This window comes from Mycobacterium sp. DHQP2018-32-09 (genome assembly GCF_058148405.1).
This window is the reverse complement of sequence record NZ_JBYVYK010000052.1, coordinates 1-43,670: the sequence shown is the minus strand read 5'-3', so window position 1 is coordinate 43,670 and position 43,670 is coordinate 1. Positions and strand designations below refer to the sequence as shown.

General features: G+C 70.8%; 48 protein-coding genes. 23 read left to right on the top strand and 25 right to left on the bottom strand.

Annotation, left to right across the window (positions count from 1 at the left end):
* Positions 1 to 508 (top strand): Rv1157c family protein (locus AC30CM_RS22090; RefSeq protein WP_490119052.1); only part of this gene is annotated, 508 nt, incomplete at its 5' end.
* 94 nt (positions 509 to 602) lie between these two features.
* Here AC30CM_RS22090 and AC30CM_RS22085 read toward each other — a convergent pair.
* Together AC30CM_RS22085 and AC30CM_RS22080 are read right to left on the bottom strand one after the other, a co-directional pair.
* The gene (locus tag AC30CM_RS22085; protein ID WP_490119051.1) at positions 603 to 752 is read right to left on the bottom strand and encodes a DUF1059 domain-containing protein; all 150 of its coding nucleotides are present in this window, start codon (positions 750 to 752) and stop codon (positions 603 to 605) included.
* A 396-nt stretch (positions 753 to 1,148) separates the two neighbouring features.
* Positions 1,149 to 1,772: an HhH-GPD-type base excision DNA repair protein gene (locus tag AC30CM_RS22080; RefSeq protein WP_490119050.1), complete on the bottom strand. Its 624-nt coding sequence runs from the start codon at positions 1,770 to 1,772 to the stop codon at positions 1,149 to 1,151.
* Positions 1,773 to 1,871: 99 nt separating this feature from the next.
* On the opposite strand from AC30CM_RS22080, the gene AC30CM_RS22075 reads away from it, so the two are divergent.
* The 9 genes from AC30CM_RS22075 (at position 1,872) to AC30CM_RS22035 (ending at position 11,188) form a co-directional block, all read left to right on the top strand.
* Positions 1,872 to 2,186, top strand: a complete 315-nt coding sequence (locus tag AC30CM_RS22075) for a DUF732 domain-containing protein (RefSeq protein WP_490119049.1) — start codon at positions 1,872 to 1,874, stop codon at positions 2,184 to 2,186.
* Positions 2,187 to 2,219: 33 nt separating this feature from the next.
* Positions 2,220 to 3,413 (top strand): sensor histidine kinase, encoded by a 1,194-nt coding sequence (locus tag AC30CM_RS22070; RefSeq protein ID WP_490119048.1) that lies wholly within the window; start codon positions 2,220 to 2,222, stop codon positions 3,411 to 3,413.
* Between the two features lie 22 nt (positions 3,414 to 3,435).
* Positions 3,436 to 4,287 carry a LytR/AlgR family response regulator transcription factor gene (locus tag AC30CM_RS22065; protein WP_490119047.1) on the top strand — a complete coding sequence of 284 codons (852 nt, stop codon included), beginning with the start codon at positions 3,436 to 3,438 and terminating at the stop codon, positions 4,285 to 4,287.
* Positions 4,280 to 4,645 (top strand): DUF485 domain-containing protein, encoded by a 366-nt coding sequence (locus AC30CM_RS22060; RefSeq protein ID WP_490119046.1) that lies wholly within the window; start codon positions 4,280 to 4,282, stop codon positions 4,643 to 4,645. Before AC30CM_RS22065 ends, AC30CM_RS22060 begins: the two co-directional genes overlap by 8 nt.
* Complete coding sequence (locus tag AC30CM_RS22055; RefSeq protein ID WP_490119045.1) at positions 4,642 to 6,378, top strand: sodium/solute symporter; 1,737 nt, start codon at positions 4,642 to 4,644, stop codon at positions 6,376 to 6,378. The genes AC30CM_RS22060 and AC30CM_RS22055 overlap by 4 nt, the downstream gene beginning before the upstream one ends.
* A 148-nt stretch (positions 6,379 to 6,526) precedes the next feature.
* Entirely contained in the window at positions 6,527 to 6,889 is a 363-nt protein-coding gene (locus tag AC30CM_RS22050) for a DUF485 domain-containing protein (RefSeq protein ID WP_490119044.1), read from the top strand.
* Positions 6,886 to 8,514, top strand: a complete 1,629-nt coding sequence (locus AC30CM_RS22045; protein ID WP_490119043.1) for a solute symporter family protein — start codon at positions 6,886 to 6,888, stop codon at positions 8,512 to 8,514. Before AC30CM_RS22050 ends, AC30CM_RS22045 begins: the two co-directional genes overlap by 4 nt.
* 125 nt (positions 8,515 to 8,639) lie before the next feature.
* The gene (locus AC30CM_RS22040; protein WP_490119042.1) at positions 8,640 to 9,821 is read left to right on the top strand and encodes an MFS transporter; all 1,182 of its coding nucleotides are present in this window, start codon (positions 8,640 to 8,642) and stop codon (positions 9,819 to 9,821) included.
* A 65-nt stretch (positions 9,822 to 9,886) separates the two neighbouring features.
* Entirely contained in the window at positions 9,887 to 11,188 is a 1,302-nt protein-coding gene (locus tag AC30CM_RS22035; protein ID WP_490119041.1) for an acyltransferase family protein, read from the top strand.
* Here the strand turns inward: AC30CM_RS22035 and AC30CM_RS22030 are convergent.
* Both AC30CM_RS22030 and AC30CM_RS22025 read right to left on the bottom strand, forming a co-directional pair.
* Positions 11,185 to 11,352: a DUF5302 domain-containing protein gene (locus tag AC30CM_RS22030; protein WP_490119040.1), complete on the bottom strand. Its 168-nt coding sequence runs from the start codon at positions 11,350 to 11,352 to the stop codon at positions 11,185 to 11,187. The two genes, AC30CM_RS22035 and AC30CM_RS22030, sit on opposite strands and share 4 nt — an antisense overlap.
* A 52-nt stretch (positions 11,353 to 11,404) precedes the next feature.
* Positions 11,405 to 11,848, bottom strand: coding sequence for a PPOX class F420-dependent oxidoreductase (locus tag AC30CM_RS22025; protein ID WP_490119039.1), 444 nt, complete (start codon positions 11,846 to 11,848; stop codon positions 11,405 to 11,407).
* A gap of 106 nt (positions 11,849 to 11,954) precedes the next feature.
* Here AC30CM_RS22025 and AC30CM_RS22020 point away from each other — a divergent pair, with 106 nt between their 5' ends.
* Together AC30CM_RS22020 and AC30CM_RS22015 are read left to right on the top strand one after the other, a co-directional pair.
* On the top strand, positions 11,955 to 12,473 hold the full coding sequence (locus AC30CM_RS22020; protein WP_490119038.1) for a DUF1697 domain-containing protein: 519 nt from the start codon (positions 11,955 to 11,957) through the stop codon (positions 12,471 to 12,473).
* Between the two features lie 66 nt (positions 12,474 to 12,539).
* A complete protein-coding gene (locus AC30CM_RS22015; protein WP_490119057.1) occupies positions 12,540 to 13,310 on the top strand; it encodes a class I SAM-dependent methyltransferase in 771 nt (256 codons plus the stop codon).
* A 17-nt stretch (positions 13,311 to 13,327) separates the two neighbouring features.
* Here the strand turns inward: AC30CM_RS22015 and AC30CM_RS22010 are convergent, their stop codons facing one another.
* On the bottom strand, positions 13,328 to 13,693 hold the full coding sequence (locus tag AC30CM_RS22010; RefSeq protein ID WP_490119037.1) for an Rv1152 family transcriptional regulator: 366 nt from the start codon (positions 13,691 to 13,693) through the stop codon (positions 13,328 to 13,330).
* Positions 13,694 to 13,730: 37 nt separating this feature from the next.
* On the opposite strand from AC30CM_RS22010, the gene AC30CM_RS22005 reads away from it, so the two are divergent.
* Positions 13,731 to 14,444: an NAD-dependent deacylase gene (locus AC30CM_RS22005; RefSeq protein ID WP_490119036.1), complete on the top strand. Its 714-nt coding sequence runs from the start codon at positions 13,731 to 13,733 to the stop codon at positions 14,442 to 14,444.
* Positions 14,445 to 14,448: 4 nt separating this feature from the next.
* Here the strand turns inward: AC30CM_RS22005 and AC30CM_RS22000 are convergent, their stop codons facing one another.
* Positions 14,449 to 15,099 (bottom strand): class I SAM-dependent methyltransferase, encoded by a 651-nt coding sequence (locus AC30CM_RS22000; RefSeq protein WP_490119035.1) that lies wholly within the window; start codon positions 15,097 to 15,099, stop codon positions 14,449 to 14,451.
* Positions 15,089 to 17,404, bottom strand: coding sequence for an MMPL family transporter (locus AC30CM_RS21995; protein WP_490119034.1), 2,316 nt, complete (start codon positions 17,402 to 17,404; stop codon positions 15,089 to 15,091). Before AC30CM_RS21995 ends, AC30CM_RS22000 begins: the two co-directional genes overlap by 11 nt.
* Before the next feature lie 168 nt (positions 17,405 to 17,572).
* Here AC30CM_RS21995 and AC30CM_RS21990 point away from each other — a divergent pair, with 168 nt between their 5' ends.
* Positions 17,573 to 18,109, top strand: a complete 537-nt coding sequence (locus AC30CM_RS21990; RefSeq protein ID WP_490119033.1) for a DoxX family protein — start codon at positions 17,573 to 17,575, stop codon at positions 18,107 to 18,109.
* Between the two features lie 101 nt (positions 18,110 to 18,210).
* On the top strand, positions 18,211 to 18,333 hold the full coding sequence (locus tag AC30CM_RS21985; protein ID WP_099046010.1) for a hypothetical protein: 123 nt from the start codon (positions 18,211 to 18,213) through the stop codon (positions 18,331 to 18,333).
* Between the two features lie 224 nt (positions 18,334 to 18,557).
* On the opposite strand, the gene AC30CM_RS21980 is transcribed toward AC30CM_RS21985, so the two are convergent.
* From AC30CM_RS21980 to AC30CM_RS21970, 3 genes are read right to left on the bottom strand one after another with little or no spacing between them, the layout of a single operon-like run.
* Positions 18,558 to 19,541 carry an NAD(P)H-dependent flavin oxidoreductase gene (locus AC30CM_RS21980; RefSeq protein WP_490119056.1) on the bottom strand — a complete coding sequence of 328 codons (984 nt, stop codon included), beginning with the start codon at positions 19,539 to 19,541 and terminating at the stop codon, positions 18,558 to 18,560.
* Between the two features lie 16 nt (positions 19,542 to 19,557).
* Positions 19,558 to 20,310 (bottom strand): 3-hydroxyacyl-CoA dehydrogenase, encoded by a 753-nt coding sequence (locus AC30CM_RS21975; RefSeq protein WP_490119032.1) that lies wholly within the window; start codon positions 20,308 to 20,310, stop codon positions 19,558 to 19,560.
* A gap of 54 nt (positions 20,311 to 20,364) precedes the next feature.
* Positions 20,365 to 21,456, bottom strand: coding sequence for a CaiB/BaiF CoA transferase family protein (locus AC30CM_RS21970; RefSeq protein WP_490119031.1), 1,092 nt, complete (start codon positions 21,454 to 21,456; stop codon positions 20,365 to 20,367).
* Between the two features lie 105 nt (positions 21,457 to 21,561).
* On the opposite strand from AC30CM_RS21970, the gene AC30CM_RS21965 reads away from it, so the two are divergent.
* From AC30CM_RS21965 to tet(V), 3 genes are all read left to right on the top strand, one after another.
* Positions 21,562 to 22,362 (top strand): enoyl-CoA hydratase, encoded by an 801-nt coding sequence (locus tag AC30CM_RS21965; RefSeq protein WP_490119030.1) that lies wholly within the window; start codon positions 21,562 to 21,564, stop codon positions 22,360 to 22,362.
* A gap of 18 nt (positions 22,363 to 22,380) precedes the next feature.
* Positions 22,381 to 23,142 (top strand): SDR family NAD(P)-dependent oxidoreductase, encoded by a 762-nt coding sequence (locus AC30CM_RS21960; protein WP_490119029.1) that lies wholly within the window; start codon positions 22,381 to 22,383, stop codon positions 23,140 to 23,142.
* A 124-nt stretch (positions 23,143 to 23,266) separates the two neighbouring features.
* Complete coding sequence (gene tet(V) / locus AC30CM_RS21955; protein ID WP_490119028.1) at positions 23,267 to 24,538, top strand: tetracycline efflux MFS transporter Tet(V); 1,272 nt, start codon at positions 23,267 to 23,269, stop codon at positions 24,536 to 24,538.
* 46 nt (positions 24,539 to 24,584) lie between these two features.
* On the opposite strand, the gene AC30CM_RS21950 is transcribed toward tet(V), so the two are convergent.
* Genes AC30CM_RS21950 through AC30CM_RS21940 form a run of 3 tightly spaced genes read right to left on the bottom strand, consistent with a single transcriptional unit; the run spans position 24,585 to position 26,968 of the window.
* Positions 24,585 to 25,280, bottom strand: a complete 696-nt coding sequence (locus AC30CM_RS21950; protein ID WP_490119027.1) for a CPBP family intramembrane glutamic endopeptidase — start codon at positions 25,278 to 25,280, stop codon at positions 24,585 to 24,587.
* Positions 25,277 to 26,410: an NAD(P)H-binding protein gene (locus tag AC30CM_RS21945; protein ID WP_490119026.1), complete on the bottom strand. Its 1,134-nt coding sequence runs from the start codon at positions 26,408 to 26,410 to the stop codon at positions 25,277 to 25,279. The genes AC30CM_RS21950 and AC30CM_RS21945 overlap by 4 nt, the downstream gene beginning before the upstream one ends.
* A gap of 33 nt (positions 26,411 to 26,443) precedes the next feature.
* Positions 26,444 to 26,968 carry a gamma carbonic anhydrase family protein gene (locus AC30CM_RS21940; protein WP_490119025.1) on the bottom strand — a complete coding sequence of 175 codons (525 nt, stop codon included), beginning with the start codon at positions 26,966 to 26,968 and terminating at the stop codon, positions 26,444 to 26,446.
* 205 nt (positions 26,969 to 27,173) lie between these two features.
* Here AC30CM_RS21940 and AC30CM_RS21935 point away from each other — a divergent pair, with 205 nt between their 5' ends.
* Positions 27,174 to 27,887: a fasciclin domain-containing protein gene (locus AC30CM_RS21935; RefSeq protein ID WP_490119024.1), complete on the top strand. Its 714-nt coding sequence runs from the start codon at positions 27,174 to 27,176 to the stop codon at positions 27,885 to 27,887.
* Positions 27,888 to 27,993: 106 nt separating this feature from the next.
* Here AC30CM_RS21935 and AC30CM_RS21930 read toward each other — a convergent pair whose 3' ends face one another.
* Genes AC30CM_RS21930 through AC30CM_RS21920 form a run of 3 tightly spaced genes read right to left on the bottom strand, consistent with a single transcriptional unit; the run spans position 27,994 to position 31,101 of the window.
* On the bottom strand, positions 27,994 to 29,136 hold the full coding sequence (locus tag AC30CM_RS21930; RefSeq protein ID WP_490119023.1) for an acyl-CoA dehydrogenase family protein: 1,143 nt from the start codon (positions 29,134 to 29,136) through the stop codon (positions 27,994 to 27,996).
* Positions 29,137 to 29,146: 10 nt separating this feature from the next.
* Positions 29,147 to 29,947 carry a crotonase/enoyl-CoA hydratase family protein gene (locus tag AC30CM_RS21925; RefSeq protein ID WP_490119022.1) on the bottom strand — a complete coding sequence of 267 codons (801 nt, stop codon included), beginning with the start codon at positions 29,945 to 29,947 and terminating at the stop codon, positions 29,147 to 29,149.
* Positions 29,944 to 31,101: a thiolase family protein gene (locus tag AC30CM_RS21920; RefSeq protein ID WP_490119021.1), complete on the bottom strand. Its 1,158-nt coding sequence runs from the start codon at positions 31,099 to 31,101 to the stop codon at positions 29,944 to 29,946. The genes AC30CM_RS21925 and AC30CM_RS21920 overlap by 4 nt, the downstream gene beginning before the upstream one ends.
* Before the next feature lie 207 nt (positions 31,102 to 31,308).
* On the opposite strand from AC30CM_RS21920, the gene AC30CM_RS21915 reads away from it, so the two are divergent.
* On the top strand, positions 31,309 to 32,106 hold the full coding sequence (locus AC30CM_RS21915) for a FadR/GntR family transcriptional regulator (RefSeq protein ID WP_490119020.1): 798 nt from the start codon (positions 31,309 to 31,311) through the stop codon (positions 32,104 to 32,106).
* A gap of 82 nt (positions 32,107 to 32,188) precedes the next feature.
* Here the strand turns inward: AC30CM_RS21915 and AC30CM_RS21910 are convergent, their stop codons facing one another.
* Genes AC30CM_RS21910 through ilvD form a run of 3 tightly spaced genes read right to left on the bottom strand, consistent with a single transcriptional unit; the run spans position 32,189 to position 37,131 of the window.
* Positions 32,189 to 33,928, bottom strand: coding sequence for a DUF3556 domain-containing protein (locus tag AC30CM_RS21910; RefSeq protein ID WP_490119019.1), 1,740 nt, complete (start codon positions 33,926 to 33,928; stop codon positions 32,189 to 32,191).
* A gap of 59 nt (positions 33,929 to 33,987) precedes the next feature.
* Positions 33,988 to 35,253 (bottom strand): DUF1298 domain-containing protein, encoded by a 1,266-nt coding sequence (locus AC30CM_RS21905; RefSeq protein WP_490119055.1) that lies wholly within the window; start codon positions 35,251 to 35,253, stop codon positions 33,988 to 33,990.
* Positions 35,254 to 35,268: 15 nt separating this feature from the next.
* Positions 35,269 to 37,131, bottom strand: a complete 1,863-nt coding sequence (gene ilvD / locus AC30CM_RS21900; protein WP_490119018.1) for a dihydroxy-acid dehydratase — start codon at positions 37,129 to 37,131, stop codon at positions 35,269 to 35,271.
* A 78-nt stretch (positions 37,132 to 37,209) separates the two neighbouring features.
* Between ilvD and AC30CM_RS21895 the strand changes: the two genes are divergently transcribed.
* The gene (locus tag AC30CM_RS21895) at positions 37,210 to 37,995 is read left to right on the top strand and encodes a helix-turn-helix transcriptional regulator (RefSeq protein ID WP_490119017.1); all 786 of its coding nucleotides are present in this window, start codon (positions 37,210 to 37,212) and stop codon (positions 37,993 to 37,995) included.
* Positions 37,996 to 38,043: 48 nt separating this feature from the next.
* On the opposite strand, the gene AC30CM_RS21890 is transcribed toward AC30CM_RS21895, so the two are convergent.
* The 4 genes from AC30CM_RS21890 to AC30CM_RS21875 form a co-directional block, all read right to left on the bottom strand.
* A complete protein-coding gene (locus tag AC30CM_RS21890; RefSeq protein ID WP_490119016.1) occupies positions 38,044 to 38,949 on the bottom strand; it encodes an alpha/beta fold hydrolase in 906 nt (301 codons plus the stop codon).
* 10 nt (positions 38,950 to 38,959) lie between these two features.
* Complete coding sequence (locus AC30CM_RS21885) at positions 38,960 to 39,502, bottom strand: Rv1363c family protein (RefSeq protein WP_490119015.1); 543 nt, start codon at positions 39,500 to 39,502, stop codon at positions 38,960 to 38,962.
* Positions 39,499 to 40,095, bottom strand: a complete 597-nt coding sequence (locus AC30CM_RS21880) for an Rv1363c family protein (protein WP_490119014.1) — start codon at positions 40,093 to 40,095, stop codon at positions 39,499 to 39,501. Before AC30CM_RS21880 ends, AC30CM_RS21885 begins: the two co-directional genes overlap by 4 nt.
* A gap of 113 nt (positions 40,096 to 40,208) precedes the next feature.
* Entirely contained in the window at positions 40,209 to 40,682 is a 474-nt protein-coding gene (locus tag AC30CM_RS21875; protein WP_490119054.1) for a VOC family protein, read from the bottom strand.
* A gap of 123 nt (positions 40,683 to 40,805) precedes the next feature.
* Here AC30CM_RS21875 and AC30CM_RS21870 point away from each other — a divergent pair, with 123 nt between their 5' ends.
* Positions 40,806 to 41,666, top strand: a complete 861-nt coding sequence (locus tag AC30CM_RS21870) for an alpha/beta fold hydrolase (RefSeq protein WP_490119013.1) — start codon at positions 40,806 to 40,808, stop codon at positions 41,664 to 41,666.
* Positions 41,667 to 41,673: 7 nt separating this feature from the next.
* On the opposite strand, the gene AC30CM_RS21865 is transcribed toward AC30CM_RS21870, so the two are convergent.
* Complete coding sequence (locus tag AC30CM_RS21865) at positions 41,674 to 41,838, bottom strand: hypothetical protein (RefSeq protein ID WP_490119012.1); 165 nt, start codon at positions 41,836 to 41,838, stop codon at positions 41,674 to 41,676.
* A 41-nt stretch (positions 41,839 to 41,879) separates the two neighbouring features.
* On the opposite strand from AC30CM_RS21865, the gene AC30CM_RS21860 reads away from it, so the two are divergent.
* A complete protein-coding gene (locus AC30CM_RS21860) occupies positions 41,880 to 42,557 on the top strand; it encodes a guanylate cyclase (protein ID WP_490119053.1) in 678 nt (225 codons plus the stop codon).
* Positions 42,558 to 42,677: 120 nt separating this feature from the next.
* Here AC30CM_RS21860 and AC30CM_RS21855 read toward each other — a convergent pair.
* Positions 42,678 to 43,670 (bottom strand): LmeA family phospholipid-binding protein (locus AC30CM_RS21855; protein ID WP_490119011.1); only part of this gene is annotated, 993 nt, incomplete at its 5' end.

Below are 43,670 nucleotides of genomic sequence, written 5' to 3'. Positions count from 1 at the left end.
CGACGCCACACCTGCAGCGGCCCCCGCACCCGCGCCCGACGCCGCTCCGGCCGCCGCTGCGGCACCGCCGGCGCCCGGCGCCGCGGACTTCGGACCCGACGCCCCGGTGACGCAGGACTTCATGTATCCGTCGATCAGCAACGGCTGCCTCAAGGACGGCGGCAACGTGCTCGCCGCCGCGATCTCGGTCGCCGGGCCGGCGAAGATCCCCGCCCCCGGCCCGGGACCCGGGCAGACCGCCTACATCTTCACCGCCATGGGTACGCCCGGACCGGCAGCCGAGCAGAAGTTGCCGCTGAACGTCACGTGGGTGAACCTGACGACGGGCAAGTCCGGCTCGGCGACGCTGAAGCCGCAGGCCGACATCAACCCCGAAGGCCCGACGACGCTGGTGGCGATCGCCGACACCGGCTCGGGCAGCATCATGAGCACGATCTTCGGCCAGGTCACCACGACCGAGAAGCAGTGCCAGTTCATGCCGACCATCGGCTCGACGGTGGTGCCCTGAACACCACCGTCTCCCCCCGCGAGCGTGCGCGTCGACCCCTGAACGCCGGCTGATCACCGGTGCGGCGCGCACGCTCGCGGCCTGCTGCCGCGGGTCAGAACGCCATGAACAGGATCATGTCGCGGTCGTACTCGCGGCCCGGGTGGGCCTCGGCCAGATGGGCCTGCGCCTTCTCGACCAGATCGTCTTCGTCGGTACCGACGATCGCCTCGCCGCACGGGCAGTTGAGATGAGTCTTCGCCATGGCTTCAGGTTCCCACGAGCCCGCGGCACCGGCGCTCAGACCTGCGCGCGGGTGCAGAACTCGCGCGAATCCCGCCGACTTCTGCATGGTGGTCGTCGGCGACGCGCGTCGACGACCCTCGTGCAGAACTCGCGACACTCGCGCCGATTTCTGCACCACGGTCGCGGGTCACGCCAGCTGGCGACCCTCGTGCAGAACTCGCGACACTCGCGCTGATTTCTGCACCACGGTCGCGGCTCACGCCGGCTGGCGACCCGCGTGCAGAACTCGCGACACACGCGCCGACTTCTGCACCACGGTCGGGCCACCATCCGGCGCCCGACCCACCAAAGTCGCTCGTTGTCGCTCAAAGGTGGGCATGACCACTCGCGCTCCGGGCGAGAGCTGCCGGGGCGATCAGGCCTTCGCCTGTGTCGCCTTCGCTGGTTTCGCCCCCACCTGTTTCGCCCCCGCCTGTTTCGCCCTGGCCTTGGCGGCCTTCTTGTAGGACCGCACCTCGTCCAGTGACGCCGCGTCGACGACGTCGGCCACCGACATGTGGGTGCCCGCCTTGCCGTAGTCCCCGGCCGCTGCGCGCCACCCGTCGGGGGTGACGCCGTACTGCTTGCCGAGCAACGCCAAGAAGATGCGGGCCTTCTGATCGCCGAAGCCCGGCAACGCCTTGAGCCGGCGCAACACCTCGCGGCCATCGGGGTCACCGGCAGTCCACAACGCGGCGGCGCTGCCGTCGTACTCGTCGACGATCACCCGGGCGAGGTCCTGGACGCGCTTGGCCATGGATCCCGGGAACCGGTGCACCGCTGGGGTTTCCGACATGACGGCCGCGAACGCGTCGGCGTCCATCTCGGCGATCTGGACGGGTTCCACATCACCGAGGCGATCGGCGAGCTTCTTCGGCCCGGCGAACGCCACCTCCATCGGGATCTGCTGGTCGAGCAGCATCCCGACCAGCAACGCGAACGGGTTGGCCTCGAGCAGGGCGTCGGCCTCGGGATCCTGAACGAGCTGCAGTGACGGCATGCCCCCAGTCTAGGGCGATGCGGGATTTCCAAGATCGGTGTCGTCAGGGTGTGCGAATGTAGACGCGATCAACAGTGGTCGACCCGTGGGGGGACGAAGATGAGACGTGTAATCGGGCCGATTCTGGCGACCGTGACGACGTCGGCGTGCATGGCCGCCGCCGTCGCGTTCGCCGCCGTGGCCCAGGCGATCCCCGATCAGGGCACGCCGGCGTTCGACGAATACATGCAAGGCCTGGACCGCAACGGGTTCCACCTGAGCCCGGACACGGCGTGGCGCGTCGCGCACCAGGCGTGCACGGGCGGGCTGCCGGGCTTCATCGGGTGGGAGCTGGCTGCTCAGGGCGTCGTAGGGCCCGGCGCGCAGCAGCGCGTGATGGACGTCGCCATGAAGTACGCCTGCCCCGTGCAGTAACGGCCCCCGGGCCCCAGACCCACGAGAGGTGCCATGCCGGGCGAGTTCGCCATCGCGCTCGCAGTGGCGTTGATCCTGGCCGTCGTCGTGGCGGCCGCCGTCGTCACGGTGCGCACCCGACGGGTGGTGGCCACCCCCACCGAACGCGCCACCTACGAGGCCCTGCACACCGCCTCGCTCGCCGCCCATGCACTGCGGGACGGCCTGCGCGCCGAGTCGGCTACGGCGGCAGCGCCGTTCCTGCGCCGGCTCACCGGAGCGGATGCCGTCGTGGTGTGCGACGACACCGGCCGGCCGCTGGGTCACGACCCCGGCGACTTCGACGCGCTCGCCGAGGCGCAGGACGCCGCCGCCGACGCCCTGGCCGGCCAGCGGCGCGTCATGTCCAGCCACCGGGCGGGCGCCCTGATCGCCCAGCCGCTGCTGACCGACGGCGGCGACGTGCTGGGGGTGCTGGTGGCGGCGACGGCACGCGAGCCGGGGCCGGGCACCCTCGGCGCCATCGGCGAGGTGGCCAGCTACGCGGCGAGCCAACTCGAACTCGCCGACCTGGACGCGTCCCGGGCCCGCCTGGATCGCGCCGAGGTGCTGGCCCTACGGGCTCAGATCAGCCCGCACTTCATCTACAACGCGCTGAACACCATCGCGTCCTTCGTGCGCACCGATCCCGACCGCGCCCGCGACCTCATCCTCGAGTTCGCCGACTTCACCCGCTACTCGTTCCGCGCCGCGGGCCAGTACACGACGCTGCGCGACGAACTGCGCAACATCGACCGCTATCTGACGCTGGAACGGGCGCGCTTCGGCGACGCGCTGACGGTGCGGCTGCGAGTGGCACCGGAGATGCTGGGCGTCGTGGTGCCGTTCCTGACGCTGCAACCGTTGGTGGAGAACGCCGTTCGGCACGGGTTCGCGGGACGGCACGGCGGCATGCTGGAGATCGTGGCGCTCGACGACGGCACCGACTGCGTCATCACCGTCGAGGACGACGGCGTGGGCATGGACCCCGACGCGCTGCGCTCGGGGCCCGCCGACGCGCTGGCCGACCGCGGCGAGGCGACGTCCGGACACTCGGCGCACGTCGGCCTGACGAATGTGGACCATCGGCTGCGGGCGGCATTCGGAAACGACTACGGTCTGGTGGTCGATACGGCGATCGGCGCGGGCACCAAGGTCGTCATGCGGGTGCCGAAGTTCGCCTCGGGCGTGCACGCCGGGGGCGCCTGATCGTCGAGGACGGGAGCACGAGGTGACGGCGGACAAGACCTTGACGGTGCTGGCCGTCGACGACGAGATCCCCGCGCTCGACGAGCTGGCCTACCTGCTGGGCGAGCATCCCTGCATCGGCGAGGTGGTGACCGCCGCCGACGCGACGTCGGCGCTGCGCGAACTCAACACCCGGCTCACCGGGCCGGCGCGCGGTCGGCCGCCCATCGACGCGGTGTTCCTGGACATCAACATGCCGGGCCTGTCCGGGCTGGAACTGGCAGGCGTGCTCGCCAACTTCTCCTACCGGCCCGCCGTGGTGTTCGTGACCGCGCACGACGACAAGGCCGTCGAGGCCTTCGACGTGGGCGCCAGCGACTACCTGCTCAAGCCCATCCGCCGCAGCAGGCTCGACGAGGCGGTGCGCCGCGTACACGCGACCGCCGGGCAGCGTCCCGCTCCCCCGCGCGACGACGCGCCCGCAGCGCCAGGAGCCGTGGACCTCGACGCCGGCGCCGACGTGATCCCCGCCGAACTCGGCGGCATCACCCACCTGGTGCCGCGGGCGAGCATCGGCTGGGTGGAGGCCGAAGGCGACTACGCCCGGCTGCACTCGTCCTCGGGGGCGCACCTGGTGCGCATCCCGCTGAGTTCGCTCGAATCTCGCTGGCGGGACAAGGGCTTTCAGCGCATCCACCGGTCCTACCTGGTGGCCCTGCGGCAGGTGACGGGCGTCCGCACCACCGACGGCGCGGTGCTGGTGCGGCTGCGCGCCAACGGCGCGTCACCCGCCGTCGAGCTGCCGGTCAGCCGCAGGCAGGCCAAGGAGTTGCGCGACCGGCTGATCCGCGACCCGATGCGCCATCTGCGGCCCGGAGGTGGCGACGATGACTAGACCGGGCCGTCAGCGCGTGGTGCTGTCGCAGCGCCGCGGGGCCCGCGTGATCCGGACGCGGGTGGAAGTGCACGAGCAGACCGAGGTGGGCGACGCCCTGGTGCGCGGCCTGGTGCGCGCGCAGCTGGGCCTGGCGCTGCGGTTGTCGGCGGTGGTGGTGTGCACGGTGGTCGCCATCCCGTTGCTCGTCGGCGCGTTCCCGGCGGTCGCCGAGGTGCGCGTCGCCGGCGTGCGGCTGAACTGGTTGATCCTGGCGCTACTGGTCTATCCGGTGCTGTACGGCATCGGCCGGCTGTACGTCCGGCTCGCCGAGCAGGGTGAGCGCGACTTCGTCCGCGTCGTCGACGGCGCGCCGTGACCGCTGCCCCGCTGACGGCGGCGGCGCTGCTGGCGGCGGCGTTGGCCACCATCGTCATCGGTTTCTACGGAATCCGCTTGTCGCGCACCACCTCCGACTTCCTGGTGGCGTCGCGCAGCATCGGCCCGCAGTGGAACGCGGCCGCCATCTCCGGCGAATACCTCTCGGCGGCCTCGTTTCTCGGCGTCGCCGGCCTCATCGCGAAGTACGGTGCCGACGCCCTGTGGTATCCCGTGGGGTTCACCGCCGGGTATCTCGGCCTGCTGCTGTTCGTCGCCGCGCCGCTGCGCCGCTCCGGCGCCTACACCGTGCCCGACTTCGCCGAGTTCCGGCTGGGCTCGGCACGATTGCGCAAGATCGCGATGCTGGTGGTGGTGGTCGTCTGCATCCTGTACCTGGTGCCGCAGTACCAGGGGGCGGGGCTGGCGCTCAAGACGCTGCTGGGCCTGCCGGTGTGGGTGGGCCCGGTGGCGGTCGGCGCCATCGTGATCGTCAACGTCGTGGGCGGCGGCATGCGGTCCATCACGTTCGTGCAGGCCTTCCAGTACTGGCTCAAGCTCACCGCCATCGCGGTGCCCGCGCTGGCCCTGCTGGCTCTGGTGGTGCGCGACGGCACCGATCTCGGCGGGCCACTGCCGCCGCTGGTCGGCCAGCAGACCACGGTGACCATCGAGACCGACGTCGTGGTGCAGGTGCCCGCGCAGGCGGGCATCACCGTCACCGGGGAGGTCGACGGCCGCGCGGTCACCGCCGCGGCGTTTCCCGCGCCCGGGCAGTACGCCTTGGGGGCGGGCAGCACGATGACGCTCGCCGCGGGCGCGGCGACGCCGGTGGTCGCCGGGGCGCCGGGCGCGGGTGAGGCGTGGATGTCCTCCGGCGGCGGCCTCGGCGGCGGACATCCGACGTACCAGGTGTTCTCGATCATCATCGCCACGTTCCTCGGCACGATGGGGTTGCCGCACGTGCTGGTGCGCTTCTACACCAACCCCGACGGGCGGGCCGCCCGGCGCACGGCCCTGGCGGTCATCGCGCTGTTGTCGCTGTTCTACCTGTTCCCCACGCTGCTGGGCGTGTTCGCACGCCAGTTCGTGCCGCAGCTGCTCATCACCGGGACGGCCGACGCGGCGGTGCTGCTGCTGCCCAGCGCCGCCATCGGCGGTGTCGCGGGCGCGGGGTTGGCGGCGCTCGTGGCCGCCGGGGCCATCGCGGCGTTCCTCGCGACGTCGTCGGGCCTGCTGGTGAGCATCGCCGGGGCCCTGTCCACCGACGTGCTGCGCGGGCGCGTGCGCGACTTCCGCGTCGCCGCGCTCGTCGGCGGTCTGATTCCCATTCCCCTTGCGCTGCTTGCATCGTCACTGGAACTGTCCCGCAGCGTCGGGCTGGCGTTCGCCGTGGCCGCCTCGACCCTGTGCCCGCTGCTGGTGCTCGGCATCTGGTGGCGCGGGCTGACCGCCACGGGCGCCGCATGCGGGTTGGCGGTCGGCGGCGTGTCCTCGGGCGTCGCGACGACGTTGGCGATCTCCGGCGGCCTCGACGAGGGCGTGGCGGGCGGCTGGGCGAACGTGCTCGTCGGGTATCCGGCGGCGGTGACGGTACCGCTGGCGTTCGCGACCATGGTCGCGGTGAGCCGGCTGACGGCGGCGACGCGGCCCGCCGACGTGGCGCGCAGCTTCGCGCGCATGCACGTGCCCGAACGCATCGGCATGGGCGTGGAGCGGCTGCCCGAGGACTGACCGGCCGGCACCGTTCGTCGCTACCGACGAACCGCTCACCGCACGCACCCCCGGTTTCACCGTCTGCCGGTGCGCTTCCGCGTCGTTTGTGACGTGAGTCTCAATAGGCTCCTCGCGAGTACCGGTTCACACACGTCAGGAGTCAGGGGTGCCCGAGACCGTCGGTTCCGATGCCGCCGCCGCGATCAGCGGCGAGCGCTATCTGGAAGTCCAAGCCAGTCCGCAATTCCAGGAACTCCGTAGCCGGCTGCGCCGCTTCGTGTTCCCGATGACCGCCTTCTTCATCGTCTGGTACGGCGTCTACGTCGTGCTCGGCGCCTTCGCCCACGACTTCATGGCCACCCCGGTGTGGGGCAACGTCAACGTCGGGCTGCTCATCGGCCTCGGCCAATTCCTGTCGACGTTCGTCATCACGGGCCTCTACGTGCGTTTCGCCAACCGGGAACTCGACCCCCGCGCGGCGGCCATCCGCACCGGGCTCGAGGCCGAGATCGCCGGCGGTGCCAAGTGACGCAGCTGCTCGCCGCCGAGACCGTCGGCAACCCGGTCGCCAACATCGGCATCTTCTCGCTGTTCGTCGTCGTCACGATGGTCGTGGTGATCCGAGCCAGCAAGCGCAACGCCACCGCCGACGAGTTCTTCACCGGCGGCCGCGGCTTCTCCGGACCGCAGAACGGCATCGCGATCGCCGGTGACTACCTGTCGGCGGCGAGCTTCCTCGGCATCGCAGGCGCCATCGCCGTGTACGGCTACGACGGGTTCCTGTACTCCATCGGCTTCCTGGTGGCGTGGCTGGTCGCGTTGCTGCTCGTCGCCGAGCTGCTGCGCAACACCGGCCGATTCACCATGGCCGACGTGCTGAGCTTCCGGCTCAAGCAGCGCCCGGTGCGGCTGGCCGCGGCGACGTCGACGCTCACGGTGTCGCTGTTCTACCTGCTGGCGCAGATGGCGGGGGCCGGCGGCCTGGTCGCGCTGCTGCTCGACGTCACCAGTTCGGCCGGCCAGGCGGTCGTGATCGCCGTGGTGGGCGTGCTGATGATCGTCTACGTCCTCGTCGGCGGCATGAAGGGCACGACGTGGGTGCAGATCATCAAGGCGGTGCTGCTGATCGCCGGCGCCGCCCTCATGACGGTGATGGTGCTCGCCAAGTTCGGGCTGAACTTCTCCGAGATCCTCGGCGCCGCGCAGTCGGCGGTGTCCGGCTCGGCGGACAAGGCCATCGCCGCACGGGACGTGCTGGCCCCGGGCGCGCAGTACGGCGGCTCGGTGACCTCGCAGATCAACTTCCTCTCGTTGGCCATCGCGCTGGTCCTGGGCACCGCGGGCCTGCCGCACGTGCTGATGCGGTTCTACACGGTGCCCACCGCGAAGGAGGCGCGGCGCAGCGTAGTGTGGGCCATCGCGCTCATCGGCGCCTTCTACCTGTTCACGCTGGCGCTCGGGTACGGCGCGGCGGCCATCGTGGGGCCCGACCGCATCATGGCGGCCCCCGGCAAGGTGAACTCGGCGGCGCCGCTGCTGGCGTTCGAGCTGGGCGGGGTGATCCTGCTCGGCATCATCTCGGCGGTCGCCTTCGCGACGATCCTCGCGGTGGTCGCGGGCCTGACCATCACCGCCTCGGCGTCGTTCGCGCACGACATCTACGCGTCGGTGCTGAAGTCCCACCAGGTGTCCGAGACCGAGCAGGTGCGGGTCTCGCGCATCACCGCGGTGGTGCTCGGCGTGCTGGCGATCGGCCTCGGCATCCTGGCCAACGGGCAGAACGTCGCGTTCCTGGTGGCGCTGGCGTTCGCGGTCGCGGCGGCGGCGAACCTGCCCACGATCGTCTACTCGCTGTACTGGAAGCGGTTCAACACCCGCGGGGCACTGTGGAGCATGTACGGCGGCCTGCTGTCGACGATCCTGCTGATCGTGTTCTCCCCGGCGGTGTCGGGATCGGCGACGGCGATGATCCCGGGCGCGGACTTCGCGTTCTTCCCGCTGGCCAACCCCGGCATCGTGTCGATCCCGCTGGCGTTCCTGCTCGGCATCGTGGGCACGCTCACCTCGCCCGACGACGAGGACCCCAAGGTCGCCGCCGAGATGGAGGTGCGTTCCCTGACCGGGATCGGCGCCGAGAAGGCGGTGTCGCACTAGCTCGACGTACCGGTGCCGGCGGCGTCCCCGATGGGGGCGCCGCCGGTGTCGTGCGTCGGGGGACGGCGTCGGGAAGGGGTGACCCCCGATCGGCGTTGTGCTGGAGCGTGCTCGACACTCGACGCGTGACCCCACGACGCAGCCGGTATGCCCTGGCGCTGCTGGCCTACGCGTTCGCCGCCGCCATGATGGGCACGACGCTGCCCACGCCGATCTACGCGGTGTATGCCGACCACATGCACTTCGCGGTGCAGACCACCACGGTGATCTTCTCCACCTACGCCGTCGGCGTGCTGTTCGCGCTGCTGGTCATGGGCCGGTGGTCCGACGCGGTGGGCCGCAAGCCCATGCTGCTGGGCGGCGTGGCGTTCTCGATCGCCAGCGCCGTGGTCTTCCTGTTCGCCGACAGCGTGCCGGTGCTGCTGGTGGCGCGCGTGCTGTCCGGGCTCTCGGCGGGCGTGATGACGGGTACCGCGACCGCGGCGATCGTCGAAGCCGCTCCCGAACGGCTGCGGGGCCGCGCCTCGGTCGTGGCGACCATCGCCAACATCGCGGGCCTGAGCGCCGGGCCCATCTTCGCCGGCCTGCTGGTGCAGTACGTGCCGCACCCCACTGCGCTGCCGTTCGTCGTGCACATCGCGCTGATGGCGGTGGCGGCGGTGGCAGTGCTGGCCGTACCGGAGACGTCGGCGGCGTCCGGGCGAATCGGATTGCAGCGCTTGGCCGTTCCCGCGGTCGTGCGCCCGGTCTTTCTGACCGCGGCCACCGCGGCGTTCGCCGGGTTCACCGTCACGGGACTGTTCATGGCCGTGGTGCCCTCGTTCCTGTCGGAGGTCATCGGCATCGGCAACCACGCGGCAGCGGGTGTGGTGGCCAGTTCGATCTTCATCGCCTCGGCCATCGCCCAGGTGGCCGCGCAGCGCATCACGCCGTCGCGCGCCGTCGCGATCGGCTGCGCCATCCTGGTGGTCGGCATGGCGATGCTCGCGGCGGCGCTGCACGTCTCCTCGGTGTGGCTGCTCATCGGGGCCGGCGTCGTGGCGGGCGTCGGGCAGGGCATCAGCTTCAGCCGCGGGCTGGCCGCGGTGATCGCAGCGACGCCGCCGCGGCAGCGCGCCGAGGTGAACTCGACCTACTTCGTCGTGTCCTACGTCGCGATCACGCTGCCCGTCGTGGGCACCGGGTTCGCGGGACAGCACTGGGGCCTGCAGACCGCGGGCACCGCATTCGCCGTCGCCGTGGGCGTGCTGGCCGCGCTCTGCCTGGCGGCCATCCTGGTGCAGGAGTCGCGTCAGCGCCAGGGCTGACCGCCCCCGGATTCGAGTGGTTCTACCTAGGGTGTCGACGCCGTCGCCGCCATAGCGTGACCGGCATGCACACCTCGTTTCCGAGCGCCGCCGAGATCGAGGCGGCGACGCCGCCGGACCGCGACCGCGCCCTCGACGTCATCCGCATCGCCGCGCTGATCGGCGTGGTGGTGGGCCACACCGTGATGGCCACCAGTGTCATCGCCGACGGGGTGTTGCACTGGGACAACCTACTGACCACGTCGGTGGTCTTCCAGGCGGCGACGTGGGTGTTCCAGATCATGCCGCTGTTCTTCTTCGCCGGTGTCGCGGCGTCGGTGGGGTCCTACCGGCCCGGGACGGCGTGGGGCGGCTGGCTGCTGCGGCGATGCACCCGGCTGTACCGGCCGGTGTTCGCCTACCTGGCGTTCTGGGCCGTGGCGCTGGTGCTGCTCCGGCCGATCGTGGGCGTCCACGTCTACGAGCCCGTGGCCGGCATCTCGGTGCAGCTGCTGTGGTTCCTCGGGGCCTACGTCCTGGTGCTCGCGGCCATGCCGCTGCTGGTCAGGGTGACCAGCGCACCGCGGCTGTGGTTCGGCCTCGCCGCCGTCTACGCCCTGGTCGCCGTGGTGGATCACCTGCGCCTGGGCGGGCAGCTTCCCCCGGTCTTCGCGTACGCGAACCTGGCGGCGTGGTCGATTCCCGGCCTGTTCGGCGTCGCGTACCGGCGCGGTCTGCTGAGGCGGAGGGCGGCGCTCGGCGTGGCCGCGGCGGCGTTCGCGGTGAACCTGGCGCTGCTGCGGTGGGGGCCCTACGAGTTGAGCCTGGTGGGCATCGAGACCCAACGGCTCAAGAACATGTCGCCCCCGTCGCTGCTCCTGGCCGGCCACGCGATCGCGTTGTGCGCGTTGGCCATTGCGGCCGCACCGGCCGTCGCACGCTGGGCCAGGCGACCGCGGGTGTGGCGGGCCACGGTGATCGGCAACACCGGGGCCATGACGCTGTACCTGTGGCACATGCCGATCCTGCTGTTCGTGCACCTGGTGTTCGACGGGGCGGGCCTGCCGCGCTACCCCGGCTACCCGCACTTCGTCGCCCTGGGGATCGTGCAGACGCTGCTGGTCGCCACCGGCGTGGGGATCGCGTTCCTGACCCTGCGGCCGCTGGAGAACGGCGTCCTTCCGGGGTGGGACGGTGGCGTGGTGCCCTCCCGAGGACCGCGCAGCGCCCTGGTGGGCGCCCTGCTGTGCGTGGCCGCGGCGGCAACGCTGGCATCGGTGGGCTGGGGCCTCAAAGAGCAAGGGCTGTACTGCATTGCGGTGATGCTCGGCGCCCTGCTCGCGGCCCGCGCCTGCGCCGCTACCCGCCTCCCGGCGCCCGCGGGCTAACCGCTCTTGCGCCGGAACTCGCGACGGCTCTCCGCAGGCCCGTGCGCGGTGGGCTGCTTGCGGCCACCGTCCTTGTGGTCGGAGGTGCGCCCCGACCCGGCCTTCTTGCGCTCGAGCGCCTCGCGGAACTTGCGCTTGTTCTCGTCCTCGGGGGTTTCGGCCATGCCGTCAGGTTAGCGACTCCTCTACGGCGACGCCTCCGAGTTTCCCGAGCGGCTACCGGATTCCCGGCGGCAGCCCGTACAGGTGGGTGATGGGCAGCGTCAGCAGCACCCGGCGGTCGTCGACCATGGCGCGGCGGTAGTCGTCCCAATCGGGATGCTCGCCCGCGATGTTGCGATACAGCGCGATCAGGGCCTCCACGGTGTCGTCGTCGGGGGCGGCAGCGGGGGGCGTGAGCACGGCGTCGCCCTCGGCGACGGCATAGGACCAGCCGTCGTCGGATGCCACGTGGATCGATGCCCGGGGATCCCGACGCAGGTTGCGGGTCTTGGCCCGCGGTTCGGTGATCGACACCCGCAGCGCGACGTCGCGGCTGTCGAAGTGATACGACACGTTGGACAGCTGCGGTCGACCATCGCGTTTGATGGTGGCCAGCACCCCCAGCGAATTGCCACCGATCAGGGCCAACAGCTTGTCGTCGAACACGTGCCGCGTCATGCCAGCCAGCGTACGGCCGTGTGACCGAGAGGCCACCGCGAAACGATTCGCGAACCTACGATGGACCGATGACCGTCACCGACGGCTACACCCCGTGGGAGTTCGGATGACCCGGTACGCAGTGTTGCTGCGGGGCGTGAACGTCGGCGGCGTCAACCTCACGATGGCCGACGTCGCCGCGACGCTCACCGACGCCGGTTTCACGTCGGTCACCACCATCCTCGCCAGCGGCAACGTCCTGCTGGAGAGCCGCGCGAAGGCGGCCACCGTGAAGACGAAAGCCGAACGCGCGCTGCGGGATGCCTTCGGCTACGAGGCCTGGGTGCTGGTGTACGACGTGGACGCGCTGCGCGCCATCTCCCAGGCCTACCCCTTCGAACGCGAGGTCGACGGGGTGCACTCCTACGTCACGTTCACCGCCACCGACGAGGCGCTCGACGACCTCGCCGCCATCACCCCCGGCCCGGACGAACGGGCGGAACGCGGCGACGGCGTCCTCTACTGGCAGGTGCCCAAGTCGTCGACGCTGACCTCGGCGCTCGGCAAGACCATGGGGCAGAAGCGGTATCGCTCGTCGACCACCACCCGCAACCTGCGCACCGTGGACAAACTGTTGGCGCGCTGAACGTCGCGTACATTCGCGGTCGTGGGATCCAAGGCGCACCTGACCGGAGTCTCGGAGACGGCGTTGATGACGCTGCAGGTCCGGGCCAGCGAGGCCCGTCGGCCCGATTCGATCATCGAGGACCCGATGGCGATCGAACTCGTCGACACCATCGACTTCGACTTCGCCAAGTTCGGCTACGCCCGCAGGCAGGACATGGCGCTGCGGGCACTGGCGTTCGATCAGGCGACGACGAACTACCTGCGCGACCATCCCGACGCCACCGTCGTCGCACTCGCGGAGGGTCTGCAGACCAGCTTCTACCGGCTGACCGGCCGCGTCGGCGACCGCTTCGGCTGGCTCAGCGTGGACCTGCCGCCCGTGATCGACCTGCGGGAGCGGCTGCTGCCCGCCGACCCCCGTGTGCGCACGTGCGCGCAGTCGGCACTGGACTACGGCTGGATGGACCTCGTCGACACCGCCCACGGCGTGTTCATCACCGCCGAGGGGTTGCTGATGTACCTGCAGCCCACCGAGGCGATGGGCCTGATCACCGAGTGCGCGCGGCGCTTCCCCGGCGGGCAGATGATGTTCGACATGGCGCCCCCGTGGTTCGCGGCGTTGGCGCGACGGGGAATGCGCGTCTCGACGCGCTACCGCGTGCCGCCCATGCCGTTCGCGCTGTCGGCGGCGCAGGCCGCGCGGTTGGTCGATACGGTGCCCGGCGTCCGCGCCGTGCACGACGTGGCCCTGCCCCCTGGCCGCGGCACGGTGCTCAACACCGCAATGTGGGCCATGCAGCGCATCCCGTTGCTGGATCCCATCCGGCCCGCGCTGACGCTGCTCGAATTCGGCTGACCGCCGTTTCGACGGCGTCAGCCGAAGGCGGCCTCGACGTACTGCAACGCGTCGGCCTTGCCGACGCCCAGTGCGCGAGCCGCCGACGCGAACGTCTGCGCGGCGCTGGCCATGGCCGAATCGGCCGGGTCGGCCCTGGCCACGAACGTGCCGAAGCGGCCCCGCGTCTCGACGATGCCTGCGCCCTCCAACTCGCGGTAGGCCCTGGCGACGGTGTTGACGGCCATGCCGAGCCGGGCGGCCAGTTCACGCACCGTCGGCAACCGCGTACCCGGTGGCAGCCTGCCGTCGCGTACCCCCTCGATGATCTGCGTGCGCAGCTGGTCGAACAGCGGCTTGGCCCCGTGCGCGTCGACGAGAACCCATTCCCCCAAATCGGTCACTCGCTCAGTATCACCCACACCGGCTACTTTGGTGGACGTGCACGTGACGGTCTTCAGCGGCGCCGGGATCTCGGCCGAGAGCGGCGTCCCGACGTTTCGCGACGTCGAAACCGGCCTGTGGGCGAAGGTGGACCCCTACGAGATCTCCAGTAGCGACGGCTGGCGCGCCCACCCGGAGCGGGTGTGGGCGTGGTACCTGTGGCGGCACTACATGATGAAGGCCGTGCTTCCCAACGACGGTCACCGGGCCGTCGCCGCGTGGCAGGACTACGCCGACGTGCACGTGGTGACCCAGAACGTCGACGACTTGCACGAGCGTGCGGGCAGCGGCAACGTCTACCACCTGCATGGCAGTCTCTTCGAATTTCGTTGTGACAGTTGCGGTTCGATCTATCACGGGGAACTGCCTGCGATGCCGGAGCCCGTCGAGACCGTGGAACCGCCGCGGTGTGCGTGCGGCGGCATGGTGCGGCCCAGCGTGGTGTGGTTCGGCGAGGCCCTGCCCGACGACGCCTGGGACCGCTCGGTGCGCGCCATCGCCCAGACCGACGTCGCCATCGTCGTCGGAACGTCGGCCGTCGTGTATCCCGCGGCCGGGCTACCCGAGATGGCGTTGGCCAACGGCATCCCGGTGATCGAGGTGAACCCCGAACCCACGCCGCTGTCGGCCGCGGCGACTTTGAGCCTGCGCGAGACGGCGGCGACCGCGCTGCCGACGCTGCTGCAGCGGCTGCCCGCACTCCTGGGCTGAGCCGCTACCGGGACGGTTCCGGCCGGACGGCCCTGCCGATCGCGGTCTCCGACACCGGCAGCGGGAGCCACGCGGGCAGCACCCACTCGCGGCGTGCCGATTCGACCTCGAACCCCGCCGCGACGATCGACGACTCGGTGTCGCGGTGCGTGTGGCAGTTGCCCAGCAGCCGCGGCCACACCGTCGCGTCGGCCAGGCGTTGCACGTAGTCCCGCGCACCGGCGCTGGCGACGTGCTCGAGGTAGCGCAGCTCCCCACCCGGGCGGAGGATCGAAAAGAGTTGCCGCACCACGGCATCGGGATCACCGACCGAGCACAGCACCAGCGAGCACACCACGGCGTCGAACCCGCCCGCGTCCGTCGCGGCGAAGTGCTCGACGGTCTCCTCGCTGACCGTCACGGGTACCGCCACCGCAGCGGCCGCGGCGCGGGCGCGCTCGGCGAGCCGGCGTTCGGGCTCCACGGCCACCACCTCGGTGACCGTGTCCGGGTAGAACGCGAAGTTGGTGCCGGTGCCCGCCCCCACCTCCAGTACGCGGCCCGTCAGGCCCGCGAGGTTCTCGCGCCGCAGCCGCCGGACCACCTCCGGCTCGCGCGTCGACATGCGCGACCACAGCGTCGCGAAGAACGGGTTGTCGACGGTGTCATCGGCCATGGGTGCGCTCCCTCGTGTCGTCGGCGACCGTCGGCGCGCCGACCGGTTCCCCGGATTCACTGATCCCGATGCGCCGGTGCAGCCGCGCCAGCGGTCGTGGGGCCCACCAATTCCAGCGGCCCGCCAGATGCATGAACGACGGCACCAGCAGCATCCTCACCAGGGTGGCGTCGGCCAGCACCGCGAGCGTGAGCCCCACCCCGAACATACGCATGAACGACACCTGCGCGGCGATCAGCGCGGCGAACGAGATGGACATGACCAGCGCCGCGGCGGTGACGACGCGACCCGTGCGGGCCAGACCCAGCGCCACGGCCTCGTCGTTGGCGCTGCGCCCCCCGGCATCGGCGGGCGCACGGTCACGCAGCCGCAGCCAGTACTCCCGGATGCGCGCGACCAGGAACACCTCGTAGTCCATGGAGAGGCCGAAGGCGATGCAGAACAGCAGCACGGGCATGTTCGCCACCAGCGTGCCCGTCGGCGTGGTGCCGAGCGCGCCGAGGTGGCCGTCCTGGAACACCCACACCAGGGCGCCGAACGCCGCGGTCAGCGACAGCACGTTGAGCACCACGGCCTTCACCGGCAGCACCACGCTGCCGGTGAGCAGGAACAGCAGCCCGAAGGTGATGACGGCGATGAGCCCCAGTGCCCACGGCATCCGGCTGGTGATGGCGTCGACGCTGTCGCGGTTGACCTGCGCGGTGCCGGTGATCCACACCGGCCGGCCGTCGGGACCGGCCACGTCGTGCAGCCGATCCAGCTGCGCCTCGGACCGATCTGAGAACAGCGGCGCACTGCTGCCGACGGTGAGGAACGCGCTGCCCCCGGCGATTCCCGTCGGCGCCGACGGCGGGCCCACCGGGGCGCCGCCGACGTAGGTCGCCGTCGGCGCCGACACCGAGGTCACGTCGGGCACCCGGGACAGTTCGGCGGCGTAGCGCGCCAGGGCGTCGGGGGTGACCCCGTCGGCGTCGGGCAGTACCACCGAGACCGCCGTGGCCGAGTCGTCGGCGAAGTCGGTGCGCAGTTGGTCGCCGACCTGGTGTGCCGACGCCGACGTCGGGAGCACCCGGTCGTCGGGGAATCCCCACTTCACCGACAGGAACGGCGCACCGAGGAAAAGCAGCAGGATCACGACCGCCGCCCCGATCGGCGCCGCGCGACGCATCACGAACGTCGTCGAGCGGTACCAGAACAGCCGTTCGACGGGCTTGGGCACCGGCGGCGGCCGACGCAGGACGCGGCGCAGCAGCCGTCGCGCGTCCAGCGCGTCGAGCCGCTCCCCCAGCAGCCAGATGGCCGCGGGGGTGACGATCACGGCGGCGGCCGCCGCGAACGCCACCGTCGCCACGCCCGCGTAGGCGAACGACTTCAGGAAGTACATCGGGAAGATCAGCATCACGGCCATCGCCAGGGCGACGGTCACCGCGGAGAACAGCACGGTGCGGCCCGCCGTCGTCATCGTGCGCACCAGGGCGTCGCGCCGCGTGGCGCCCTCGGCCAGTTCGTCGCGATAGCGGCTCAGGATCAGCAGCGTGTAGTCGATGGCCAGCGCCAGGCCCAGGGCCGTCGACAGGTTGAGCGCGAAGATCGACACGTCGGTGGTGAACGTGATCGCCCGCAGCACCGCCATGGACCCCACGATCGCCAGACCACCGATGAGCAGCGGCAGCGCGGCGGCCACCAAGCCGCCGAACACCCAGACCAGCACCAGGAAGCTGAGCGGGATCGCGATCATCTCCATCAGCAGCAGGTCGCGCTCGTTCTGTGCGTTGATCTGCGCGTACACCATGGCGGTGCCGCCGGGGCGCACCGTGACGCCGTCGGCACCGTCGGGGTGGTCGCGGGTGATCTGGTCGGCGAGGGTCTTCGCGTACTTCTGGGCGTCGTCCTCCCCGCCGTCGAGACCGGCGACGATCAGCCCGGTCGTGCGGTCGCGGCTGATCAGGTCGGCCGCGGCCGCGGGGGACGCGGTCCACGCCGACGCGAGGTTGGTGACGTGCGGGGAGTCGCGCAGCAGCGCCACGACGTCGAGGGCGACGGCACGCGCCGCGGGCGAGTCGACACCACCCGCTGCGTCGGGTGCGCTGACGGTGACCAGCAGCTGCATGTCGCCCTGATCGAACGTGTCGGTGAGCACCCTGGCGGCTCGCGTCGACTCCGACGTCGGGTCCTGGAAGCCGCCGGCGGACAGGCTCTTCGCCACGGGGATCCCGAAGATGGCGGCGGCGACCATCAGTACGGCGGCCACCGCGACGATCTGCCGGGGTGCCGCGATGGCGCGTATGGCGAGGCGTCTCAGCACGTCAGGCACCCCTCCGAGGGACTATCGGCGGTAACTTAACAACGGAAACCGACCCGGTCAACGGCCGCACCCCATCGTGGGACCCCCGCCGACGACACGGTGGGCAGCCTCGCCCAGTTCGCCGCCACGGCACTTTCCCAGCAGGTTGACAGACCTTAGGGTGCAGCCATGACACCGACCGACGAGATCGACCTGGGCGCGCGGCGGTCGTCGGCCACCGACGTCGGACTACTGATCCTGCGGGTGGCGATCGGGGCGTGCATGCTGCAGGCCGGCCTGGTCAAGGCGTTCGACCTGGATTCGGTGGTCGGGTTCATGCAGGCCGGCGGCTGGCGCAGTCCCGGGCTCGCGGCGGCGATGGTGACCGCGACCGAGACCGCCGCCGGCGCCGCGATCCTGTTCGGCGTGCTGACGCCGCTGGCGGCGTGCGGCGTCGTCGCCGCGATGATCGACGCGTGGCTGGTCAACGTGTCGGGCGGGCCCGTCTGGTCGGACCCGTTCAACGTGCCGTTCCTTGCCGCGTTCGGGGCGGCGACGCTGCTGTTCACGGGTGCGGGCAGGTTCTCGCTGGACGCCAAGGTGTTCGACCGGCCGCGTTGGCCGGCGGCCGTCGGCGTCGCGCTGCTGGTGGCGGCGGTGGCGGCCGCCGTCGCCACCTGGGTGCTGCTCAACGGGACGAACCCGCTGCATCTGACTTCCGAGTAGGTCGCGGTAGGTCGCGCGACCCTACCCCCGGGTAAGAATTGCCACCGTTTTCAGAAACGAGACTCAAAGATCTCTTAATGGTGATGGTTACTGTTCAGTACATGTGGATCGACGACACCAATGCCGATGTCATCAAGGTTGACTTCGACGCCCTCTACCACGGGGACGTGCTGGTCGAGGGTGACACCTCCGAGCAGTTCCCCGACCTCGCCACCGCGGTCTGACCTCACGGCCGCCCACGTGGCGGCCCACCGGTGCCGTGCCGTTCGCGGTGCGCCGTAGCGGTTTGCTGCGGCTCCCGTCAGAGCGGCTGCGGCCTCGGTCGTGAACACCAGGAAGCCACCGACTCGCGTCGGTGGCTTTCGTGTCCCCGGGGCCGGGGACACGAATGCGGCGGCCAGACCCCGGGGTCGGACCGCCGCATTCCCCGCGCCGTCGAGGCGAACCGTCAGGCCGGAACGGACGCCGCGGTCATACCCGTGAGCCTGCCGGTGATGATGTCCTCGGCCTCGGCCACGATGCGCGCGATCAGCTCCCCGCACGTCGGGATGTCCTCGATGAGCCCCATCACGGTGCCCACCGTCCAGATGCCCGCGTCCAGGTCGCCGTCGTCGAACACGCGCCGACCTCGCACCCCGGCCACCAAATCCTTGACGTCCTCGAACTGACCGCCGTCGGCCAGGATGCTCACCACCTCGCGCGAGACCACGTTGCTGGCCACCCGCGCCGTGTTGCGCAGACTGCGGAAGATCAGCTCCGTACCCCGCTCGTCACCGGCGACGATCGCCTCCTTGACGTTCTGGTGGATGCAGCTCTCCACGGTGCACATGAACCGGGTGCCCATGTTCACCCCGTCGGCCCCCAGCGCCAACGCCGCCACCAAGCCGCGGGCATCTTCGAAGCCGCCCGAGGCGATCATCGGGATCTCGATCTGACGTGCCGCCGCCGGGATCAGGACCAGGCCCGGCACGTCGTCCTCGCCGGGATGGCCGGCGCACTCGAACCCGTCGATGCTGATGCCGTCCACGCCCAGGCTCTGCGCCTTGACCGCATGCCGCACCGACGTGCACTTGTGCAGCACCTTGATGCCGTTGTCGTGGAACATCGGCAGATGCGGCGCGGGGTTGGCCCCGGCGGTCTCGACGATCTTCACGCCCTCGTCGACGATCACCTGCCGGTACTCGTCGTAGGGCGGCGGGTTGATCGACGGCAGGATCGTCAGGTTCACCCCGAACGGCTTGTCGGTGAGGTCGCGTGTCTTGGCGATCTCGCGCGCCAGGTCCGCGGGCGTCGGCTGCGTCAACGCCGTGATGAACCCCAACCCGCCGGCATTGGCCACCGCCGCCACCAGCTCGGCCCGACCCACCCACTGCATGCCACCCTGGGCGATCGGCGCCTCGACGCCGAAGACCTCGGTGAACTTCGTCGTGATCACGAGAAGTCCCCTCCTACCGCGGGGCCATGCGGATGGCGCCGTCGAGGCGGATCACCTCGCCGTTGAGCATCGGGTTCTCCACGATGTGCAGCGCCAGGGCGCCGTACTCGTCGGGGTCGCCGAGGCGGGCGGGATGGGGTACCTGCTGACCCAGCGACTTCTGGGCCTCCTCGGGCAGCGACCCCAGCAGCGGGGTCTTGAAGAGGCCGGGGGCGATGGTGCACACGCGGATCAGCTCACGCGAGAGGTCACGGGCGATCGGCAGCGTCATGCCGACCACGCCGCCCTTGGACGCCGAGTAGGCCGCCTGACCGATCTGGCCGTCGAACGCCGCGACCGACGCGGTGTTGACGATGACGCCGCGCTCCTCACCCAGGGGTTCGGTCTTCGCGATGCGCTCGGCCGCCAGGCGGATCACGTTGAACGTGCCGATCAGGTTGACCTCGACCACCTTTCGGAAGCCGTCGAGGGGGAAGGGGCCGTTCTTGGACAGCGTCTTGATGGCGTTGCCGATGCCGGCGCAGTTCACGTTGACGCGCACCGGACCCATGCTCTCCGCGACGTCGAGGGCCTTGGCGACGCCGGCCTCGTCGGTGACGTCGGTGGCGACGAACCTGGCGCGATCACCGAGTTCGGCCACCACCTCTTCACCCTTGAGGTCGATGACGACCACGCTGGCGCCCGCGTCGAGCAGTCGCTTGGTGGTCGCCAGGCCGAGGCCCGACGCGCCACCGGTGACCACCGCTACCGAGTCCTTGATCTGCACTGATCATTCCCCTTCCTTCGAACGGCACTCTGCCGACCGACTGGTTGGTTGGGACTATACCCAGTCGGCCAGCACGGCGTCGGTGTCGGCACCCGGCACCCCCGGCGGCGTCGGCCGCGACGGCTGCGAACGCGAGAACCGCGGCGCCGGCGCGGGTTCGAGGTGGTCACCCTCACGGATGAACGTGTGCCGCTCGGTGACGTGCGGGTCGCTCTCCACCTCGGCGAAGCTCAGCACCGGCGTCACGCACGCATCGGTGCCGTCGAACACCCCGGCCCAGTGATCGCGGTCGTGGGCGGCGAACGCCGTCGTGAACGCCTCGCGCAACTCCGGCCAGCGCGCCATGTCGTTCTGCTCGGGCAGCGTCGCCGGGTCCAGCCCCAACCCCTGCAGCAGCAGCGCATAGAACTGCGGCTCGATGGCGCCCACGGCCACGTACTTCCCGTCGGCCGTCTCGTAGGTGTCGTAGTACGGCGCACCCGTGTCGAGCAGGTTGGCGCCCCGCTCGTCGCTCCACATGCCGGTGGCACGGAAACTCCACATCATCTGCATCAGCACGCTGGAACCGTCGACCATCGCCGCGTCGACCACCTGCCCCTTGCCCGACGCCTGCCGCTCCCACAGCGCCGAGAGGATCCCGACGAGCAGGAACATCGACCCGCCACCGAAGTCACCGGCGAGGTTCAGCGGCGGCACGGGCCGCTCGCCCTTGCGGCCGACGGCGTGCAGCAACCCGTTGAGGGAGATGTAGTTGATGTCGTGGCCGGCCTGCAGCGCCCGCGGGCCGTCCTGACCCCACCCCGTCATGCGGGCGTACACCAGCCGCTCGTTGAGCTTCGCACAATCCTCGGGTCCCAGGCCGAGCCGCTCGGTGACCCCCGGCCGGTACCCCTCGATCAGGACGTCGGCCTTCGAGACCAGCCGCAGCACCAGGTCCCTGCCCTCGGGGCTCTTCAGGTCGGCGGTCACCGACCGCCGGTTGCGCAACATCGAATCCCGGCTGGGCGCAGGCACACCCGGCGCCTTGCGCGGCCGCTCGATGCGCACCACGTCGGCGCCCAGATCCCCGAGGATCATCGCCGCGTGCGGCCCGGGGCCGATACCGGCCAATTCGACGACTCGCAAACCCTGAAGTGGTCCCGCCATTGCAATCTCCATCGGTAGTCCTGGGTTGACCGCCGACAAAGCTTACTTGTATAACCAAGTCGATCCGCCGCGGGCCCAGGGCTCGCCCGACCCGAGGCCAGGCACATGACATCCCAGGTCCATTACCAGGGCATCGACGACCTCGCGGTGTCGCTCGACGGCGGCGTGCTGTCGTTGACGCTCAACCGCCCCGACCGTCTCAACGCCCTCAACGAGGCCATGCTCACCACCATCGAGGGCGCCCTGACACGGGCCGCGGCCGACCCCGAGGTGCGCGTGGTCCGCCTCGGCGGGACGGGCCGCGGGTTCAGCTCGGGTGCCGACATCGGCGAGGACGGCCCCGACGTCGTCGGCGGGCCCGAAGACGTACTCGCGGCGGCCAACCGCGTCGTGACCGCGATCGTCGACCTGCCCAAACCGGTGGTGTCGGTGGTACACGGCCCCACCGCAGGCGTCGGCGTGTCCCTGGCACTGGCCGCCGACATCGTCCTGGCCTCCGAGAATGCCTATTTCCTGCTGGCGTTCACCAAGATTGGGCTGATGCCCGACGGCGGCGCGTCGGCTCTGGTCGCGGCGTCGATCGGGCGGGCCCGCGCCATGCGGATGGCACTGCTCGCCGAACGCCTGCCCGCGAGCGAGGCCCTGGCCGCCGGCCTGGTGAGCGCCGTCTACTCCCCCGACGCGTTCGACGCGGGGGTCGCCGAGGTGCTCGCGACGCTGACGTCCGGCCCCGCGGTCGCACTGCGCAAGACCAAGCAGGCCATCAACGCCGCCACGCTGAGCGGACTCGGCGACGCACTAGAGTTCGAGACGGCAGGCCAGCTGGAGCTGCTGGCGGCCGCGGACTTCCGCGAGGGCGCCAAGGCCTTCCAGCAGCGGCGCCCGCCGACGTTCACCGACCACTAGGACATCAGGGAGACACACGTGACGGTGCTGGACTCATTCCGCCTCGACGACAAGGTCGTCATCGTCACGGGCGCCTCGTCGGGGCTCGGCGTCTCGTTCGCCCAGGCCTGCGCCGAAGCCGGGGCCGACGTCGTCCTGGCCGCCCGGCGCACCGACCGGCTCTCTGCCACCGCGGATCTGGTGAAGGCGGCCGGCCGGCGCGCACTCGCCGTCACCGCCGACGTCGCGGTCCCCGAACAGGTCGACGCCATGGTCGAGCAGGCCATGGCCGAGTTCGGCCGCGTCGACGTCCTGGTCAACAACGCCGGCGTCGGCACCGCGGTGCCCGCCACGCGCGAGACGCCCGAGCAGTTCCGCAACGTCATCGACGTCAACCTCAATGGCTCCTACTGGGCCGCGCAGGCCTGCGGACGCGTCATGCAGCCCGGCAGCGCCATCGTCAACATCGCCAGCATCCTCGGCATCACGACGGCCGGGTTGCCGCAGGCCGCCTACAGCGCCAGCAAGGCCGCGATCTCCGGGCTCACCCGCGACCTGGCGCAGCAGTGGGGCACCCGCAAGGGCATTCGCGTCAACGCCATCGCCCCCGGCTTCTTCATCAGCGAGATGACCGACGAATACCAGCCCGGTTACCTCGAGAGCCTGGCGCACCGCATGGTGTTGGGCCGGGTCGGTGACCCGCGCGAACTGGCCGCCACGCTGGTGTGGCTGGCGTCCGACGCCGGTGGCTACGTCACCGGGCAGACCATCGTCGTCGACGGCGGCGTCACCATCACCTAGGGGTTCGCCGGGGGTTCGCCGGGGGTTCGCCGGGGTTCGCCGGGGTTCGGCCGGTAGCGCCGGGCACGGGGCCCGCCCGAAATTCGCTCGACGCGGCCCTGGTCGGTACGCGACCATCGATTGCGTGAGTACGCAATTCGAGGCGCCGCCGGTACGTCCCGGCGGCTGGCGCGTGCTCGCCCCGTTCCGCTTCCGGGAGTACCGGCTGCTCATCGCGGCCGTGTCGCTGTCCATCTTCGCCGAGGGCATGTGGGCGGTGGTGATGGCGCTGCAGGTGATCGCCCTGGACGCCGATCCCGCCGCGCTGTCCCTGGTGGCCGCGAGCATGGGCGTCGGCCTGGTGGCCTTCATCCTGGTGGGCGGCATCGCCGCCGACCGGGTGGACCGCCGCGGCATCATCATCGTCGTCGAGGCGGTCAACGTCGCCACCGTCACGGCCGTGGCCGTCCTGGGTTCGGTTGGGGCACTGCACATCTGGCATCTCGCCGTGGCCGCGGCCATCCTGGGCATCGCGGCGGCGTTCTTCTTCCCCGCCTACAGCGCGCTGCTGCCGACCATCCTGCCCGTCGACCACCTGCTGGCCGCCAACGGCGTCGAGGGTGTGGTGCGCCCGGTCTTCCAGCGCGCCGTGGGTCCCGCCGTGGCGGGTCTGTTGGTCGGCGCGACGGTACCCGTCGTCGGAACGTGGGTCGTGGCAGCACTGTTCACGAGCGGTTTCGTGCTGCTGCTGGCGACGCGCCCGGCGCGGGTCACGCCCGTCGACACCGAACGTCCGCACGTGCTGCGGGATCTGCGGCAGGGCTTCGCGTTCATGGTGCGCACCCCGTGGCTGTCGTGGACGCTGCTCTACGCGAGCATGTTCGTGCTGCTGGTGCTGGGACCCATCGAGGTACTGCTGCCGTTCATCGCCAAGGACCGGTTCGCCGACGGCGCCCGCGCGTACGGATTCATCCTGGCGTGCTTCGGAATCGGCAGTGCGCTCGGCGCGCTGACGGTCTCGTCGCTGCGCATGCCGCGGCGCTACCTGACGGTGATGATGGCGACGTGGGGCGTGGGTTCGGTGCCACTGGTCGTGGTCGGTGTCACCTCGTCGTTCCCATTGATGGCTGCGGCAACGTTCGTCATCGGCGTCACCGACGGTGCGGGCATGGTCATCTGGGGCACGCTGCTACAGCGTCGTGTGCCCGGGGAGATGCTGGGCCGGGTGTCGAGCCTCGACTTCTTCGTGTCCCTGGCGTTCATGCCGGTGTCGTTCGCGATCGTGGGACCACTGTCGAAGGTCGTCGGCATGGAGGTCATCTTCGCGACGGCGGCGCTGCTGCCCCCGGTGCTGGCGTTGGCCGCCTACGTCGCCGCGCGCATGCCGCACGACGAGGTGGCGCACCCGCTGCACTGACCGCGAGCGTGCGACCGCGGCGGAGATCGGGCCGCATGACTTCGGATCAGACCCCGAAGAGCGGCGGCAGCGCCAGCACCATCACCAGACCCCAGAAGAAGTGGGTCAGCATCGGCGCCAGGACCCCGCCGGTCATCCGGCGCTCGTAGGCGCAGACGAAGCCCAGGATCAGCCCCGCGAACCCCAGCATCGGGTTGCCCGCCGCCGACACCGCGACCGCGTACACCAGCGTCGAGATCAACACCGGCCGGAACCTACCCAGCGCGCTGTAGAGCGCACCGCGGAAGAACAGTTCCTCGGCCAATCCGTTGATCAGCGTGATGAACACCAGCAGCGGCAGCGAACCGTAGTTGGTGTACGCCAGCACCTGCACGATGTAGTCACGCACCGGCGGGATCTGGCGCGCGATCAGACCGCCGACGATGAAGATGGCGCCCAGCACGATGCCGATCACGGTTCCGGTGATCAACGGCCGCTTGCTGTGGTCACGGAACCGGACGCGGCCGAGGTGCAGCGGCCCCGACAAGCGGGCGCCCACCGCCCACACCGCCGCCAGCCCCAGCGTGAGCCAGTAGAACGACGTGTCGCCGGGCTGCCGGGTCAGCGAGTAACCCAGCAGCACCGCGCCGACGACGAGCACCACCACCACCGCGATGCGCCGGTAGCGGACCGTGCTCGCCGCCTCCTCGCGCGGCTCCGCACGGGAGCCGACGATCGAACCGAACTCGCCGAAGATGTTCATGCGGTCTTGCTCTTCGGCACCAGTCCGATCACGTGGTCGAGGCCGGTACGGACCGCTCCCGCGACGGGTCGCGGGACGATGCCCAGCAGGCCGAGCGCCGGCCGGGCGAACCCGGGCGTCAGGGCCGCGGCGATCCGGCGGATGCGACGCACGTCGCCGCCCGCCCACTGCGGGTCGGTGTCGGCGAGGTGGTGCACGTCGGTCAGCTCGTTCACCGGCAGCGCCCGGGTGGTGGTCAGCGCCCGCCGCATCGCGTCCTCGATGCCGACGTCGGGGGGTTCGGGCACCAGGTCGCGTAGCCCGGCGTGCGTGGCGTTCATCGGATGATCCAGCGACTCGACGAGATCCGACGCCAGCCCGCCGGGGACCGGCAGGATCATCCCGGTCACCCAGGACACCAGCTTGGTGTCGATGCCGCGCACCGGCAGCGACGCCCGCCACTCCCCCGCGATGCGCGCGTAGGTCTGCAGCAGTTCGCCGTAGGTCGTGCGGTCCGGGCCCGCGATGTCGTAGGACCCGGCAGGCACCCGCTCCGCGTCGGCCGCCTCGGCCAGGTAGTGCAGGACGTCGCTGATGGAGATCGGGTCGATGGGGTTGGCCGCCCACTCCGGCATGGGCAACACCAGGAACCGGTCGCTGACGTAACGCAGCATCTCGAACGACGTCGACCCCGCACCGAGGATGATGGCCGCGCCCAACCAGACGACGTCGGCGCCGCCGTCGACGGTCAACGCCTCGGCGACCTCGGCACGCCCCGCCAGGTGGTCGGACAGCTTGCCGTCGTCGGGGACGAAGCCACCGAGGTAGACGATGCGGCCCACCCCGGCCGCCTTGGCGGCCTCCCCGACGTTGGCGGCAGCCCGGTTGTCGGACTCGCGGAAGTCGGGCTGCCCGATGCCGTGCACCAGGTAGTAGAGGACGTCGACGGGCCCAGCGCAGTGCAGCGCGCTGGCGACCGCCTCCGGGTCCCCGGCGTCGAGGTAGACCGCGGTCACGTCGTCGATCCAGCCGAACCGCCCCAGCCGTTCGAGGTTGCGGCTGGCGACGGTGACCTGGTGGCCCCGTTCCAACAACTCGGTGACGAGGCGCGACCCGACGTAGCCCGTGGCGCCGGTGACCATGATCCGCATGCTGTTCACCGTAGGGTTGTACCCACGGTGCGGCTATCCGATCGCGCCCCGGTGAAGTTCGGACAGGTGCACGTAGCCGGCCGCTTTGAGCTTGTTGCGGTCGACGTCGTCGTCGCCGAGTTCGCGACGCACCTTGCCGGGGACGCCGGCCACCAGCGACCGCGGCGGGATCACCGCGCCCTGCGGGATGACGGCCCCGGCCGCCACCAGTGACCCGGCCCCGACGACGGCGCCGTTGAGCACCACCGCGCCCATGCCGATCAGGCAGTCGTCCTCGACGGTGCACCCGTGCAGCACCGCGTTGTGCCCGACGCTCACACCTGCGCCGATGCGGGCCGGGAAGCCCAGGTCGACGTGCACGGTGACGCCGTCCTGCAGGTTGCTGCCCTCGCCGATCTCGATGGGCTCGAACTCCGCGCGCAGCGTGGCGCCGTACCAGACGCTGGCCTTGGCCGCGAGCGACACCTGACCGATCAGCGACGCGTTGGGCGCCGCCCAGGATTCGTCGTGGAGACGGGGTGCGTGGTCGCCGATGGCGATGATGAGCGGTTGAGCCATGCCGGAATCGTAGGCAGGCCACGGTGGTGAACGTCACGTGCCCTGCGCGGCCGGCGCGCGGCCGGTGGCTGTGGCCCAGCTCACTGCGATTTCCGATCGCTTCGGCTGCCCACATACCATCTCGGGAGGCGACGCGTCGGGGGATGCAGCACGTCGCCCCCACATCGATCCGATGACGCGACTGCACGACCCAAGGAGCACCAACGTGAAGACTCGTACCAGCAAGACACTGGGAATGACCGCCGCCATCGCAGCACTCGCCGTGTCGGTGCCGTTGGCGATCACCGCCCAGGCCGAGCCCAGCCCCACCCCCACGCCCACCACTCCGCTGTCGGACTGGCAGGGCGACTGCGATCCGGTGCGGGCCGAGCTGGCCCCCGCCGGCGTCACCAAGGAAGCACTGTCGAAGATGCCCGTCGGGCAGGCGCTGGCCGCCATCCCGTCGCTGAGCACGTTCACCTCGGCCATCAACGGCGGGCTGAACCCGGCAGTCAACATCGTGCCGGTGCTGGAGAACGGCCCCTACGTGGTGCTGGCCCCCAACAACGCGGCGTTCGCCAAGCTCGATCCGGCCCAGCTGGAGACGCTCAAGAGCGATCCCGCGGCGCTGACCAAGCTGGACTATTACCACGTCTTCCTCGGCCTGCTCGGCCCCGCCGACGTCGCCGGGCAGCGGCCCACGCAGCAGGGCGAAGAGGTCAAGATCACCGGCAAGGACGGTGACATCAAGGTCAACGACACCGCCAAGGTGCTGTGCGGCGGCATCCAGACCAAGGACGCGCGCATCTACATCCTCGACACGGTGCTCGATCCGGCCTCGCCGCCGGAGCCCGTCACCCCGCAGACGTCGTTCAGCAACACCGGCAAGCCCGCGCCGACCACGTCGTCGCCCTCGCCGACGCCGACGCCCGCCGGCTAGTCGCACCCACGAAGAAGCGGCTCGGGACCTCGTCGTCCCGAGCCGCTTTTCGTGATTTCGGCGCGCTTTCGTTCGCCTGGCGAACGAAAGCGCGCCGAAATCCCGCCTACAGGCCCAAGTCCCGGCCGATGATCTCCTTCATGATCTCGGTGGTGCCGCCGTAGATCGTGGAGATGCGGACGTCGACGTAGTCGCGCGCCACCTTGTACTCGTTCATGTAGCCGTAGCCGCCGTGCAACTGCAGGCAGGCGTCGACGACGCGCTTGTGCAGTTCGGTGCACCACCACTTCGCCTTGGAGGCCTGCACGGCGGTCAGCTCGCCGTCGATCTCGGCGCGCAGGCAACGGTCGATGTACTGCTCGGCGATCTCGAGTTCGGTGTCCAGTTCGGCCATGGTGAAGCGGCTGTTCTGGAAGCTGCCGATGGGCTGCCCGAATGCCTTGCGGTCCTTGACGTACTGCAGGGTCTCGTCGAACGTGGCCCGCGCGCCCGCGACCGCGGAGATCGCGATGGACAACCGCTCCGAGGGCAGGTTGGCCATGAGGTGATAGAAGCCCTTGTTCTCCTCACCGAGCAGGTTGGCCCCGGGCACCCGGACGTTGTCGAAGTGCAGTTCGGCGGTGTCGGCGAAGTGCTGCCCCATCTTGTCGAGCTTGCGACCGCGTTCGAAGCCCGCCATGCCGCGCTCGACGACCAGCAGCGAGAAGCCCTTGTGACCGGCGTCGGGGTTGGTGCGGGCCACCACGACCACCAGGTCGGAGTTGATGCCCGCCGAGATGAATGTCTTGGAGCCGTTGAGGATCCAATCGTCGCCGTCGCGCACCGCCGAGGTCTTGATGCCGGCCAGGTCGCTGCCCGCGCCCGGTTCGCTCATCGCCACCGCGCCGATCAGTTCACCGGTGACGTAGCCCGGCAGCCAGCGCGCCTGCTGCTCCTCGTTGGCCAGGTTGACGAAGTACGGCCCGACGATGTCGTTCTGCAGGCTGACCCCGGGCGTGGGCCCGCCGTATCGGGCGAACTCCTCGACGATCACGGCGTTGAACCGGAAGTCGTCGACGCCTCCGCCGCCGAACTTCTCGGGCATGTTGAACCCGATGAGGCCGTACTTCCCGGCCGCGACGTAGGCGTCGCGGTCGACGATCTTGTCGGCTGCCCACTTCTCGGCGTAGGGGACGCATTCCTTCTCGATGAACTGCCGGGCGGTCTGGCGCAGCTGTTCGTGTTCTTCCTCGAAGACCAGTCGCTTCACGTTCGTTCTCCTACTTGGCTTTCCACACCGGCTGACGCTTCTCGGCGAAGGCCAGCGGTCCTTCCTTGGCGTCCTCGGAGCGCAGCACGGCACCCATCTCCCGGACGGTGCGATCCCAGCCCGCCTGCTCGGCCGGGACGCTGCCCTCGTCGACGCCGCGGGCGACGCGCTTGCTCGCCCACACCGCCAGCGGGGCGTTGACGGTGATCCGTTCGGCCAGGGCCAGCGCGGCGTCGACGACGGTGCCGTCGGGTGCCACCTGGTTGACCAGACCCCAGCGCAGCGCGTCGGCCGAGGACATGGGTTCGCCGGTGAGGATCAGTTCCATCGCCACCTTGCGGGGCAACTGGTCGACGATCCGGAAGACCCCGCCCGCGCCGGCGATGAGCCCGCGCTTGACCTCGGGCAGACCCAGCGTGGTGCGCTCTTCGATCACCACGAGGTCCGACGCCAGCGCGATCTCGGTGCCACCGCCCAGCGCGGTGCCGTTGACGGCCGCGATCACCGGCTTGTCGATGACGTGCTGGACGTAACCGGCGAAGCCCCACTCCGGGTGTTCGGGGTGAAAGATGTTCTCGCGGCGGAAGATGGCCTTGAGATCGGCTCCGGCACAGAAGGTTTGACCGGCACCGGTGACCACGACGGCACGTACCTCGGCGTCGTGCTGCGCCTCGTGCAGCGCATTGCCCAGCGCCTCGCTCACCGCGGCGTTGACCGCGTTGCGCGCCTCCGGCCGGTTGATCGTGACCAGCAGGACGTTGCCGCGGCGTTCGGTGAGTGCGCCCGGGGCGGCGTTGTCGGTGGTGCTCACAGCAGCTCGAGGATGGTCGCGTTGGCCTGGCCGCCACCTTCGCACATGGTCTGCAGGCCGTACTGAATTCCGTTGTCGCGCATGTGGTAGAGCATGGTGGTCATGATGCGGGCGCCGGAGCCGCCGAGGGGGTGACCCAGGGCGATGGCGCCGCCGTTGGGGTTGAGCCGCTTCTCGTCGGCGCCGATGTCGGCCAGCCACGCCATGGGCACCGGGGCGAACGCCTCGTTGACCTCGAACACCCCGATGTCGGAGAGGCTCAGACCCGATCGCTTGATGGCCTTCTGCGTGGCCGGGATGGGCGCGGTGAGCATGATGACGGGGTCGGCACCGGCGAGCACGGCGGTGTGCACGCGGGCAAGGGGCTTGAGCCCCAGCGACTTCGCCTTCTCGGCCGACATGAACAGCAGCGCCGCCGACCCGTCGGAGATCTGGCTGGAGTTGCCGGCGTGGATCACGCCGTCCTCGCGGAAGGCGGGCTTGAGCGCGGCCATCTTCTCCATGGGCGTGCCGCGACGGATGCCCTCGTCCTTGAGGACCACGCTGGAGTTGCCGTCCTCGTCCTTGACCTGGATGCCCACGATCTGATCGTCGAAGGCGCCGGAATCCTGTGCGGCGGCGGCCTTCTCGTGCGAGTCGAGGGAGTACTGGTCCAGCGCCGTGCGGTCGAAGCCCCACTGTTCGGCGATCATCTCGGCGCCGATGCCCTGGTTGGGCGTCTGGGTGTAGCGTGCGCGGAACGACTCGGGGTAGGGGTGGCCGCCGTTGGCCAGCGAGGACCCCATGGGGGTGCGCGACATGGATTCGACGCCGCCTGCGACCACCACGTCGTAGTGCCCGGCGACCACGCCTGCGGCGGCGAAGTGCACGGACTGCTGGCTGGAGCCGCACTGGCGATCCACGGTGACGCCGGGAACGGTCTCCGGCCAGCCCGCGGCGAGCACCGCGGTGCGGGCGATGTCGAGCGCCTGCTCGCCGGCCTGCATGACGCAGCCCCAGATCACGTCCTCGACGAGGGCGGGGTCGACGCCGGCGCGCTCCACCAGCCCGTTGAGCACCTGCGCCGACAGCTCGCCGGCGTGGACGCCGGACAGGCCCCCGTTGCGCTTTCCGACGGGAGACCGGACGGCCTCGACGATGACGGCTTCAGCCATGTGACTTCTCCTTCGAAGTGACGGCGCGGGAGCACCCTGGGGATCACGGTGGATCACATCCGAAGGTAAATGAGTAGGTTTACTAGGTCAACCTACTGGTTGGTCAGGTCGCGCGCGGGGCGCGAACGCCGCCCCGGGGGTGTCGACATGGTTTACTGAGTTGACTAGCTGGCTGTCAGCTGGCGCAGTACCCAGGAGAGACACCCGTTGGCCCGCACTACCCCACTGGCACCGATGATCGGCTCCGACAGCGTGACGCCGTTGACTGGGTCCCCCGTCCGCTCCCCGAAGACGGCCGAACTGGTCGCCGGAACCCTACGCCGCATGGTGGTCGACGGCCAGCTCAAGGATGGCGACTTCCTGCCCAACGAGGCCGAGCTGATGGCGCACTTCGGTGTCAGCAGGCCCACGCTGCGCGAGGCCGTGCGCGTCCTGGAGTCGGAGCGGCTGGTCGAGGTGCGCCGCGGGTCCCGCACCGGCGCGCGTGTGCGGGTCCCCGGCCCGGAGATCGTGGCGCGGCCCGCGGGCCTGCTGCTGGAGCTGTCCGGCGCCACCATCGCCGACGTGATGGCGGCCCGTTCCGGCATCGAGCCCATGGCGGCGCGGCTGCTGGCCGAGTCCGGTGACGCCGAGGCCTTCGACGAGCTGGACCGCATGCTGAGCGAGGACGTGCCCGCAGGCTGGCAATCGGACAAGCTGGCCGAGGCCACCGGCGAGTTCCATCGCCGCATGGTCGAGCTGTCGGACAACGCCACGCTGACCATCATCTCCGGGATGCTGCACGAGATCACCGTGCGCCACACCGCGTTCGCGATGAAGGAGCGCTACGAGGTCTCCAAGACCGATTACGACAAGCTGCTCCGCTCCTACCGGCGGCTCATGACGCTGCTGCGCGCCGGGGACGCCGCCGCGGCGGAGGGGCACTGGCGCAAGCATCTCGACGTGGCGCGGACCATGTTGTTGCAGGGGCTGGAGGACGTCAAGGTCCGGGATGTGATGGGGTGAGGAGCGTGCGGATCACCCCCGACCAGGTGGGGTGAGGAGCGTGCGGATCACCCGCGACCAGGTGCGGTGATGAGCGCGCGGATCACCCCCGACCAGACGACGTAGAGCCCGTGACGTGCACGGGCACGGTGTCGTCCCACGGCTGCCGCGTCACCATGTCGGCGACGTCGACCCACCCGCGCTCGAACTCCCCCGTCGCGGCGTCGACGAGGCGGTACTCCTGCCGCTGCCGGTGGATGGGTTGCGCGTCGAGCATCACGATGCGGACCTCGCCGGGTTCGAAGTGGCACCGCCGCTGCAGGGCGGCGACGAGCTGTTCGTTGCTCATGTGCCCGTCGCCGAAGTTCCATCCGATGGCGGTGGACACGATGCGTTCGCCGTCGGTGAGCACGTACTGCGCTTCGTCGCGGCCCGCCATCGCGCGGTGGGCGAGGGTGAACAGCGCGCGGCCGTGGGTGTTGAACGAGCGGAACGCGTACCCCATGTAGAGGTACATCTCCGCGGTCTCCTTGCTGCCGTAGTACCGCTCCATCTGCGCGGCAGGCATGCTGGCGATCGACACCACGCCGCGTTCGATCTTCTCCGCGGCGGACGGCGCGACGCACCACAGCGAGGTGTCCCAGTTGCCCGCGTAGTAGCGCATGCCGGGCAGGAAGGACACCTTGCGCGGGAACAGGTTTCCCACGGCGACGGTGCCTGCGACCGCAAGGAACAGCACCACGGGCCACGGGCTGGTGAGATCGCCGAGCCCGATGCCCGCGTTGCCGAGGAACAGGGCCAGGACGCTGAACATCATGAACACGTTCCACTCCAGCGGTACCCCCATGGGGATGGCCGAGAGGATGCCGAAGTGGAAGCACAGCATGACGAACGCCGCGACGTAGGTCGGCCAGCCGCCGTGCGAGAACAGCAGGACCAGGGGCACCAGCATCTCGATGGCGGTGGAGAAGTGCGCGAGCCAGCGCGACGCCCGCCCGGGCCGCAGGTCGTCGGGGAACCGCTCGAAGAACTTGCGCTTGATCCAGCGCGGCCGGATCACCGGGTTGTTGCTCATCATGGTGGAGATGACGAACGGGAAGTGCTTGTTGAGCTTCGAGGTGGCCGCGCCCATCCAGATGACCAGGCACACCAGCTTGGCGGCGATGACGATGTCGGCGCCACTGAACAGGAAGCACACCGCCAGCGAGCCGTAGACCTCGCCGCGGGCGGCCAGGAACAGCACCTTGTCGCGCAGGCCCGCCAGGATCAGCAGTCCCACGATGGCGGCGGTCTGCCACACGGGCAGGACGCCGACGTCGCTGCCGAGGGCGGGGATCGGGCCGGTGCCGTCGGAGGCCAATGCCACGACCAGCATGACGAGCAGCGCGCCGTAGAGCAGCACGTCCACCGGGGTGCGGGTGTCGCCGCGGGTGAACGGCACCCGGCCGGGCCACGGAGGCAGACGAATGGTCTTCGGCCGCAGCCAGTACAGGATGGACCCCATGGGCGGGAAGAACCGGTTGTTCAGCGGGCCGAACCCGCAGCCCAGGCCGACGATCTCGAACAGCATCGTGTAGAGGACGACCTTCTGGTACACGATCGGTTCGTGGTACCACTGCGCCACGTTCGTGAAGCCGTCGATGCCCGCCGTGCCCAGCACCACCACCCACGCCACCAGCACGTACAGCGCGATCTTGACGACGTAGAAGAGATGCAGCACCACCGGGGTGCCGAAGCCGACCTCGGCCCAGTGCCGCGCCATGGGGACGATGCGTTCGGCGCGCGTGCCCTTGCTCCACTGCTCGTAGTCGACGACGGGCGCGTCCTGTGTGAAGAAGCCCATGCCGGACAGATTAGAACGTGTTCTAGTCCGGTGGCGCGGTTTCCCCGCGGTGTCGACGGCTACAGGGCGGCGGTCAGGCGGTCGACGTACGCCGCGACGCCGTCGGCTCCCCCGAGCGCCGACTCGGCCGCGTGCACGCTGACGGCGACGGTGTCGCCGATGCCGTGGACGCCGTGCGCCAACGCCATCATCGGCGACAGCTGCGGGAAGCTGCTGGTGACGGTGACCGAGGCGCCGCCGAACTCGAGGTCTGCGGGCCCGCGGTAGACGCTGGAGACCACGGTGTTCCCGGTCGCGGTCGCCGACCGCGCGTCGAGGTCGAACCGCGAGATGCCCCAGCGCAGCAGTCCCGCGGGCACCGAGGCGGTGGCGATGGCCGCGCTGCGGTGGGCCGGATGGTCGGCGCGGCGCCTGCGCTCGGCGAGCTGGGCCGCGATGAGCGCCGCGCGCTCGGCCCGCGGTACGTCCGGATGCAGGGCCACGCCCACGTTGCCGAAGTGGTTGTTGGCCAGTCGCGGGCCGCGCTTGGCCATGGGCACCTCGGCGGTCAGGTGCGAGGGGTCGTCGCCGAGGTCACGCAGATGCCCGGCCAGCGCCTCCGACACCGCCGTCAGCACCGCGACGGTGACGGTGCCCGGACCCACGTCGGCGCGGCGCCGGGTCAGCGTCCGGATGACGCGCGCACCCGTCGGCGGCCCGTTGGTGCGCAGCACCGGGCACGACGCGGCGGGCGGCGGCAACCGGCCCGCGGCCTCGTCGCGCACCAGCTGCCGGTGGTCCCGTGAGGCCCGCGCGGCACGGATCGGCAGGGCGAACGGGTACCGCGGCGGGTAGGTGGGCTGCGGCGGCACGCCCGGGCGCCCGAACAGCGTGGCCGCCAGCGCCGCCGAGCGGGTGCCGTCGCCCAGCGCATGCGAGATCTGCACGACGGCCACGGTGCCGGCGCCGGTGACGCCGGGGATCCCCACCACGTCGGCGAACACGTGCAGCCGCCAGGGCGTGGCGCCGAGGGGCACGGACGTCAGCGCCACCACCGCGTCGAGGCAGCCCGCCCACGTGGCATCGGCGAGGTGGTGCACGAGGGTCCGGTCGCGTCCGACGTGCGCGGGCGCCCACGCCGGGTAGCGCAGCGGGCCACGGTCGACGAGGCGCACCGCCAGGTCGGCCGACCCGCGCGCCCGCTGCAGCACCGTCTCGATCGCCGCGGTGAGATCGGTTGGCGCACCGTCGAATCCGTAGAGCAGGAATTGGTCGTTGGGCATCCGCCTGCCCATCCACGCCATCTGGGCGTCGACGGGCGCCAAGGGTCGCACGGCCGAGCGCATCACCCCGGCATTAGATCAGCCGCCCAGTGCGGTCACGTCACGCACCGCTCCGCGGTCGGCCGACGTGGCCAGCGCGGCGTAGGCCCGCAGGGCCGCCGAGACCTGGCGGTCGCGGTGGCGCGGCCGGTATCCGCCCGCGCGGTCGAGTTCGGCTCGGCGCCTGGCCAACTCGTCGTCGGGCACCTCCAGGGTGATGCTGCGCGCGGGGATGTCGATGCGGATCGGGTCGCCGTCGCGCACCAGCGCGATGGCGCCCCCGGCCGCCGCCTCGGGCGACACGTGGCCGATCGACAGCCCGGAACTGCCGCCGGAGAACCGGCCGTCGGTGACCAGCGCGCACGCCGCGGCCAGGCCGCGACCCTTGAGGAACGACGTCGGGTACAGCATCTCCTGCATGCCGGGACCGCCGCGCGGCCCCTCGTAGCGGACCACGACCACGTCGCCGGGGATGACGCGCCCGCCCAGAATGGCGTCGACGGCCTCCTCCTGGGATTCGACGACCACCGCGGGCCCGGTGAACGTCAGCAGGTGCTCGGGGACGCCCGCGGTCTTCACCACGCAGCCGTCGGGTGCGAGGGTGCCCGCGAGGATCGCCAATCCGCCGTCGGGCGAATGGGCGTGTGCCACGTCGCGGATGCAGCCGTGCGCGGCGTCCAGATCGAGGGACTCCCACCGCCGTGACTGCGAGCCCGCCGTGGCGCTACGCTGCCCGCCCGGCGCCGCGTGGAACAGCTCGACGGCCGCGGCACCGGGGGCCGGGCCGCGCACGTCCCAGCGGTCCAGCCAGTCGTCGAGGCTGGGTGCATGAACGGCGTGCACGGTGGGGCGCAGCAGGTCGGCACGGTGTAGTTCGCCGAGGATCGCGGGGATGCCGCCGGCGCGGTGCACGTCCTCCATCAGGTAGGTGCCGTTGGGGGCGACCTTGCACAGGCATGGGATGCGCCGCGAGATGGCGTCGACCTCGGCGACGTCGAAGTCGACACCCGCCTCGTGCGCAGCGGCCAGCAGATGCAGCACGGTGTTGGTGGAACCGCCCATGGCGACGTCCATCGCCATCGCGTTCTCGAACGCGGCGGGCGAGGCGACGGCGCGCGGCAGCACGGTCGCGTCGCCGCCGTCGTAGTACCGCCGGGCCAGGTCGACGACGGTGGCGCCGGCCCGCTGGTAGAGGGCGTGCCGCGCGGTGTGGGTGGCCAGCAGCGAGCCGTTGCCGGGGAGCGCCAAGCCCAACGCCTCGACGAGGCAGTTCATCGAGTTGGCGGTGAACATGCCCGAGCACGACCCGCACGTCGGGCAGGCCGTCTCCTCGATGCGCTGCAGGTCGTCGTCGGAGACGGTGGCGTCGGCCGCGCCGGACATGGTGTCGATGAGGTGCAGGCCCGAGCGCACCCGCCCGTCGACCAGCGTCGTGCGGCCGCCCTCCATGGGGCCGCCGGAGACGAACACCGTGGGCACGTCGATGCGCAGGGCGGCCATCAGCATGCCGGGGGTGATCTTGTCGCAGTTCGAGATGCACACCAGCGCGTCGGCGCAGTGCGCCTGCACCATGTACTCCACCGAGTCGGCGATCAGGTCCCGCGAGGGCAACGAGTAGAGCATGCCGCCGTGCCCCATCGCGATGCCGTCGTCTACGGCGATGGTGTTGAACTCGCGTGGGATGCCACCCGCGGCGCTGACGGCGGCGGACACGATGCGGCCCACCGGCTGCAGGTGGGTGTGGCCGGGGACGAACTCGGTGAAGCTGTTGGCGATCGCGACGATCGGCTTGCCGAAGTCCTCGCGGGCGACGCCTGCGGCGCGTAGGAGGGCGCGGGCGCCAGCCATGTTGCGGCCGTGCGTGACGGTGCGCGAACGCAGTGGGATCGACGTGGGGGTCATGCCGTCCACTGTCGGGCCGGACGGCGGGGCACGGAAGACGCCCTGGGTACTAGTAGTGGGAGCACTAGGCTCGGTCGGGTGCCGACCAGCGAGGAGCGCCGCGCCGAACTGGGCGCATTCCTGCGCGCCAGTCGCGAACGCCTGCCGCGCAGCGACTTCGGGCTGCCGCCCGCCGGCCGTGGCCGCACCGTCGGGCTGCGCCGCGAGGAGGTGTCCTACCTCTCGGGCGTGAGCGTCACCTGGTACACGTGGCTGGAGCAGGGCCGCGACATCAATCCCTCACGCCAGGTCCTGGACGCCGTCAGCCGGACGCTGCGGCTCGGCGTCGCGCAGCACCGCTACGTGCTGGCGCTCGCCGGGTTCGCGCCCGTGTCCCCGGCGTCGCCCGACGACGTCACCGAGGTGCCCGCGCACGTACAGCGGCTGCTGGACGCCATCGGGGACAATCCCGCCTACGCGCTCACCCCGGCGTGGGGCATCGCCGGCTGGAACGCCGCCTACCAACGGCTGTATCCGCCGGTGGCCACCACGCCGGCACACCACCGCAACCTGCTGTGGCTGGTGTTCACCGATCCGTTCGTGCGCGAGTTGCTCGACGACTGGCAGGTGACCAGCACGCGGTTCCTCGCCGAGTTCCGCGCCGAAGTCGGTGCGCGCCTGGGCGATCCCGCGCTGCTGGACCTGGTCGCGCGGCTGTCCGAGGTGAGCCCGGAGTTCCGGGACGGCTGGGACCGGCACGACATCGGCGGGTTCGAGTCACGCGAGCGCGTGTTCCATCACCCCGAGCTGGGCACCGTGCGCTACGAGCATCACCAGCTGCGGCCCTCGGATGCGCCCGAACTCCAGCTGGTGGTCTACACCTAGCGATTCGTGGAGTTTACGTCGCGCTCAGCGCGACGGAAACTCCACGAATCACGGCTGAGCGAGGAAGGCCACGATGGCATCCGCGACCTCGTCGGGGCGTTCGAGCTGCAGGAAGTGCCCGGCGCCCGCCACGATCTCGACGGCGCTGCCGTCGGGCAGGATGCGCCGCACCCAGTGCGCGTAGTCGGGTGACGCGCACCCGTCGTCGGCGCCGTGCAGGTAGAGCACCGGCACCACCGGCGCCGACAGCCAGTGGCCGTGCAGGGCGGCGTAGCGCTGCGGCGGCCTGCTGCCCCGCATGGTCTGGCGGTAGTAGGCCAGCGCGGCCCGCCAGTGGGCGGGTGCCCCGATGGCGGCACGTACCCGCTCGACGTCGGCGGCAGCGTCGTAGCCCGGCGACCATTGCCGCCACAGCCACGGGATCAACCAGCTCGCGGAATGGTCGGGCAGCCAGGGCAATTGGTTGTAGGCGATGTACCAGCTGCGCATCAGCTGGCGCGGCAGCCGGGCCAGCAGCCGACCGGCGTCGGGCACGCCGCGCATGGGCCGGAACGACGCCGCGGGCGGCACCGACATGATCACGGCCCTGCGGAACGGCGTCTCCGGCAGGGCGGCCAACCCGGCCCCCGCGATGGCGCCCCAGTCGTGGCCGATCACCACGTCGCGGTCACCGGTGCCCAGCGCGTCGCGCACCCGCAGGGCGTCGCTCATCAGGGCGCCCACGTGGTAGCTGCCGTCGGCGGCCAACCCGGACGGGGCGTACCCGCGCTGGAAGGGGGCCACCACCCGGTACCCGGCGGCCGCCAGCAGCGGGGCGACCTTGCGCCAGCCGTGGGCGGTGTCGGGAAAACCGTGCAGGCACAGGGCCATCGGGGCGTCGTCGGCACCCCAGACCTGGGCCACGAGGTCGACGTCGGAGCCGCCGGCGACGGTGACGGTGCGGGGTTCGTTCACGGCTCTCCGCTCAGACGGGGTCGAATCCGGATATCAGCCAGTCGCCGTCGACGCGGTCCAGCGTCACCCGGATCGACGACGGGGTGTCGGTCGGTGGGTTGGTCCCGATGGCGACGGTCTGGTTGACGAACACCAGCACCACGGCGTGGTCCGGTTCGGCGACCACCGACGCCGCGGCGGGCACCGTGGCCACCGCCGAGATGCGCTTCTGTTGGGCCCCGGGGATCACGACGTCGTCGGTGAGCGTGGTGTAGGACCGCCGGAACTCACCGGTCAACAGGTCCCGCGCGGCGACGAGCTGCTGCTCGACGGTGTCGGGCGCGTAGGACAGCAGCGCGATGGCGCCGTCCTTGGCCGCGCGCACCGATTCGACGCGCACGGTGTCGTCGGTGGTGGCCGAGTCGTCGACGTACTTGAGGAAGCCGGCCGCCACGCACAGCACCAGCAGCACCGCCGGCACCACCCAGTAGGCGCACACACGCACCAGGCGCAGGTCATCCGATTGCGCGGCAACGCCTTCCGCGCCGACCTCGGCCGTGGTCTCCTCGGTCATGCCACGAACTCCACGTTCGACACCTTGACGGCGCCCTCCGGGTCGCGTTCGACGGCGATGCGCATGCGCCACGCGCGGCGCGGTTGCGGCGGCTGGCCCTCGATCGTGGTGTCGACGGTGACCGCCACCAGCACGGTGGCCCCGATCGGCGAGTACTCGTCGATGCCCGCCTCGGTGACGCGGCCGACCGCCTTGGACCTGACCCGCTTGACCACGTCGGCGAACGACACCGCACGCTGCTGGAAGTCGGCAAGGAACGGGCCGGTGGCCGAATCCAGGATGCGCTGGACGTCGTCGTCGACGCGAGTGTAGTCGATGGTCGTGAGGTCGACGGCGCCCTGGCGGCCCACCCGCAGGAACTCCGCGCGCTGCTCGTCGGCCCGCTGCGACGCGAGCGCACCGAACCCCAGCCAGCAGGTCACGCCCACCATGACGAGGACCGCCACCAACCCCGCGACGAGCGCCAGCCGGACGTGCGATCCCTCGGCGGGGGCGAAGGGGTCGACGGCCGGAGGTGGGGTGACCGCGCCGTCGACCGGACCCGCCGGCGCCACGTCCTGGGCTCCACCGGGGTCGGCAGCGTCGTCTGCCATCTTCGCTCCTCCGTCGCACTCGCAGACCAGCGCGGTCCCGGGGGAACCCCGAACCGCCGCGTCCAACGTACGTGCCCGGATGGGTGCGGTCGCCGAGGCGCACCGCCCGACCGTCAGGCGTCGGCGGCGGCGCGTTCCAGGTCGGCGACGTCGATCTTGCGCATCGTCAGCATCGCGGCGGTGACGGCCTTGGCCACCGCCGGATCGGGCCCTTCGATCAGCTCGTAGAGCCGGGTGGGGACCACCTGCCAGCTGAGGCCGAACTGGTCCTTGAGCCACCCGCACTGCGACTCCTGGCCGCCGTCGAGCAGCGCGTCCCAGTAGTAGTCCACCTCCGCCTGGTCGGCGCACCGGATCTCGAAGGAGACGGCCTCGGTGAACGGGAACGCCGGACCTCCGTTGATGCCGAGGAACCGGCGCCCGTCGAGCACGAAGCTGCCGTAGAGGACGCCGCCGGGGTTGCCGTGACCGGCGCCGGTGTCGACGTGCATCGTCTCGACGGAGGAGTTGGGGAACACCGAGGTGTAGAACCGTGCGGCGGCTTCGAGGGTGCCGTCGAACCACAGGCATGGCGTGATGATGGGCATGTACGTCAGACCGCGGCGGGGCGTGAAAGTCATCGGGGCTGGTGCGGGGCGGCGGTGCTGCCTGGGTAACGTGCAGGACGGGTCGGCAACGATGCCGTCGCCCAACGCCCTCGGAGGATGCCCGTGACCGATGCCAGCAGCCCCCGCTTCACGACGTTCCGCGGGGTCGACGACCTGCGGCTGGTGGCCGACGAGTGGAACGCCGACGCCCCGAGCGACACCGGCAGGCCCGCCATCCTGATGCTGCACGGCGGCGGGCAGAACCGGCACTCGTGGAAGGGCACCGGCCAGGCCCTCGCGGCGGCGGGTTACCGCGTGATCGCGCTCGACAGCCGCGGCCACGGCGACAGCGACCGTTCGCCCACGGCCACCTACACGGTCGAGGCGCTGGCCGCCGACACGCTGTCGGTGGTGTACCAGATCGGCGGTCCGGTGGTGTTGATCGGCGCCAGCATGGGCGGGCTGACCGGCATCGCGACGGCGCACGAGGCGGGCCCGGAAGTGGTCACGAGGTTGGTCCTCGTCGACGTGGTGCCGCGGTTCGAGAAGGACGGCAGCGCCCGCATCCGTGACTTCATGGCCAGCGGCATCGGCGGGTTCGCGTCGTTGGACGAGGCGGCCGACGCCGTGGCGGCCTACCTGCCGCACCGCACGCGGCCGCGCAGCACCGAGGGCCTGAAGAAGAACTTGCGGCTGCGCGACGGGCGGTGGTACTGGCATTGGGATCCCGCGTTCCTCACCAAGCCCGACGACGACCCGTTCGCCCGCGTCGACATGTTGGAGCAGGCGGCGACGCGCCTCGAGATCCCCATCTTGCTGATCCGCGGCAAGTTGTCGGACGTGGTGACCACCGAGGGCGTCGAGGACTTCCTGGCCAAGGTGCCGTCGACGCGGTTCGTGGAGCTGTCCGACGCCGGGCACACGGCGGCGGGTGACGACAACGACGCCTTCACCGACGCGGTCGTGGCCTTCGTCGCGTCCTGACCCGGGCCTACGCGGGGTCGGAGTCCGCCTCGGCGAGGCGCTGGTGCAGCCGCGCGCGGACGTCGTCGGGCGTGTAGGCGTTGCGCTTGCGTTGGTCGCGCGCCACCAGGACGCCGCCGGCGACGACGCCCGCGGCACCGGCAAGACCGACCCACTTCCAGATCCCTCGCATGCCCGGATTCTGCCTAAGCTGCGCTGGTGAAGGCGAACACGGTGACCTTGCAGCGCGCGCTGGCCGAGACGCGCACCGGCGACGTCTGGCTGTTCCGCGGCGACTCCGGGCCCGACCGCGCCATCCAGACGCTGACCAATGCGCCGGTCAACCACGTCGGGATGACGGTCGCCATCGACGACCTGCCGCCGCTGATCTGGCACGCCGAGCTGGGCGCCAAGCTGCTGGACGTGTGGACCGGCACGCATCACCGCGGCGTACAGCTCAACGACGCCCGCCAGGCCGTCGAGCAGTGGATGGACGTCTACGGGCAGCGCTGCTGGCTGCGCCAGCTGACCCCGTACGCCGGACGGGAGCAGGAGGACCGGCTGCTGCGCGTGATCGCCCGCATGGACGGCACGGCGTTCCCGACGACGGCGCGGTTGACGGGCCGCTGGTTACGCGGGCGGCTGCCGACGGTCAGCGATTGGACGCGCGGGCTGCCGTTCGTGCACCGCGCGGTGCGGGAGTCGGCGGAGCGGAAGAAGGCGGCCGGCCGCGCGGCCGGTCTGCAAACGGCCTACTGCGCCGAGACGGTCGCCATCACCTATGAGGAGATGGGGCTGCTGACCACCGAGAAGCATCACAATTGGTTCGACCCGGGATCGTTCTGGAGCGGGGACGCACTGCCGTTGGCCGATGGGTACCGGCTGGGCGACGAGATCTCGGTCCTGCGCTGAGGAATATCCCGGCCCGACACATGCGTTATATCGCATGATTCGGTCCGCCGATACTTTCCCCGAGGTCGGCGGACCGAATCGTTCCACCCCGCTCCTATCGCCCGCTCCCCATGCCCGCTCCTACAGCCGGGCGAAGCACGGGTTCGACTCCCCCGTCGGGATCTTCGCGTCCTGGCTGGAGAACGTGCCCACCACGCCCGCCGAGGTGACCTTCACGCTGTCGGCGTGAATGCCCAACGGGTAGTTGTCGTTCAGCTTCTTGGTCAGGTCGTCGAGCGCCTTCTGCACCGTGTCCTTCGTCAGCACGCCCTTGACGTCGAGCACTTGAAGGTTCAGATCACCGTTGGCCACAACGGGTTTGGCGGTGACGCTGTTGGCCGAGCCGGCCTGCATCACGATGGTGCCCGCGGCCGGATCGGTGGTGACGTTGGTGACCAGGTTGCCCACGCCGGGCAGGTTGTCGGCGACGGTGTCCTTGATGCCCGCCGACTTCCAGGTCAGCGTCGCCTCGAGCGAGCCGATGGTGCCCTTGGAGTCCGCGGTGCCCTCCAACCGGACGTCGCGCAGCGTCACGTCGGCGGTCATGCCCTTGGCCGACTGCACGTTGTCCCCGGCCGTCACCACCGAGATGTTGGTGTAGTGCCCGGTGACGTGCTGCCACAGGAAGGGCGGGTTGACGCCGAACGAGATGGTCGCGCCGTCGTCGACGACGCACTCCGCGACGGCGGTCAGGATGCCGTCGGCGCGGTGCCGGGCGTAGAGTTCGCCGCCCGCCAGCCCACCGGCGATCGCCGCGATGACGATCACCGCCAGCAGGGCGATGGTCTGGCGGGTGAAGAACCCTTGGCGCCGCACCGGTTTCGCAGCGATTTCGGCGGGCTGCGCGGGTTGTGGCTCGCCGCGGTCGAGCTGCTGGGTGGGCTGATGGTCGGCGGGTGACGGCGGCCTGGGCATCTTCTCGGTGCGACCCGGCTCGAGCGAGCGGCGGGGGGCCTGGATCTGCTCGGTGCGGCCGGGATCCGGCGGCCGCAACGCCTCGGTGGCCGGCTCGGGAGGCGGACCTGGCGCGGGGGCCGGTCGGGGCGGTGGCCCCGACGGCCGCGGCGGCTGCCG

Coding starts and splice junctions, on each gene's coding strand:
- AC30CM_RS22085 (WP_490119051.1), bottom strand. CDS start 752: ATGGCGAAGACTCATCTCAACTGCCCGTGCGGCGAGGCGATCGTCGGT.
- ilvD (WP_490119018.1), bottom strand. CDS start 37,131: ATGACCCCCACGTCGATCCCACTGCGTTCGCGCACCGTCACGCACGGC.
- AC30CM_RS22075 (WP_490119049.1), top strand. CDS start 1,872: ATGAGACGTGTAATCGGGCCGATTCTGGCGACCGTGACGACGTCGGCG.
- AC30CM_RS22000 (WP_490119035.1), bottom strand. CDS start 15,099: ATGGCCGATGACACCGTCGACAACCCGTTCTTCGCGACGCTGTGGTCG.
- AC30CM_RS21885 (WP_490119015.1), bottom strand. CDS start 39,502: ATGACCGAGGAGACCACGGCCGAGGTCGGCGCGGAAGGCGTTGCCGCG.
- AC30CM_RS21865 (WP_490119012.1), bottom strand. CDS start 41,838: ATGCGAGGGATCTGGAAGTGGGTCGGTCTTGCCGGTGCCGCGGGCGTC.
- AC30CM_RS21965 (WP_490119030.1), top strand. CDS start 21,562: ATGACATCCCAGGTCCATTACCAGGGCATCGACGACCTCGCGGTGTCG.
- AC30CM_RS22020 (WP_490119038.1), top strand. CDS start 11,955: ATGACCCGGTACGCAGTGTTGCTGCGGGGCGTGAACGTCGGCGGCGTC.
- AC30CM_RS22025 (WP_490119039.1), bottom strand. CDS start 11,848: ATGACGCGGCACGTGTTCGACGACAAGCTGTTGGCCCTGATCGGTGGC.
- AC30CM_RS21950 (WP_490119027.1), bottom strand. CDS start 25,280: ATGAACATCTTCGGCGAGTTCGGTTCGATCGTCGGCTCCCGTGCGGAG.
- AC30CM_RS21920 (WP_490119021.1), bottom strand. CDS start 31,101: ATGGCTGAAGCCGTCATCGTCGAGGCCGTCCGGTCTCCCGTCGGAAAG.
- AC30CM_RS22080 (WP_490119050.1), bottom strand. CDS start 1,772: ATGCCGTCACTGCAGCTCGTTCAGGATCCCGAGGCCGACGCCCTGCTC.
- AC30CM_RS21990 (WP_490119033.1), top strand. CDS start 17,573: ATGACACCGACCGACGAGATCGACCTGGGCGCGCGGCGGTCGTCGGCC.
- AC30CM_RS21880 (WP_490119014.1), bottom strand. CDS start 40,095: ATGGCAGACGACGCTGCCGACCCCGGTGGAGCCCAGGACGTGGCGCCG.
- AC30CM_RS21970 (WP_490119031.1), bottom strand. CDS start 21,456: ATGGCGGGACCACTTCAGGGTTTGCGAGTCGTCGAATTGGCCGGTATC.
- AC30CM_RS22070 (WP_490119048.1), top strand. CDS start 2,220: ATGCCGGGCGAGTTCGCCATCGCGCTCGCAGTGGCGTTGATCCTGGCC.
- AC30CM_RS22015 (WP_490119057.1), top strand. CDS start 12,540: ATGACGCTGCAGGTCCGGGCCAGCGAGGCCCGTCGGCCCGATTCGATC.
- AC30CM_RS22060 (WP_490119046.1), top strand. CDS start 4,280: ATGACTAGACCGGGCCGTCAGCGCGTGGTGCTGTCGCAGCGCCGCGGG.
- AC30CM_RS22030 (WP_490119040.1), bottom strand. CDS start 11,352: ATGGCCGAAACCCCCGAGGACGAGAACAAGCGCAAGTTCCGCGAGGCG.
- AC30CM_RS21945 (WP_490119026.1), bottom strand. CDS start 26,410: ATGCGGATCATGGTCACCGGCGCCACGGGCTACGTCGGGTCGCGCCTC.
- AC30CM_RS21905 (WP_490119055.1), bottom strand. CDS start 35,253: ATGCGCTCGGCCGTGCGACCCTTGGCGCCCGTCGACGCCCAGATGGCG.
- AC30CM_RS22035 (WP_490119041.1), top strand. CDS start 9,887: ATGCACACCTCGTTTCCGAGCGCCGCCGAGATCGAGGCGGCGACGCCG.
- AC30CM_RS21910 (WP_490119019.1), bottom strand. CDS start 33,928: ATGGGCTTCTTCACACAGGACGCGCCCGTCGTCGACTACGAGCAGTGG.
- AC30CM_RS21875 (WP_490119054.1), bottom strand. CDS start 40,682: ATGCCCATCATCACGCCATGCCTGTGGTTCGACGGCACCCTCGAAGCC.
- AC30CM_RS21940 (WP_490119025.1), bottom strand. CDS start 26,968: ATGGCTCAACCGCTCATCATCGCCATCGGCGACCACGCACCCCGTCTC.
- AC30CM_RS21985 (WP_099046010.1), top strand. CDS start 18,211: ATGTGGATCGACGACACCAATGCCGATGTCATCAAGGTTGACTTCGAC.